We start from the raw sequence: 56,631 nt of genomic DNA, 5'->3' as shown, positions 1-56,631 counted from the left end.
GGCTGGTCCGAGCGGATGAAGTTTGCATCAGTGCCATCGGCGCGTACCAGGAAATAAGGCTTGCCGTGCTTGGGCGTGACCTTGATCGCGTACAAAAATCCGTTTTGCCGATACTCCTGAATGGTTTTATCTCCTTCGGTCCGGATGGTGACGTCCGGGTCCGCCGAGGGGGCGTCATCCGCCGCCATGACGGCCAACGGGGTGATTGCAAACAAGCCAGCCAGTAACAGGCGATTTAGTGTACGCATGATAACCTTGTCCCTTTGTCGTCAACGGTCCCGCTATTCTAGCCCCGGACCCGCCGAAAAGGTTGATCCTGCTCATGAGCCAAGCCCCCCTCGTCCTGGTGGACGGTTCTTCTTATCTGTACCGCGCCTTTCACGCGCTGCCACCGCTGACCACGTCCAAAGGCCTGCCGACCGGTGCGGTCAAGGGCGTACTGAACATGCTCAAGAGCCTGCGCAAGCAGTATCCAGACAGTCCGTTCGCCGTGGTCTTCGACGCCAAGGGTGGGACTTTTCGCGATGCGCTGTACGCCGAATACAAGGCCAACCGCCCGAGCATGCCCGACGACATGCGCGTGCAGATCGAGCCGTTGCATGCCAGCGTCAAGGCCCTGGGCTTCCCGCTGCTATGCGTGGACAACGTCGAAGCCGATGACGTGATCGGCACCCTGGCCCGCAGCAGCGCGGCGGCCGACCGTCCGGTGGTGATCTCCACTGGCGACAAGGACATGGCGCAGTTGGTCGACGGGCACATTACCTTGGTCAATACCATGACCGGTAGCGCCCTGGACGTGGCTGGCGTGAAGGAGAAGTTTGGCGTCGCTCCCGAGCAGATCATCGATTACCTGGCGTTGATGGGCGATTCTTCCGACAACATCCCGGGCGTTCCGGGTATCGGACCGAAGACCGCTTCCGGCCTGCTGGTGGGCGTCAATGGCGGCCTGACCGAGCTGTATGCGCAACTGGACATCGTCGCCACCTTGCCGATCCGTGGCGCCAAGACCCTGGCCGCCAAGCTCGAAGAGCACAAGGAAATGGCGTTGCTTTCCTACGAGCTGGCGACCATCAAGACCGACGTACCGCTGGATGTCGGCCTCGACGACCTGCAAATGGGCACGCCCGATCACGAGAAACTCGCCGAGCTGTACACGCTGCTGGAATTCAAGAGCTGGTTCGAAGAGAACCAGCGGGACGCCAAGCGTGCCGGCCAGGAGATCGTCGAAGTTGCCGAAGAACAGCCCGGCGCTGCCGAGGCCAAGTACGAGGTCATCCTCGATCAGGCGCGCTTCGACGCGTGGCTGGCCAAACTGGACAAAGCGCCGCTGTTTGCCTTCGTCACCGAAACCAACGGCGGCGATGCCCAGCATTCGCAACTCGTCGGTTTGTCGTTCGCCGTGGCCCCTTTCGAGGCGGCTTACATCCCGCTGACCCACTCCTACATGGGCGTGCCGGAGCAACTGGACCGCGACACGGTGCTCAAGGCGCTCAAGCCGCTGCTGGAAAACCCGAACAAGCTCAAGGTCGGCCAGCACGCCAAGTTCGAAACCAACATCCTGGCCAACTGCGCCATCGGTGGCGACCAGAACAACGGCATCCTGGTCCAGGGCATCGCCTTCGACACGATGCTTGAATCCTACGTGCTGGACTCCACCGCGACCCGCCACGACATGGACAGCCTGGCGCTCAAGTACCTGGGCCAAAGCAAGACCGATTTCCAGGACATTGCGGGCAAAGGGGTCAAGCAACTGACTTTCGACCAGATCTCCCTGGAACTGGCCGGCCCTTACGCCGCCGAAGACGCCGACGTGACCTTCCGCCTGCATCAGGCTTTGCAGGAAAAGCTGGCCGTCACGCCAAGCCTGGGCACGGTGCTCAACGACATCGAAATGCCGCTGATGCCGGTCCTGGCGCGCATCGAGCGCCAGGGGGCTTTGGTCGATGCCAACCTGCTGGGTGTGCAGAGTGTCGAGTTGGGCGAGAAACTGGTGGCGCTGGAGCGTGAGGCGTTTGCCATCGCCGGCGAGGAATTCAACCTGGGCTCGCCGAAGCAATTGGGTGTGATCCTGTATGAAAAGCTCGGCTTGCCGGTGCTCAGCAAAACCGCCAAGGGCCAGGCGTCCACCGCCGAAGCGGTGCTCGCCGAGCTGGCAGAGCAGGATTACCCGCTGCCCAAGGTGCTGATGCAGTACCGCTCGCTGAGCAAGCTCAAGAGCACCTACACCGATCGCCTGCCGGAGCAGATCAACAGCCGCACGGGCCGCGTCCATACCAATTATCAACAGGCCGTCGCCGCGACCGGGCGCCTGTCGTCCATCGACCCGAACCTGCAGAACATTCCGATCCGCACGTCCGAAGGCCGACGTATCCGCCAGGCGTTCGTTGCGCCGAAAGGCTACAAGCTGCTGGCGGCGGACTACTCGCAGATCGAACTGCGGATCATGGCGCACCTGGCCAAGGACGAAGGCCTGCTTTATGCGTTTCGCCATAACCTGGATGTGCACCGGGCCACCGCTGCCGAGGTGTTCGGCGTTGAGCTGGAAGCCGTCACCCTGGACCAGCGCCGCAGCGCCAAGGCGATCAACTTCGGCTTGATCTACGGCATGAGCGCGTTCGGCCTGGCCAAGCAGATCGGCGTCGATCGCAAGCAGTCCCAGGCTTACATCGACCGCTACTTCGCCCGCTACCCGGGTGTGCTGGCGTACATGGAACGCACCCGCGCCCAGGCGGCCGAGCAAGGTTTTGTCGAAACCATTTTCGGTCGCCGGTTGTACCTGCCGGACATCAACGCGAAAAATCCGGCCCTGCGCAAAGGCGCCGAGCGCACGGCCATCAATGCGCCGATGCAGGGCACGGCGGCTGACATCATCAAGAAAGCCATGGTGGCTGTGGACCGCTGGCTGACAACGTCCGGGCTGGATGCGAAGGTCATCCTGCAGGTACACGACGAACTGGTGCTGGAAGTGCGTGAAGACCTGGTCGACCAGGTACGCGACGAAATCCGCCAGCACATGAGCGCCGCCGCCACGCTGGACGTGCCGCTGCTGGTGGAAGTGGGCGTGGGCAATAACTGGGACGAGGCGCACTGATTCCCTAGCACAGGGAATTGGTGTCGGCTGATAGGGCTGCGGGGAATGGACGATTGTCATCGCGAGCGAGCTCGCTCCCACGCGGGTTTTGTGTCGAGCCGGATATCGAGCTCAACACCCTGTGGGGGCGAGCTTGCTCGCGATGGCGTCAGCCCAGCCAACCCATGCCACACCGAGTCACCGAAAATCCAGGCACGGCTTCATTAGCTCTGAAGATTCCTACAGTTATTTCCAAAAATAATCTGAACTAAACCCGTGAATTGCCACTCAGAGATTTTGAAAGGCTGGTGAAGCCCTTCAATGCTCCTATGTTGTGTTAAGTGTTGGCAGATATCTGGACCCCGCCCTAGCGGTCCGGAACTTGGACCCCGAACTTCCCCCTCCCCATAAGAAGTCCGGGGTTTTTTTTGCCTGCGATTTGGCTTATTCGGCCTCTTCGCTGCCCTTGTCCGCCAATTCCATCCAGTCGGCCAGCACCGTGTAGGCTTCTTCCAGGCCCATGCGCTTGGGCGCCGAGAACAGCTGGATGGTGATCGCGTCGCCCCAGCCCTTGCGAATTTCCGACTGCACCTTGAGCAAGGTATTTTTGGCCGCGCCGTAGGTGAGCTTGTCGGCCTTGGTCAACAGGATGTGCATCGGCATGCCGCTGGCGACCGCCCAATCGAGCATCAACAGGTCGAAGTCGGTCATCGGATGGCGAATGTCCATCATCAGGATCAGGCCTTTCAAACTTTCGCGGCTGCCCAGGTAGGCTTCCAGGTGACGCTGCCAGTGTTGCTTGAGCGGGATCGGTACTTTGGCGTAGCCGTAGCCGGGCAGGTCGACCAAACGCCGTTCATCGTCTAGCTTGAAGAAGTTCAAGAGCTGCGTGCGACCGGGGGTTTTCGAGGTGCGTGCCAGGCTTGCGTGGGTCAAGGTGTTCAGCGCGCTGGATTTGCCGGCATTGGAACGCCCGGCAAAAGCCACTTCGAAGCCTTCGTCGTCTGGGCATTGATCGACTTTGGCGGCGCTGAGCATGAAGGTGGACTGTTGGCACAGGCCGAGGATGGGGTTCTTCAGTTGCATGGGATTTCCGATGTGGGCGGCGTCGGGAATGGACGCGGCAAGCTGTGTCGTTTCCGTTTCAGTGACGCCAGTATATAATGCCGCAGATTTTGTGTGCGCTTTGTCCCAGCGTAGGATGAAGTTCACGGGAGCGACCGACCGAAATTGCGCGTTAGAACGCAGCTCGTTCCCAACCCTGAAAAGGTCGTTTTATGACGAAATGGCTGCTAGCTGCCGGTGTCTTGATGCCGCTTTACAGCGCTCAGGCTACACAGGATCCGGAAGCTGTGTACAACCGTGTTTGTGGTGCCTGTCATTCCGGCCAACTCCCCATGGCGCCCCGCAAGGGCGATCAGGAAGCTTGGACGCCGAGGTTGGCGAAAGGTATGGAGACGCTGGTGCAACACGTGACCCAGGGTTTCAAGGCGATGCCGCCGCGTGGTTTGTGCATGGACTGCAGTGCCGAGGATTACCGAGCCATCATCCAGTGGATGAGCGAGTGAACCCGGTCCATAACTCTTTAACCCTTAGCCGTAGTTGGATTAGCTGATGAACAAACTGATCGTGAGTCTGCTGTTGACCTTGGGGATATCCGGCGTAGCCCACGCCGCTGGCGATGCCGCTGCCGGTCAGGCGAAGGCGGCCGTATGCGGAGCCTGCCACGGCCCGGATGGCAATAGCATGGCGCCCAACTTTCCGAAACTGGCGGGCCAGGGCGAACGTTACCTGAACAAGCAACTGCACGACATCAAGTCCGGCAAGCGCACGGTGCTGGAAATGACCGGCCTGCTGACCAACCTGAGCGATGAGGACCTGGCTGATATCTCCGCCTACTTCGCCAGCCAGAAAGGCAGCGTTGGCGCCGCCGATCCCAAGCTCGTGGCCCGTGGTGAAGCGCTCTTTCGCGGTGGCAACCTGGACAAAGGGCTTCCAGCCTGCACCGGCTGCCACTCGCCTGACGGCAAAGGCAACGCTGCAGCCGGCTTCCCGCACTTGGGCGGCCAGCATGCCCAGTACGTAGGCAAGCAGCTGACCGACTTCCGCAAAGAAGACGGTGGCCGGACCAACGACGGCGATACCAAGCCGATGCAGAGCATTGCGAAAAAGCTGAGCGACGAAGATATCGCCGCGGTATCCAGCTACATCCAGGGCCTGCACTGAGGCCTTTGGCTGGCGTTGCGAGGGGCGTACATCCCTTGCAACGTTAACGCTCGATTAATCTGTCGATGCGAGCATCAAAAGGGTGGCTTTGGCCGCCCTTTTTTGTGGCCGCTGCCGTTACACTAGAGAACTTGAACCCGCCACGGTCTGTCTTAGAAACAGGTCCTGCGAGGCCCCCTCATTGTCCAGGAGTAAAGCATGCGTAATCTGATCATCAGCGCCGCGCTCGTCGCCGCCAGCCTGTTCGGCGTAACTGCCCAAGCCGCTGAAAAGCCCGCCGCACCCTATGTCGAATTGACCAACCCCGTTCCGGTGGCGGCACCTGGCAAGATCGAAGTCGTGGAGCTGTTCTGGTACGGCTGCCCGCATTGCTACGCTTTCGAGCCGGTCATCAACCCATGGGTCGAGAAGCTGCCGTCAGACGTTAACTTCGTACGCATTCCTGCCATGTTCGGCGGCCCATGGGACGCCCACGGCCAGATGTTCCTGACCCTCGAATCCATGGGCGTCGAGCACAAGGTTCACGCGGCGGTATTCAACGCGATCCAGAAAGAAGGCAAGAAGCTGGTCAAGAAAGAAGAGATGGCGGATTTCCTCGCCACCCAGGGTGTCGACAAGGACAAGTTCCTGGCGACCTTCGACTCCTTCGCCATCAAGGGCCAGATCAACAAGGCCAAGGAACTGGCGAAGAAATACGAAATCACTGGCGTACCGACCATGATCGTCAACGGCAAATACCGCTTTGACATCGGCTCCGCCGGTGGCGCAAATGAAGCGCTGCAGCTGGCCGACCAGCTGATCGCCAAAGAGCGAGCGGCCACCAAGGCTGCTGCCAACTAAGCGCGGCCCACGCCCATGGCCCGCTGGAGCACCGAACGCATCGTTGGCCTGCATGAGCCGCGGGTCAACGAGCATCATGTCATGTCCACGGGCTTGCCTGGCGACAGCCGCTTGCGGCTGCTCAGCTTCAATATCCAGGTAGGTATCAGCACCGAGCGCTACCGGCATTACCTGACTCGCGGCTGGCAACATTTGCTGCCGCACACCGGGCGTGCCGGTAACCTGCAGAAAATCGGCGACCTGCTCAAGGACTTCGACCTGGTGGCCCTGCAAGAGGCCGACGGCGGAAGCTTGCGCTCAGGCTACGTCAACCAGGTGGAACACCTGGCCCAACTGGGCGCCTTTCCCTACTGGTACCAGCAACTCAATCGCAACCTCGGACGTCTCGGCCAACACAGCAATGGTGTGTTGAGTCGCTTGCGCCCGTGGGCGATCGAAGACCATCCGCTGCCGGGACCCAAGGGGCGTGGGGCGATCCTCGCGCGTTTCGGCGAAGGTCCCGAGGCGCTGGTCGTGGTCATGATGCACCTGGCGCTCGGGGCGCGTACCCGGACGATGCAACTGGCGTACATTCGCGAGTTGATCGGTGGCTACAAGCACCAGGTGCTGATGGGCGACATGAACACCCATGCCACCGATTTGCTGCAGACTTCGCCCCTGCGCGATCTCGGCCTGCTCGCCCCACAACTGGAAGCGACATTCCCCAGCTGGCGCCCCCAGCGCTGCCTGGACCATATCCTGTTGAGCCCGACCCTGACCCTCGAACGCGTCGAGGTGCTGGCCCAACCCATTTCCGATCACCTGCCGGTCGCGGTAGAAATTCGTTTGCCAGGTTCGCTCACGGCCGATGCATTCCCCGCGCTGAGTCCTGCCCCTCGCGGATCCGATGAATGAGCGACGACGCTGAACGCTGGAGAGAGAAGTACCTCAAGAGTATCGAACAGCAGGAAAAGCTTGAGCGCCGTTGGGAGGCTCGGCTCGACTTGCTGCGTCGTGGCCTGGTGCGCAGCACCCTGGCCGCCGAGGGCACTGACCGGGCTGTCGATCAATGCATGAAAGAGATGCGCGAGGTGGTGCGCACCGATGACATGGATGCCGGCCTCGCTGCCCTGCTGCCGCGCCTGGAGAAAGCCGTACTCGATTCCGAGCAGCGCCGCGAAACCCGGGTCGAACAGACGAGCACCGCGTTGATCGCCCTGGTTGCCCAGTTGCAGAGCCTGCCGCTGCCCAAAGAAGTCAGCCGGTCGCTGAAGAAGTTTGCCAAGCAACTGGAGGATCGGGCCGGCCAGGTCCGGGAGATACCGCTGCTGCTCAGCGAATTGAGCGGTTTGCAAGGCAAGGCACTCAGTGCCCTGGATGCCCCTGTCGAACCGAGTCGCCCCGGCCTGCTGCAACGGCTGTTTGGTGGCCAAGGCCATGAGGACGCGACGCCCCGGCCCCACGAGCCTGCCCAGGCCAGCGTGGCACCTGCGTCGGAAACTGCCCTGCCCGTAGCCGTGGCGCCGGCCATGGCCGCAGAATCCGTCGCACCAGCACCAGCACCAGCACCAGCACCAGCACCAGCACCGCAGCCATCGGTGGCAGAGCAAGCGCCAGCGTTGGAGACGACGCCTGAACCGGTTGCCCTGACTGCGCCGCAGCTCGAGATCGCTCCAACACCCGCTCCAACACCTGCAGACGAAGTGGTTCAGCCGGCCACTGAACCGGACGACCAGGCGACCGAGCCCGCGCCGCTGTCGACGCCGGTCGCCGAAGAACGCCCGGTTGTGGCGCCCGCACTCGAGAATCCCGACGAGCTGATGCCCGAGGAGCCTACCCAGGCCCTGCCCGCCCCCTCGTTGCCGCCTGCGGAGCTCGACGAGCCCCTGGAAGGCGTCGATGTGGCTGACGCCCAATACGCCCTGCCCGACTCGCCGGAGCCGTCCTACAGCTCGGTCGCCAAGCATATCGAAGACACGCTGTTGGGCCTCTTGGGCGACCTGACCTTGCCCGAGCGTCATCGACCACAAGCCGAAGCCATGTGTGAGCGTCTGCGCAATGGCTTGAACTGGTACGAATTGCTGCCGATCCTCGATGATCTGGCCGTGCTGATGCTGGCCATCACGGACACCGGCCAGCATGAATTCGAAGCGTACCTGCAGCGCCTCAACGATCGGCTCGAGTCATTCCAGAGCAGCCTGCAGGCCGCCAGTGAAGACCACGCCGAAAACCTGTCGGCCTCCAGGGAAATGGACACCCAGATTCGTGAACAGGTGGACGGCCTGCAAAGCAGCGTGAAGGAAGCCGATGACCTGGAAAGCCTCAAGCAGGTGCTCGAGAATCACCTTGAAGGCTTGCTCGGTACGATGGACCACCACCGCCAGCAACGTGATCAACGCGAGCAGGAGGTTTCGACTCGCCTGAAAAGCCTGGCCGATCGCGTTGCGCTGATGGAGCAGGATGCCCAGGTCGTGCGGGAGAATCTCGAGGAGCAGCGGCAAAAAGCCCTGATCGACCCGCTCACCGGGCTGCCCAACCGCGCCGCCTGGTCCGAGCGCCTGGAGCATGAAGTCGCCCAGTGGCAGCAACACGGCAACAGCTTGCTGCTGGCCATGCTCGATCTCGATCATTTCAAGCGCATCAATGACAACTATGGCCATCTGGCCGGTGACCGGGTGTTGAAACTCATCGCCTCGGTCCTGCGTAAACGCCTGCGTGGCGGCGATTTCATTGCGCGTTTTGGTGGCGAGGAGTTTGTTCTGCTGGTGCCCAACACTCCCCTGGTGGCCGGCGCCAAGCTGGCCGAGGCGCTGCGCCTGGCCATCGAAGCCTGTCCGTTTCATTTCAAGGGCGAGCCGGTGACGGTGACGGTATCCATTGGCCTGACCGCCTTCAAACCTGGCGAACATAGCGATTTGGTGCTTAAAAGAGCCGATCAGGCGCTTTATCGGGCAAAAAATTCCGGGCGCAACCATGTGGAATTGGGCTAAGGGCTAATTGTTCCAATTTGTTTAATATCGCCGCGCGCACCGGATCATCGCGAGGCAATACGTTACACTGTTGCATTACTCCCAGTGCGTATTGCCTTCCGCCATGAAATTTTTCTCGCTCATTGTGTCTTTATTTATCCTGGCCGGCTGCACCAGCGGCCCGCGGCTCGACACCAGTCACCCCTCCGTCAACCATGACAACCGCATCCAATTCGTGGTGGTGCATTACACCTCGGCTTCCCTGGAGCGCTCACTGGCCCTGCTGACCCATGGCGAAGTCAGTGCCCATTACCTGATCGGCGACGATAAAGGCGCGACCATCTACAAACTGGTGGATGAAGGCAGACGCGCCTGGCACGCCGGGGAAAGTGAGTGGGAAGGCCGGACCTGGCTCAATTCCAGCTCCATCGGCATCGAAATCGTCAATCCGGGTTTTGTCGACACACCCACCGGGCGCCTCTGGTATCCCTACAGCGAAGCCCAGGTCCAGGCCTTGATCGTATTACTCAAGGACATCATCCAGCGCAACGGCATCAACCCGCGCAGCATCATCGGCCACAGCGACATCGCGCCTCTACGCAAGCTCGATCCGGGCCCGCTGTTCCCTTGGAAGCGCCTGGCGCAAGCTGGTTTAGGAGTCTGGCCAGACGAACAGGCCGTCGCCCGCCAGCAGGCCGTCTTCGCGCCACAGCTGCCGCCTGCCAGTTGGTTCCAGGCCGAGCTGGCCCGCCTGGGTTACCCAACGCCCCAGACCGGCGAGTGGGACGTGGCCACCCACCATGTGCTGGCCGCCTTCCAGATGCACTACCGACCGACCCGCTTCGATGGCATGCCGGATGCGCAAAGCGCGGCGATCCTGCAGGTGCTCAACCAGACAAAATAATGACGCCCGTCTGACGAATCGGGCCAAATCCAAATCAGAAGCTATAACTCATTGGTAACTTTCGGATTACCCATGATGACGGCTGCCCGCGAAACCCTCCACAGCTGGCTCCATCGCCCCGTTTTCCTGGCGATGGTGGCTACTGCCCTAAGTACCGTCCTGCTGCTGGCGGGGAGTCTGCTCGTGGTCGTGCAGCAGATCCAGCAGCGCGAAAGCGACCAGATGAATGCTCAGGGCGAGCGCTTTCTGCAGCGTATGGAACAGCTTTTCGGGCAACTGCGTGAAAGCCTCGACGACCTGCAAAACCAGCCGTTGCGCGGATGCAACGACGACATGATCGCCACATTGCAACAGGTCAGCTTCAACTACCGTTTTGTCTACGAGGCGGTGTATATCGATGGCAGCGGCGTCTGCTCCAATCGTCCACGCCAGAGCGGCTTGTCAGTGACCCGCCCGCCCGACGTCCGCGGGCCGACCTACAATTACTGGCTCAACACCACCACAGAGCCCGACGAAGACCGCGCCGCCTTGATGCTGGGCCGCGGCAACTTTCGGGTGGCCACGTCCCGCGGGCATTTGACCGATGTGGTCGATTTACCACCGGGCAGCAGCCTGCTGGTGGTCCTGGATAACGGTAAACGGGCCATTCCCGTGCTCGGGACGGACCAACACTGGCCGCCGGTCGAGCCTTGGCCACCGAAAAGCCACAATGCCTTGCAAGTGACGCAGAACCGGCTGATCTATCGGATGCCGACCGACAGCCCGGTCTATCAACTGGTGCTGATCGCCCCGCGCAAGGGTTTTCAGGTTCCGGCCAATGCCTGGTGGATGCTGCCCATCAGCCTGATGCTGGGCTTGGGGATTGGTTTCCAGGTGTTTCTGCTGGCGCGCCAGCGCCAGTCCATGGACGCTGAACTGCACGGGGCCATCCGGCGTGGTGAATTGCAGGTGCTTTACCAGCCGATTTTCGACCTGAGCAGCCGCAACTGTGTCGGGGCGGAGGCCTTGCTGCGCTGGCGACGACCGGACGGCACCCTGACCAGCCCGGACTTGTTTATCCCGATGGCCGAGAACACCGGGCAGATTCGCCAGATCACCGATTTCGTGCTGCAGCGGCTGTTCGATCAATTGGGCCAGGTGTTGCGGGCCAATCCGCAGCTGTATATCTCGGTGAATCTGGCGGCCTGCGATGTGATGGTGCCGCGTATTGGCGAAGTGATCGCCCGCCTGCTGGCGCTGCATCGCGTGTCGGCGCACCAGATTGCCTTCGAAGTGACCGAGCGTGGGCTGGTCGATGTGTTGGTCGCCCGGGATAACCTGCAATCGCTGCGCGACGTCGGGCACCAAGTGTTGATCGACGATTTCGGCACCGGTTATTGCAGCCTGGCCTACCTGCAAACCCTGCCGGTGGACTGCCTGAAAATCGACAAGGCCTTCATCGATGCCTTGGGCCACGATGCCGCCAGCAGCGGTGTGGCCCCGCACATCATTCGCATGGCCCATGCGCTGCAACTCAAGGTGATAGCCGAAGGCATCGAGCATGAAGCCCAGGCTTCCTATTTGAGCAGCGAAGGGGTGAGGTTCGGCCAGGGCTGGCTGTTCGCCCATGCCCTCAGCGCGGTTCAGCTCATTGAACTGATTACCCGTGGCCGGCGCCTGCGTGGCCGCCGTCTTGATGATGAAGCCTGAGTCTGCTCAGGCCATGAGCTCAGACTGCCAGCGCCATGTAGAACTGTGTGCCCTGCCCCGGCCTTGAATAAACGCCCATGCGCCCGCCGTGGAGCTGGACGATCTCCTTGCACAGCGCCAGGCCGAGGCCTGCACCACCCTTCTTGCGTCCGACCTGGACGAAAGGCTCGAAGATCCGTCCCTGCTGGCCGTAGGCAATGCCTTCACCGTTGTCTTCGACGCTGATGATCACCCGCTCGCCATGGCGCCGGGCCTGCAAGCGGATCTGGCCGTTTTCGGCGGTGTGGCGCATGGCGTTATCGATCAGGTTATCGAGCACGCGATCCAGTTGCGCTGCGTCGGCATGCAGGCGCGGGAGCGGGCCCTGGATCGCCACGAGCAGCTCGATACCCTTGGTTTGGGCCTGCTCGGCAAACCGCAGCCGGGCCGCTTCCAGTAGCTCGTCGATGGAACAAGGCGCCAGGGTCAGCTTCTGCAGGCCGTTCTGGTAGCGAGAGAAGTTCAGCAGGTCATTGATGAGCTGCATCAGCCGCTGCATTTCTTCGGTGACGGTGTTGAGCAGGTCGGCCTCGCGCGACTCCTCTGAAAAATGCAGGCGCTCCTGTAACAGGCCGAAGGCCATGTGCATGCCCGTCACGGGCGTGCGCAGCTCATGGGAAGCACGCAAGACGAACTCGCTGCGCACCCGTTCGAAGGCGCGTTGTTCGGTGACGTCATGCAGCACCATGACCGCGCCGAGAATGTGGCCCTGGGTATGGCTGACGGGGGTGAGGCTGTAGGTGAGCACCCGCGACTCGCCATCCACTTCGATGCTCAGATCTTCCGGCGCGCGCTCCAGGCTTCCACCGCGCAGGACCAGGTGCAATTCTTCATCCAGTTCAAGGCGTCCCAGCGCCTCGCCCAGCCCTTGGCCCAGGCGTTCCTCATCCCAGCCCAATTGACGCTGGGCTACCGGGTTGAGGTGCTCCAGCTGGCCTTGGCGGTCGATCATCAGCAAGCCGTCGTCGATGCTGTCGAGCACCGCTTGCAAACGTTGCTGGCCGGCGAGCAGCTCATCGACGTTGGTGGCCTGATGCTCACGCAAGGCCTCGGCCATGACCCCGAAGCGACGGGTCAGGAGATTCAACTCAGCGGCCGAGGAAACGGGTAGCGTGACCTCGAAATTACCTTGGCCGATGTCGTCCGCCGCTGCGGCCAGTGCCTCGATCGGCGCGCCGAAACGCCGGGCAATGCCATGGGCCGTGATAAACCCGATGATCAGCACCGCAAACCCCACCAACCCCAGCAGTCCGGAAATCCACATCGCGCGTTCACGGGCGCGATTCTGGGTTTCACTGATGTTGGTCAGGGCCTGGCGATAGCCCTCGATCAGTCCATTACGCAGCACGTTGAATTTTTCGGTGAGCTCCTTGATGTTCGTGAGCTGGTTCGGCTGCTGGCGAGACGCGGTGAAGGCGTCAAAAAAATCAATGTAGTCGGCCTTGGCCTTGCTGAAGCTGACTGCCGCATCGTCCAGCCCCTGTTCGTGGGCGATGCCCTCGTCGATCAGCGCCAGGTATTGCTGCTTGGAGGCCTCCAGCGCCGCCAGGTCGGGCTTGTCGTCGAGCATGATCATCAACTGATCGCCGAGGGTCTGGCGCAGCTTGAGGCCCAGGTCCAGCAGGATGAAGTTGTCGCGTACCGATTGTTCCTGGGTGTTGGCCATCTGCATCACGCTGACCAGGCCAAGCACCAATCCCAGCAAGGCCACGGTGATCAGGGCCGAGATGCTGAGAAACAGTCGTGTGCGCAGCTTCATCGCCAGTTTCATAAAGTCTCGCTCACAGGTTGTACTGCTTGCGTTTGCGGTACAGCGTGGAGGCATCGATACCCAGGGTCTTGGCCGCCTGGTCGAGGGTGTCGGCCGTGGCCAGCACCGCGCCGATGTGGGCTTTTTCCAATTCGTCGAGGCTCAGTGCGGCGCCGATGCGCGGCGCATTGTTGACCGGTTGCTCGGCCATGCCCAAATGACTGATTTCGACTTTTTCCTGCGGGCAGATGATGCTGGCGCGCTCGACCACGTTGCGCAGTTCCCGGATGTTGCCCGGCCAGCGATAGCCTAGCAGCGCTTCGCGCGCTTCGTCGCTGAAGCCCCGGGCCGGGCGCGCGTATTCCTTGACGAAGCGGGCCAGGAAGCGGTCGGCCAGGGTCAGGATGTCTTCGGCGCGCTCTCGCAATGGCGGCAGGTGTAGGGTGATGACGTTCAGGCGATATAGCAGGTCTTCGCGAAAACGTCCGTCGCGCACCATGTCTTCGAGGTTGAGGTTGGTCGCTGCGAGAATCCGCACGTCGGCACGACGGGTGACTGGGTCCCCTACCCGCTCATATTCCTTGTCCTGGATAAAACGCAATAACTTGGGTTGTAACGTCAGGGGAAAATCGCCGATCTCGTCGAGAAACAGCGTACCGCCGTCGGCCTGGTTGACCCGACCCAACGTACTCTCGCTGGCGCCTGTGAAAGCCCCACGGCTATGGCCGAACAATTCGCTTTCCATCAGTTCAGCGGTCAGTGACGGGCAATTGATGGTGACGCAGGACTTTTTCGCCCGCTTGCTCCAGCCATGGATCGCCCGGGCCAGCTCGCCTTTACCGGTGCCGGACTCGCCGAGGATCAGGATGTTGGCGTCGGTACTGGCGACCTGACGCGCGGTTTCCAGGACGACTTTCATCGCCGGGCTGTGAGAGTCGAGGCCGTCCTTGGGTTTGCGCACTTCCCCTTCAAGGGCTTCGAGCCTTGCCGACAGCTGGCGTACTTCCAATTGCTTGGCGGTCGCCAGGCGCAATTGATCGGGGCTGCAAGGCTTGACCAGATAGTCGGCCGCCCCGGCCTGGATCGCATCGACCGCGGTATCGACTGCCGAGTGGGCGGTGACGATGACCACGCGCATCCAGGGTGCCTGGATACGCATTTGTGCCAGGACATCCAGGCCGTTGTCCTCCCCCAGGCGCAGATCGAGGAAACACAGATCGAACACCTGGCGTTGCAGCAGTGCATCGGCCTGGGCGGCGCTGTTGGCGGTGGCGACGCTATAGCCTTCGTCTTCCAGGCAGTATCGGAACGTACGCAGGATGGCGGACTCGTCGTCTACCAGCAGAATGCGGCCTTGGTGCTCAGTGGCGGATTCCATTTTTCCTACGCTCCTTTAATGAATGATGTTGGTTAGTGTCAGAAAAATCGGGCAAGTTGCATGGTCGATTCTGAGGGGATATTACTCACCGAGAATGGCCCTGTGGACGTCTGACTCCTAAAAGACTGATTTGAGTTCCTTTTTTTATGATTCGTCCGGTTCGGACGGTTCGCATCGCTGATTCCGACGGCTGTGTCTGACAGGAAATTCCAAAACCACCTTACGCCTTTTCTCCGGTATTCGTGCAATACGCACGACTGCCGCTTGCGTCATCGTGCAGGATGCGCTCCCGGTACGTTGCATGCATTAATTAACTTATTGATTTTAAAGGTGTTTATCTAATAAAAAATCCTGGCACGGCGACTGCAATGCTCTGGTCAACGTGGCGTTAGTGCGCCTCAACCAGATCACCGCACTCGGGTGGGGAGGAATTCCAGGATGAATCGTCAAAGTGTCGCTCAATTTGGCCCCGCCCACTTTAAAAGTGCCGTCCAATTGCGCCTCTCTTCCCTGCATTTCCAGCAGGGCGTATGGGCTGCCCTGGCGCTGCTGGTTACCCTCGTAACGGGCCAGCAATGGTTGCTCTGGCATGAAAGCCAACAGCCCGAAGCACCGCAGGTGTCGATTCACCGTGCCCCTCAAACCCATTTCAGCGCCGTCAGCAGCCTTGAAGAAGCGTCCGCTTCAATGCGCATGATGGATGTCGACCAGGCTCAGCCATTGAACGCCATGCCGCGTGAAGAGCGCTGGGTGTTTTAACCCCGATGAACCGGTCGTCCATTGCGCCGGAACCATCACCGCAAGACCTTCACTAAATAGAAAAGCGTAAGGAGAATCACCATGTTGAGCTGGGCAATTACCTTCCTGATCATTGCCATCATCGCCGCCGTACTGGGCTTCGGTGGTATCGCAGGCACCGCCACGGGCATCGCCAAGATTCTCTTTGTTGTGTTCCTGGTGATGTTCATCGCTTCCTTCTTCTTTGGCCGTCGTGGCCGAGGCTGACCATGAGCGTTTCATTCAAAGGACTGGCCGCCGCCCTGTTGCTGGGCGGCAGTGCCATGGCAATGGCTGCCAATGACGGGCAGATGCGCGTCAACCAGTTGCTGGAGGCCGACCCGCAATACCGCGAGACCTGGCAGCACGTCGTGAAAAAAGAAGAACGCCTGCCCGAATGGGTGATGAACCTGTCGGGCGATTCGGACCAGATGAATGCTGTCGAGGAAGATGGCGACAAGTATTTGGTGGGACCGCTGTGTGAAACCCAGGCAACGTGTCGCAGCAAGCGCCTGATCGTTGCCTTCAGTTTCGACAAGGACGAGGCCTATGCCATGTTGGTGGAAGTCCCAGCCGGGCTGCCAGCCGACAAGTCTCCGACGCGGCATGCCGACTACCGTTTCCTCGGCAAGCCCGATGAAGGTATGCAGAAACTGTTAATGGAACAACTCAAGAAAGATCCGAACTGGTACTGATTCTGAAAATGGGAAAAGCAGCCCTGCTTTTCTCTGCTGCACAGCCCGAGGAGGGCCAGTGCATGACCAGGGGGCTGGGACGTTCTGACTGATGAAAGTCGGAGTGACCTACGGGCACAAGGGGTGCCTGCGAAAGGGCCGGGTCAGGTAAGAGCTGCGACGCAAGTTCGCAAAGTCATCACGGCTTGGCGAACTTGCGTAGAGCTTCGCGACGCAAAGACGCGGGTCAGAGCGGTTGGTCGATTGGCCGCTGCAATGCGCTCCGCGATGCGGCATTTTGTCTCCTCCCGCCGATTTATCCCCCATTTGTTGACCGTATATCGGAGAATGCCGAGGCAATTTCTCCCATGGGCCGCGTCTCGATTCGCTGCCGTTTCATCGGTTCCCCACACTTGCGAGAGAAAGCCCAGCTACGCTGAAATGGCCGGTTCACGGCACTTATGCCTGCATAAATGTCGTATTCGAACCGCGTGAAAGGCGGGTTTCGTTTGAAAAATCTCATGCCGATTCGGCATAGGGTAGGCGTTTACGGCATTAGACGAGCCCCCCTTGCATCGCAATAGTTGCGCCTTTTTTCGCCTGCCAGTAAGCCGCTAACGCGCTCGGGGTGACCTTATACGGGGGCAGGGGCATGAATGTTTTTCGTCATCGACGATCCGTTCGCGCCACTGTCCGAGTCCAACTGAAGTAAGGGTAACAATATGAAGAAGGCACGACTAAGCCTCGCCTGGCAGATCCTCATCGGTCTGGTGCTCGGGATTGCATTGGGCGCGCTGCTCAACCATTTCAGTGCCGAGAAGGCCTGGTGGATCAGCAATGTGCTGCAACCGGCGGGCGATATCTTTATCCGTCTGATCAAGATGATCGTGATCCCGATCGTGATTTCCTCGCTGATCGTCGGCATTGCCGGGGTCGGTGATGCCAAGAAGCTCGGGCGCATCGGTCTCAAGACCATCCTTTACTTCGAAGTCGTCACCACCATCGCCATCGTCGTCGGCCTGCTGCTGGCCAACTTCTTCCAGCCGGGCAGCGGTATCGACATGAGCACCCTGGGCACTGTGGATATTTCCAAGTACCAGGCCACGGCCGCGGAAGTCCAGCATGAGCATGCGTTCATCCAGACCATCCTCAACCTGATCCCGTCGAACATCTTCGCCGCCGTTGCGCGTGGCGAGATGCTGCCGATCATTTTCTTCTCCGTATTGTTCGGCCTGGGCCTGTCCAGCCTGCAATCGGACCTGCGCGATCCGCTGGTGAAAATGTTCCAGGGCGTGTCGGAAAGCATGTTCAAGGTCACCCACATGATCATGCAATACGCCCCGATCGGCGTGTTCGCCCTGATCGCGGTGACAGTCGCCAACTTCGGCTTCGCGTCGCTGCTGCCTCTGGCGAAACTGGTGATCCTGGTTTACGTCGCCATCGCCTTCTTCGCCTTCGTGGTGCTGGGCCTGATCGCCCGCCTGTTCGGCTTCTCGGTGCTCAAGCTGATGCGCATCTTCAAGGATGAGCTGGTGCTGGCCTATTCCACCGCCAGTTCCGAAACCGTGCTGCCGCGCGTGATCGAGAAGATGGAAGCCTACGGCGCGCCGAAAGCCATCTGCAGCTTCGTGGTGCCCACCGGTTATTCGTTCAACCTCGACGGTTCGACCCTGTACCAGAGCATCGCGGCGATTTTCATCGCCCAGTTGTACGGCATCGATCTGTCCATCAGCCAGCAATTGCTGTTGGTGTTGACCTTGATGGTCACCTCCAAAGGCATCGCCGGCGTGCCGGGCGTGTCGTTCGTGGTGCTGCTGGCGACCTTGGGCAGCGTGGGCATTCCGCTGGAAGGGCTGGCCTTCATCGCCGGTGTCGACCGCATCATGGACATGGCCCGTACCGCCCTGAACGTCATCGGCAACGCCCTGGCCGTGCTGGTCATCTCCCGCTGGGAAGGCATGTACGACGATGCCAAGGGCCAGCGCTACTGGAACTCCCTGCCGCACTGGCGCAGCAAAGAGCCGCTGCCGGCGGGGGAAACTTCCAGCCGTTGAGATCCATTGTGGGAGTTCGGGCCAGCAGCAAAGAGCCTGAACAACCCCGGCCATTGTGGGAGCCGAGCTTGCTCGCGATTGCGGTGTGTCTGCCAACATCAATGCTGACTGATCCGACGTCATCGCGAGCAAGCTCGGCTCCCACAGGAATTTTTGTCAGGCGCAAAGATTCTGAACAACCCCGGCTCCCACAGGGTCTTCCACAGGGTGTTCGTTGATCATCTGCGCAGTGCCAAGCAAACCCCGGAGAAATCCGGGGTTTGTCGTTTCTGCCAGCCCCGCTATCATTCGCGGCATCTTCCGGGGGATTTGACCGATGCTCAATGGCCTGTGGCTTGGCTTCTTTATCGTGGCTGCCGTGTCGGCGCTGGCGCAGTGGTTGATCGGCGGCAATGCCGGGATCTTCGCGGCCATGGTGGAAAGCATTTTCGCCATGGCCAAGCTGTCGGTGGAGGTGATGGTCCTGCTGTTCGGCACCCTGACCCTGTGGCTGGGCTTCCTGCGCATCGCTGAAAAAGCCGGTATCGTCGACTGGCTGGCCAAGGCTCTAGGGCCGCTGTTCCTGCGCTTGATGCCGGAGGTGCCTGCCGGCCACCCGGCGATCGGCCTGATCACCCTCAACTTCGCCGCCAACGGCCTGGGACTGGACAACGCGGCCACCCCCATCGGCCTCAAGGCCATGCGCGCCCTGCAAGACCTCAACCCCAACCCGACCATCGCCAGCAATGCGCAGATTCTGTTCCTGGTGCTCAACGCCTCGTCGCTGACGCTGCTGCCGGTGACCATCTTCATGTACCGCGCGCAGCAAGGCGCGCCCGACCCGACCCTGGTGTTCCTGCCGATCCTGCTCGCCACCAGCGCCTCGACCCTGATGGGGCTGCTGTCGGTGGCGTTCATGCAGCGCCTGCGGTTGTGGGATCCGGTGGTGCTGGCTTATCTGATCCCGGGCGCGCTGGCGCTGGGCGGTTTCATGGCGCTGCTGGCGACGCTCTCGGCCACGGCGCTGGCGGGGTTGTCATCGATCCTGGGCAACCTGACGTTGTTCGGCTTGATCATTGTGTTCCTGGTGGTGGGTGCCCTGCGCAAGGTCAAGGTGTATGAAGCCTTCATCGAGGGCGCCAAGGAGGGCTTCGACGTCGCCAAGACGTTGCTGCCATACCTGGTAGCCATGCTTTGCGCCGTGGGCGTGCTGCGGGCTTCGGGAGCGCTTGATTTCGGCCTGGACGGCATCCGGCACCTGGTGCAGTGGGCCGGCTGGGACACGCGCTTCGTCGATGCCTTGCCGACCGCCATGGTCAAGCCGTTCTCCGGCAGCGCCGCCCGGGCGATGCTGATCGAGACCATGAAGACCTCTGGCGTGGACAGCTTCCCGGCCCTGGTGGCGGCGACCATCCAGGGCAGCACCGAAACCACGTTCTACGTGCTGGCGGTGTATTTCGGCGCCGTCGGCATCCAGCGGGCGCGCCATGCCGTGGGGTGCGCGCTGCTGGCGGAGTTGGCCGGGGTCGTGGCGGCGATTGGCGTTTGCTACTGGTTCTTCGGTTGACCTGAGTCGCCCGGCGGCCCCTAGGGTTGGGTCGGCGTTGCGAAACGCTGGCCTTGCTCCAATGTCCAGGCCACCACGTCGGCTGTCAGCCGGTCGCCGGCCCGACCAAAGCCGTCCACCACCGCTGGCACTTTCACATCGCTCAATGGCTGGCGCACTTCAAAACGGCGACTGGCCAGGATGCGCTGGTCGAAGCCGCGCACCAGCAGCGCGTCCAGGCGAATCACCACGCTGGCCGCAGTGCCCTGGTATTCGGTCTGGAACGCCTGCAATTGCCCGCCCAGCTCCAGGTCCGCTTGCAGGTTGCTGTCGGCGACGCTCAACAGCCTGACGCGTCCATCCTGGGCGAAGCCATCGAGCAGGCGGTTGCGCAACAACACCGGGGCCGGGTCGCTCCAACGCGAGGCGGCGTAACTGCTGAACAGATTGCCCTGGGGGATCACCGCGATTTTCGGGCTGTTGAGCACCTCGCTGGCCTGGGGGTTGGCCAGGCGCAGCGACCAGCTCACCGCCGCGCCCGCAGATGCCGGGGCCTGGGTGACGGGCAAGCGATACACATCCGAAGGTTCGGCCTTGGGCAAAATCGAACAACCGCCCACCAGGACGAATCCTGCCAGCAAGAGAAGAGGGCGGATAAACCGGTTGGACGGCTTCATGGCGTGAACTCCTTGTCCTTGTCATTGCCCAGCAAATAGCCGCTGGGGTTGGCATCCAGGCGCCGGGAGATCCCCCGCAGGGCGCTCAGGGTTTCGCGCAGTTCACGCACGGCTGGCGCCAGGGCATTGAGGCCCTGCATGCCGTTATTCAACGAGTCGCGGTTGTCGTTCAGCAGTTTGTCGAGGGTCGCGGTGCTGCGCGCCAGGGATTGCATGGCCTGGCCGGCGTTGCCGAACGCCTGTTTGCCCTGGTCGTTGAGCAAACCATTGGCGTTGCGCATCAACGCCGTGGTCTGTTCCAGCGTGGCGCTGGCCTGTTTGCCGATGGACGCCAGTTGCTGCATGGCCTGGCGAATATCGCCGCGCTGCTCGGCAATGACCCCCGTGGTTTGTTCCAAGTGTTCCAGCGTCTTGCCCAGGCTTTGGACGTTGTCCGAGGAAAACACCTCATTGGCGTTGTGCAGCAGCAGGTTGATGCTGGTCATCAAGTCATCGCTGTTGTTGAGCAGGCGGGCGATAGGCGAGGGCGCGGCGATGATCACCGGCGGTTCCCCATCGTGCCCCGTCAGCACCGGGCTCTGGGGCGTGCCGCCGCTGAGCTGGATAATCGAGGTGCCGGTGATGCCGGTCAGTGCCAGCTTGGCCTGGGTGTCTTGCTTGACCGGTGTTTCCCCACTCAAGCGCACCCGCGCCAACACTCGACGCGGGTCGTTCGGGTCCAGGCGCAGGTTGACGACGTCGCCGACCTTGATCCCGCTGTACTCCACCGAGCTGCCCCGGGACAACCCGCTGACCGCCTCGTTGAACACCACTTCGTAATACTTGAATTCGCTGTCCACGTTGGACTTGGCCAGCCACAGACCAAACAACAGGGCGCCAGCCACCACAATGACGGTGAACAGGCCGATCAGCACATGATGGGCTCGGGTTTCCATGTCAAACCTCGTTGGATTGTGTAGCGGCCGATAACGCCGCGCGGCCGCGAGGGCCATGGAAGTATTCGTGAATCCAGGCGTCGTCGGTTTCCGACACCTTGTCGATGACATCGGCCACCAGTACTTTTTTCTGCGCCAGCACCGCCACCCGGTCGGTGATGGTGTAGAGGGTGTCCAGGTCGTGAGTGACCAGGAACACGCTCAGGCCCAGGGCATCGCGCAGTGTCAGGATCAACTGGTCGAACGCCGCCGCACCGATGGGATCGAGGCCGGCGGTGGGTTCGTCGAGAAACAGGATGTCCGGGTCCAGGGCCAGCGCGCGGGCCAGGGCGGCGCGCTTGATCATGCCGCCGGACAGCGAGGCGGGGTATTTGTCGGCGGCCGTTAACGGCAGGCCGGCCAAGGCCAGCTTCACCGCCGCCAAGTGCTCGGCGTCGGCCCGGCTGAGCCCGGCGTGTTCGATCAGCGGCAGGGCGACGTTTTCTGTCACGGTCAATGACGAGAACAGCGCGCCTTTCTGGAACAACACGCCAAAGCGCCGTTCCACCCGCGAACGTTGTTCCGGGGGCAGGCTCGGCAAGTCTTCGCCGAACACCCGCACAGAACCCTCGCTGGGCCGGTTCAGGCCGATGATGCTGCGCAGCAGCACCGATTTGCCGCTGCCGGAGCCGCCGACCACGGCAAGGATCTCGCCCTTGTACACGTCCAGGTCGAGGTTTTCATGCACGCTCTGGCGGCCAAAGCGATTGCACAGGCCGCGCACTTGAATCACTGCCTCGGAGGGCGGTCGCAAGGGTTGGCTCACCAGTTCATCTCCATGAAAAACAGCGCGGCCACGGCATCGAGAACAATCACTACGAAAATCGACTGCACCACGCTGGACGTGGTGTGAGCCCCGACCGATTCGGCACTGCCACTGACCTTGAAACCTTCCAGGCAGCCCACGGCAGCGATCAGGAAGGCAAAGATCGGCGCCTTGACCATCCCCACCAGGAAATGCTGCACGCCAATGTCCGACTGCAACAGCGTCAGGAACATGGCCGGGGAAATGCCCAGCGACAAAGCGCAGACCACGCCGCCCCCGATAATGCCCGAGAGCATGGCCAGGAAGGTCAGCATCGGCAGCGCCACCAACAGCGCCAGCACCCGTGGAATCACCAGCAACTCGACCGGATCGAGGCCCAGGGTGCGGATCGCGTCGATTTCTTCGTTGGCCTTCATCGAGCCGATCTGCGCGGTGAACGCGCTGGCGGTGCGGCCCGCCATGAGAATCGCCGTCAGCAATACGCCGAATTCGCGCAGGAACGAGAACGCCACCAGGTCCACGGTAAAGATGCTGGCGCCGAAATCGGCCAATACCGTCGCGCCGAGAAACGCCACCACTGCGCCCACCAAAAACGTCAGCAGGGCGACGATGGGGGCGGCGTCCAGGCCGGTCTGTTCGATGTGAACGACCATCGGTGTCATGCGCCAGCGCCTGGGGCGAAGCAGGTTGCGGGCCAGGGTTTCCAGGATCAGGCCGACAAAACCCAGCAGTTGCAGAGTGTCTTGCCAGACTTTTTCCACCGCGCGGCCGATACGCGTCAGCAGCTGTGTCAGCACGCCGACCTGCGGCTCCTTCACTGGCACACAGAAGTCCGTCAGCGAGCAATAGACCGTCTGCAACAGCGCCCGCTCGGCGGCCGGCAAGCTGCAATCGGGGTGCTCGGTGGTCTTGCCCAGCCGTTCGGAGCCCAGCAGCTCCACCAGCAACGAAGCCCCGGCGGTGTCGAGGGCGCCGAGGCCGTTGAGGTCGATCAGGGTGTTCTCGTCGTATTGGCCGCGCAAGGATTCGCTCAAGCGCTTGAGCTGTGCGTAATGGGCCAGCGTCCAGTCGCCGCCAACCCAGAGCTGCGCCGGAGAGCGAGACGTGTCCAGCCGGGCAGTGCCAGTGTGGGATCCGGGGGTCATAAGCTCCATGCTCGTTCGACTTGAACAGCGCTACCTAATAGCACGACCGCCGTTATTTTGCCTCGGGTGCGTCAGCGCTCACGTTGAAACGCAGCACGCCGATCATCTGGCCATTTTCCGTCAGCACCCGCACTTGCCATTTACCCGTCGGGTCTTGCGGGAAGTTCTGCTTGTGGGTCCAGGCGCGATAGCCTTCCTTGCGCCCGCCGTGGATGTCCAGGGCGATGCGATCGACTTCTTTACCGTTGAACTGCCAGACGTGATAAATCCGCTCATCAAGCCCTCGCGGCGCGTTGATGGCCGTGTAGGCGTACAGGCCGTTGCCACGGATCTGGGCCGCACTGACTTCCTTGAGGCTGGCGCCCGGCGTGCGGTCTTCCAGTTGGGTGCTGATCGCCACTTCGGTCATCCACAGCGTGGCCGGTGGCACCCAGGAGCGCAGCACCCAGCCGGCGGCACCAATCCCCAGGGTGATGCACAGGATCGCCAGGGCGTTGCGCACGGTGCGGATCGGGAAGATCGAGGCCAGGCTGGGAAACGACAGCAGCATGGCAATGCCCAGCGCCAGCTTGAAGCTCTGGTCGGTGGTCAGGTGCAGGATCACCGGCAGCGCGGTGAGCAGGGCGGCGAACAGCGTCAGCGTGTGCAACGCCAGGAACGCCCAGCGCCGGGGCGCCAGCCATTTGTAGTACAGCGGGTCGGTGATCGAAATCAGCGCCGCGATCGTCAGCAGGCCGGTGAAAATCAGCTGGCTGCTGTTCCAGGTGGTGGTGATGAAGAAAAACGGCAGGACGAAAAACAGGCTTTCCTGGTGAATCATCTGCGTGGCGTAGCGCAACAGCGGCTGGGGGATTTCCCGTTTGAAAATCCGCGCGAACAGCCGGGTCATGCTGTTCTCGACCATCAGCCAGAGCCAGCTCACCAGCATCATGATGGCGATCCAGGTCGCCAGGCCCTGCTGGCGGTCGACCAGCATGAAACTGCCGACTCCGGAGATGAAACCACCGAGCGCGATGACACCTGGATAGCGCTTCATCAGTTCAAGGATGCGCTGGATGTAGAGAGTCAGGTTTTGCATTCGGTGGTTTCACAGTAAGTCGTAGGAAATATCCCTGACAGAGTATCGTCAGGACATCGATGTGACGAGTGCTCTTGTGGCAAGTGGGATTTGCTGTGGGAGCAAAGCTTGCTCGCGAAACAGGCGCCTCGGTTTCTGAAAGACCGCGTCGCGTCCATCGCGGGCAAGCCTTGCTCCCACACATCAGACAGATGCCTTCGCCACAAATGTGTGCCGCCACGAAATCACTCTTCGTTCGGTCGGGCCCGCCGGCGCACCTGCCACACCACCAACCCAAGCAACAGCAACCCCAGCAGACCGCCCAGCCCCCAGACGAGCTCATCGTCACTGAGCAACGGCTTCTCGATGCGCAGGTAACCCGGGTCCTTGAGCAGTTCGCGCAGGGCCACGTTGGCCTGTTCCAGGCTCACTTCCTGCAGGCGCAGGGCCGGGTTGGCGAAGCGGCCGTCTTCATAATCGCCCAGGGCACCCCAGTAGTAATCGGCCAGTGCGCTGTTGCCTTGAACCGCCCAGGACTGATGGGCAATGGCCGCGCGCTTGATGCGCACGAAATCGGCGGGGTCCAGGCCATCCTTGAGCAATCTCTTGCGCAGTTCTTCCAGCGCCTGTTCGGCTTCGGGCAAGTCTTCGCGGGACAGGTCTGCGTTCAGGCTGAAGAAGCCAACGCCGCCGAACACCTCGCGCTCGGTCCACGGTCCGTAGGACAAGCCACTGGCCAGGCGCAATTGGCGATAGAGCGCCCAGTCCAGGTAATCCTTGAGCAGGTCGAAGGTTTCGTCATGCTGCTCATCCAGCACCGGCTCCGGGAACAGCCAATGAAGCTTGGCGCTGTTGCCGACCAGGCCATGGATCAGGTTGCGCTTGGTGACTGCCTTGTAGCGGATCTGTGGCAGCGCCTCGTGTGGGCTGGGCTCCACCGGCTCGAGTTCGCCAAAGGCGCGTTCCAGGTAGGCCGGCAACAGTCGGTCGAGGTCGCCAACCACGATCAGGGTCATGTTGTTCGGTGCATACCAGTCCTTGCGCACTTGTTCGAGGCGGGCGAGGGTATGGCGTTCTACCTCGGCCCGTTCCGCGCAGCGCAGGCCCAACTCAACCGCCAGCTGGTTGCTGGCCTTGTGGCCCAGGTCCTGATGATCGAGCCAGCGTTGCAGGTGGGTGTAGTGGCCACCGTCCTCGCGTTCCACCACCCGCTTGGCCGCCTCCAGGGCTTTTTCATCGATACGGGTGCGGGTCAACAGCGCCAGCAACAGGTCCAGGACCTTGCGTTGATTGCGCGCCGGCGCCTCGATGACGAACGTGGTGTCGGCGTTGCTCGTGAAGGCATTCCACTCGCCACCCAAGGCCTGCATGCGCTCTTCCAGGCCACCTTCACCGCCCTCATCGACGCCACTGAACAGCAGGTGTTCGAGCAGATGCGGCAGTTCCTTGTCGGCGCAACTGAAGTCGTCCAGGCCCACGCCGACCACCAAGCGGATCGCCACATGCCCGCGCTCGCTGCCCGGCTTGAGTATCAACTGCATGCCGTTGGGCAACATATAGCCTTCGACCTGGAACCGGTCCAGGGCGACCGCGGGCAGTGAACCGAGCAAAAGAAAGGCGAGCAACAGACAACGCATAAGGGCTTCCTGGCGGCTGAGTGGAGGTCCATGGTGCCGGGCAGGCCGTCATCGGCGGATCGTCGCCCGGAGTCGGCTCGCTCCCCCTATCGAATCTATGCGGTGTTCATGACAACGGGAGCAGGCGGGCCAGCGAACGGTTTCAGGCCCGAGCCTTTGTACTGGCAGACATTGTTACTGACTGACCAACGCGCCAGTCGTTCACGGCGAATGGGTAATGTCGGAAATTTCATCTGCCGCCAGCGCACCGATCTCGGCGGTCTCCAGGACCACATAGGCACTGCCGCAAAACAGCGAATTGAGGCGCCTCATGTCGGCGATCAGCTCCAAGTGCAGGGAACTGGTCTCCAGGCTTTGCACGACCTTGCGCTGCAGGCGGCTGACATGGGCATGGGCCATGCGCCGTTCCTGCGCCCGAAAGCGACGTTTCTCACGCAGCAACTGCCGGGCGCTTTCCCGGTCGGCACTGAGGAATACCGACAGCCCCAGTCGCAGGTTGGCGATCAAGTGGCTGTGCAGGCCCGCCAACTCCTCCAGGCCTACCTCGGAAAACGACCGACGTTGCGAGGTCTTCTGCTGCTGGACCTTGCGCAACATGCGTTCGATGAGGTCGCTGGCCAGCTTGAGGTTGATCGCCAGCTCGATGATTTCCGCCCAGCGGCGGCTGTCCTGCTCACTGAGGTCCTCGCGGGGCATTTGTGCCATGTACAACTTGATTGCGCTGCACAACGCTTCGACGTCGTCATTCATGCGACGCACTTCCTGGGTCACCGCCGTCTGCGTACCCCGCAGCACGTCCAGCATGGCTTCGAGCATGCTTTCGATCAGATCGCCGATGCGCAAGGTTTCCCGGGCCGCGTTCGCCAGCGCCAGGCTCGGGGTGACGAGGGCGGTAGGGTCCAGATGTCGCGGCTTGGCCGTGCCGTTGGTGTCCGGACGTTCCGGTAGCAACCAGGCACAGAGCCGAGCCATGGGGCCGACGCTGGGCAGCAGCACCAGGCAACGCACGGTGTTGTAGAGCAGATGGAACCCAATCACCGTTTCCTGCGGGCTGAAATCCAGGCTGTCCAGCCAGCCCACCAGCGGGTCGAGCACTGGAATGATCAACAACAGCCCGATCAGCTTGTACAGCAGGCTGCCCAGCGCCACCTGGCGCCCGGCGGTGTTCTGCATGCTGGTGCTGAGGAACGCCAGTACGCCGCTGCCAATGTTGGCGCCGATCACCAGGCCGATGGCCACCGGCAGGCTGATCACCGCCGCGCCGGCCAGTGTCGCGGTCAACAGCACGGCGGCCAGGCTGGAATAGGAGATCATCGCGAACAGCGCGCCGACCAAGGCATCGAGCAGGATGTCGCCAGTCAGCGAGGCGAAGATCACTTTCACGCCCTGGGCATGGGTGATGGGCGCCGCGGCTTCGACGATCAATTGCAAGGCCAGGATGATCAGCCCCAGGCCGATGCCGACCCGACCCATTTGCCCGGCGCGGGTCTGTTTGCGCGACAGGAAAAAAATCACCCCGAGGAAAATCAGCAGCGGCGACAGCCACGACAGATCGAGGGTCAGCACCCGTGCCATCAGCGCGGTGCCGACATCGGCGCCGAGCATGGTCGCCAGGGCCGGGGTCAGCGCCATCAGGCCCTGGCCGACGAACGAGGTGACGAGCATGGCCGTGGCGTTGCTGCTCTGGACCATGGCCGTGACCATGATGCCGGCGACAAACGCCAGCCAGCGTCGGGACATGTTCTGGCCGATGACATGGCGCAGGTTCGAGCCATAGACCCGCAAGATGCCGGTACGCACGATGTGCGTGCCCCAGATCAGCAGGGCGACGGCGGAGAGCAAATTCAGCAGGGTCAGCATGAGGAGCCCCCTGTTAGCGTCCCAAAAGGACAAATTGACGATGCCACATTCTTCTTTCTTGTACTTAAGCTGTAGTTGGCGAACGGTTCGGGCGCCAGCATTGCACAGCTAAAGAATCGTTTGAAACAAATCCGTCATAAAAATACATCCCTCGAAAACACCCAAAACCCTTGTGGGAGCGAGCTTGCTCGCGATAGCGGCCTGACAGCCAAAGAAGATGTTGGATGTCATGGCCTCATCGCGAGCTCGCTCCCACAGGTTTTGCATCCGGCCACTTTTTTGCAGGCATGAAAAAGGGGCTCCAAGAGCCCCTTCATTCATTGCCCTGTACCGTTACTGACCCGGCATATCCTTGCGCAGTTTCACCGGCTCCTGCTGCTTGCGCTTGCGTGCAATCGCAGTGCGCATCTTGATGTTGATGGCTTCCACCGCCAGGGAGAACGCCATGGCGAAGTAGACGTAGCCTTTTGGCACGTGCACGTCGAACGACTCGGCGATCAGTACGGTACCGACCACCAGCAGGAACGACAGCGCCAGCATCTTCAGCGACGGGTGCTTGTCGATGAACTCGCTGATGGTGGCCGAAGCCAGCATCATCACCAGCACGGCGACGATGATTGCCGCGACCATGACCGGTACATGGGAGACCATGCCGACGGCGGTAATGACCGAGTCCAGGGAGAACACGATGTCGATGATCGCGATCTGGATGATGGTGTAGATGAAGTTGCCGCCCTTGCCCGAAGGTTCGTCGCTGCTTTCATCTTCGCCTTCCAGTGCGTGGTACATCTCCTGGGAGCTTTTCCACAGCAGGAACAGGCCACCGAAGAACAGGATCAGGTCACGACCGGAGATGCCCTGGCCGAACACTTCGAACAAATCGGCGGTCAGGCGCATCACCCAGGTGATGGACAGCAGCAACAGGATCCGCGTGACCATGGCCAGCGCCAGGCCGAAGATCCGGGTGCGCGCCTGCATGTGCTTGGGCATGCGGCTGACCAGGATCGAAATCATGATGATGTTATCGATGCCCAGGACAATTTCCAGGGCGGTCAGGGTAAAGAAGGCAACCCAGATTTCCGGGTTGGTCAGCCATTCCATGTGAGTTCCTTTGAGCGAGTGTTAGGCCGCGCCGCTGATGGCGGCGCAGCGGGCATTGCTTTTATAGAGTGCTGAACAGCGGAAAAATCCCCATCAGCAAGGCGGCGAACATTATGCACAGGCAAACCAGTACTGCCCACTTCAGGGTGAAGCGCTGGTGGTCGCCGAACTCGATTCCGGCCAAGGCTACCAGCAGGTAGGTCGACGGAACCAGCGGGCTTAACAGGTGGACGGGCTGGCCGACGATGGAGGCACGGGCCATTTCAACGGCGGTGATGCCGTAATGGCTGGCTGCCTCGGCGAGAACCGGTAACACCCCGTAATAAAATGCATCGTTCGACATGAAGAACGTGAACGGCATGCTCACCAGCGCGGTAATCACTGCCAGGTACGGGCCGAGGAAGTCCGGGATCACTGCCAGCAAGCTCTTGGACATGGCGTCGACCATGCCGGTGCCGGACAGGATACCGGTAAAGATACCGGCCGCGAAAATCAGCCCGACCACCGCCAACACGCTGCCTGCGTGGGCCGCAACGCGGTCTTTCTGCTGTTGCAGGCAAGGGTAGTTGACGATCATCGCGATACTGAAGGCCACCATGAACAGCACCGGCAGTGGCAACAGGCCGGCGATCAGGGTGCCCATCAGGCCCAGGGTCAACGCGCCGTTGAACCAGATCAGCTTCGGACGACGGGCGTCCGGGAACTGGGAAACGCTGATTTCGCTGTGGTCGATTTCATCGCCCACCAGATGCAATTCACCCAGGCGTGCGCGCTCACGCTTGCCGTACATGTAGGCAATCAGCAGGATCGCCACCACACCGGCGGCCATTGCAGGAATCATCGGCACGAAGATGTCGGACGGGTCCACGTGCAGGGCACTGGCGGCACGGGCCGTCGGGCCGCCCCACGGGGTCATGTTCATCACGCCGCCAGCGAGGATGATCAGGCCAGCCATGATGCGTGGGCTCATGCCGATGCGGCTGTAGAGCGGCAGCATCGCGGCCACGCAGATCATGTAAGTGGTCGCGCCGTCACCATCAAGGGAAACGACGAGCGCCAGAACGGCGGTACCGACCGAAACTTTCAACGGGTCGCCCTTGACCAGCTTGAGGATCTTGCGCACGGCCGGGTCGAACAGGCCGGAGTCGATCATCAGGGCAAAATACAGAATCGCGAACATCAGCATCACCCCGGTCGGGGCGAGCTTGGTGATGCCTTCGAGCATCATCGGGCCGATTTTCGGCGCAAAGCCACCGAACAGGGCGAACAGGATCGGGATGATGATCAAGGCGATCAGCGCGGACAGGCGCTTGGTCATGATCAGGAACATGAACGTGATGACCATGGCAAAGCCAAGGAAAGTCAGCATAGGAAATACTCCAGGCGTGGCGCGGCGGGCAAAGGCGAACCGGACAGGTCAGCGCAGGATGCAAGGCTCGGGACGGACGGATGGAGTGGGTGCAGCGGGACGGGTAGCAGCGGACATCAGAATCACCATTGTTGTTGTTAAAAGGGCCGAACGAGCCATGAAAACTCGCTTTGGCCGACCGGTCTTTTGCCGGTAGTGAGGGTGATCCTAATCGCGCTAGCTTTCAGCAAGCTTTCGTTGCAGACAATGGAGTTTTTTCTGTGGGGCAAAGCTTATCTGTGGGAGCAAAATTTATCTGTGGGGCAAAGCTCCCACAGAAAATCGGTGCGCCACCGGTCAATCAAAACGCCGAAAGATCCAACGGCCGCACCGCCCCCATCCAGATCGCATGCTCGGTATGGTCGATCAGGTCATCGCCGGTCTCGGGGTGCAGGAAAATCACCAGGCCTTTGCGATTGAGCGCCAGCCATGGCAAGACCACGCCGATGTACTGCGGGTCGAACGCCAGCTGACAGCTCCAGTCTGGATGCGGGCCGACCGGGCGTTGATGGACGCGGCCCATTTTCAGTGGAAACAATTGCGCCGCTTCCTCGCACAGGGCCCGCGCCTGGTCGAGGGTGTGGGCGTCGAAATACACGTGGGCGTGGTAGCCCTTGATCCGCTGCATCTGTCACTCCTTGAAAAGAGGCCGAACCCTCGCCGTTTGCCGCGGGTCAGAGCCTTTACACGCGGGATAAAGAGGAACGCAGCCATGAAAAACGCCGAAACCCCGGTCATCAAAGTGGTGCTCTATGGTGCCATGAGCAGCCTCGGCAGTGCGTTGATGGCTGAAATGCTGCGGCGCCAGCACGAAGTCATCGCCATTCTCGACGATCTTACTGCCCTGGCTCCCCGCCCGGGCCTGCGGACCAAGACCGGTGATCTGTTCGATCCCGAGCGGGTCAAGCAAAGTGTTGCCGGTGCCAGCGCCGTGGTGTGTCTGCTGAACGCGCCGGGGCTGCCGATGAACAGCGAACAAGTGGAGCGCACATTGATTCCCGGCCCGGTGGAGCAAGTATTGGCCGTGGATGCACTGATCGCCGGCATGCAGGCGGTGAATATTCCCCGGCTGTTCCTGGTGGGCGACTTTGCGATGCTCGACGAGGAGCCGACGGACGACGATTTGCAGCGCCATGCCGCCGAAGAAGTGCTCGATGCCCTGAAGAACAGCACCTTGCAGTGGACCTTGATCAACGCACCCTATGCCGCACCTGGCTTGGGCATCGAACATTTCAGCCAGGTCAGCACCAGCCTCGAACCCGGCATGGCCGAATCCCTGGAGCGACTCAACCGGGTCGCGGTCGGCATCGCCGATGAGCTGCGCCTGAACCTGCACGTGGGCGAGCACGTCAGCTTCGTGGCCGCCATGTAGGAGCTGCCGAAGGCTCGGGCCGCGTTCGGACGATCTTTTCAAACAGCAATGGAAGGCAACGGTAGCCCCGTGAGCGATTCGGCACTGTTGGCCTGTTCTTCCATCAGCCAATCGACGAATTGCCTGATCAACACACCGCGGCGTTTACGCTGGGGCAAGACCACGTAATACCCCAGCCGCGAGAGCACCGTTTCAGCGATCGGACGACACAGCAGCCCCTGAGCCAATAAGTTATCCACAAGGTGCCGCCAGCCGATGGCGACGCCCTGGCCGCCAATCGCGGCCTGGATGAGTAGCGTGTAGTTGTCGAAGCGCAACTGCCCTGGGGCCGGTGGTGACGTGATGCCCAGCTCGCGGAATACGCCGCTCCATTCGAACCAGCTGTTGCTGTTGCCCGCACGCAGGTGCAGCAAGGGAAACTCTGCCAAGGCCTGGGCGGACAAGGGCAGGGGACGATCCTTGAGCAGCAGCGGGCTGCACACCGGAAAAACTTCTTCGCTGAACAGCCAGCGACTTTCGCCTTGTTTGAAGCGACCGTCGCCGAACAATACGGCAACGTCGATATCGGTGCGCAGCATGTTGTGGTTGCGTTCGCTGGTCACCAGGCTGACGTCCACCTGCGGGTTGGCGGCGTGAAAGCGATGCAGGCGCGGCATCAGCCAGTAGGCGGCAAAGGCGAAGTCCGTGGCCACCTGCAACACCTCGTGCTGGTGTTGGGCGGTGATCGCGCTCAGCCCTGCATCGATGCTTTGCAAGCCGGCCTGTACTTGTTCGAACAGGATCGTCCCGGCCTCGGTCAGTTCGATGCCGCGGTAGATGCGGTCGAACAACCGCGTACCCAGTTGCTCTTCCAGGCGCTTGATCTGCTGGCTGATGGCCGGTTGCGTGGTGCCCAGCTCAATCGCCGCCGCGGTAAAGCTTTGTTGGCGCGCCGCGGCTTCAAAGGCGCGGAACAGTTCCAGGGACAGGTTACCCAGGGCGTCATACATAAGCTGTGCTTATCCTAGTCATTATCCTGCATGGGCTTTACCCCAAAACCCGGGGGCTACATGCTCAATCGCAGCAATGTCGCATAACTGCCTACTATGGAATGCCGCGAATACATGAAGCGCAAGAACATTCTTTTCATCATGGCCGATCAAATGGCCGCGCCAATGTTGCCGATCTACGGTCCTTCGCCGATCAAGTTGCCGAACCTGTCGCGCCTGGCCGCCGAGGGCGTGGTGTTCGATGCCGCCTATTGCAACAGCCCGCTGTGCGCACCGTCGCGCTTTACCCTGGTGAGCGGCCAGTTGCCGAGCAAGATCGGCGCCTACGACAACGCGGCGGATTTCCCTGCGGACGTGCCGACTTACGCCCACTACTTGCGCCGCCTCGGCTACCGCACGGCGCTGTCCGGCAAGATGCATTTTTGTGGGCCGGACCAACTGCACGGCTACGAAGAACGCCTGACCAGCGACATTTACCCGGCCGACTACGGCTGGTCGGTGAACTGGGACGAGCCGGACGTGCGGCCGAGCTGGTACCACAACATGTCGTCGGTGTTGCAGGCCGGGCCGTGCGTGCGCACCAACCAGCTGGATTTCGATGAAGAAGTGGTGTTCAAGGCACAGCAGTACCTGTTCGACCATATCCGCGAGGACGGCGACCAGCCGTTTTGCCTCACCGTATCGATGACGCACCCACACGATCCGTACACGATTCCCAAGGCGTTCTGGGATTTGTATGACGACAACGACATTCCTTTGCCGCAGACCCCGGCGCAAAAGGCGCTCGACCCACATTCCCAGCGGCTGCTGAAGGTCTATGACCTGTGGGACAAGCCACTGCCTGTGGATAAGATTCGGGATGCCCGCCGCGCCTATTTCGGCGCGTGCAGCTACATTGACTGCAATGTCGGCAAGCTGCTGCAGACCCTGGAAGACACTGGTCTACTGGACGACACGATCATCGTGTTCTCCGGCGATCACGGGGACATGCTCGGCGAAAAGGGCCTCTGGTACAAAATGCACTGGTTCGAAATGGCTGCCCGCGTACCGTTGCTGATCAGTGCGCCGGGGCAGTTCGCCAGCGGCCGGGTGAGCGCGGCCGTGTCCACCGCCGATTTGCTGCCAACCCTGGTGGAGCTGGCCGGCGGCACGCTGGAACCGGGCTTGCCGCTGGATGGCCGTTCGCTGGTGCCGCATCTGCAAGGGCAGGGCGGGCATGACGAAGTCTTCGGTGAATACATGGCCGAAGGCACCATCAGCCCGTTGATGATGATCCGTCGTGGCCCGTGGAAATTCATCTACAGCGAAGATGACCCGTGCCTGCTGTTCGACCTACGCAACGATCCCAAGGAACTGGAAAATCTCAGCCAATCCCCTGAGCATCAAGTCCTGTTCGCCGATTTTCTCGCCGAGGCGCGTGTCAAGTGGGACATCCCGGCTATTCATCAACAGGTGCTCGCCAGCCAGCGTCGCCGCCGTTTCGTCGCCCAGGCGCTGACCCTGGGCAAACTCAAGAGCTGGGATCACCAGCCGCTGGTGGACGCCAGCCAGCAGTACATGCGTAACCACATCGACCTCGACGATCTGGAGCGCAAGGCCCGTTATCCACAACCCTGCCAAAACCAATAACGTAAGGGGCAAGCCATGCAAAAGTTATCCACAGTACTGACCGCTGGGCTGTTGGCGTTGAGCAGTGTTTCGGCCTGGGCCGAGCAAAGCTGCGAAACGGTGAAGATGGCCGACCCGGGCTGGAGCGATATTGCCGCCACCAATGCCATCACCGGCTTCCTGCTGGACGGGATGGGCTACAAGGCCAAGGTCGATACCCTCGCGGTGCCGATTACCTTCGGTGGCCTCAAGGATGGCCAGGTGGATGTGTTTTTGGGTAACTGGATGCCGGCACAGCAGGGCTTTTATGACAAGTTCGTGGCCAATGGCGACGTCACGCAACTGGCCAAGAACCTGGACGGCACCGAATTCACTCTGGCGGTCCCGGACTACGTCTGGGATGCCGGTGTGCATAACTTTGCCGACCTGAACAAATTCGCCGACAAGTTCGACAAGAAGATCTACGGCATCGGCTCCGGCGCCCCGGCCAACCTCTCCCTGAAAGAAATCATCAAGACCAATGACTTCGGCATGGGCGAGTGGAAACTGGTGGAGTCCAGCGAGCAGGCGATGCTGGCGGAAGTCTCCCGGGCGGTGAAGAAACAGAAATTCGTGACCTTCCTCGGCTGGACCCCGCACCCGATGAACGTGCAACTGAAAATGCACTACCTCAAGGGCGGCGAGAAATACTTCGGCGACACGGGCAGTGTCTACACCCTGACCCGCAAAGGTTATGCACAGGCCTGCCCGAACGTGGGCAAGCTGCTGACCAACCTGAGCTTCACCCAGGACATGGAAAACAGCATCATGGCCGAGGTGGTGAACAACAAGGTCAGCAACGCCGATGCGGCCAAGGCCTGGATCAAGGCCAACCCGGCGGTCCTGGATAAATGGCTGGACGGTGTGAAGACGATGGATGGCAAGGATGCGCTGGCGGCGGTGAAGGCCAAGCTCTGACGGCGGAGCACTGTCGCAAGGGGATTATTGTGGGAGCAAGGCTTGCCCGCGATGAAGACAACTCGGTCTTTCAGAGACCGAGGTGCCTGTTTCGCGAGCAAGCTTTGCTCCCACATAAATTCCCTCGCCACAGGGAGAACAGTGCCTTGTCCTGATACCCTTGCTTGCAAACCCCATCCTTGAGGCCCCATGGCAATCCCCACGCGCCGTTCACTCTTTCCTTTCCTGAGCTGGCTGCCCCGGCAGACCCGCGCCAGTGTCGGCCGTGACCTGATCGTCGGCCTGAGCGGCGCGATTCTCGCGTTGCCGCAGTCCATTGCCTACGCCCTGATTGCCGGTTTGCCACCGGAGTACGGCTTGTATGCGGCGATCGTGCCGGTGCTCATCGCCTGCCTGTGGGGTTCGTCGTGGCACCTGATCTGCGGCCCCACGGCGGCGATTTCCATCGTCTTGTACGCCACCGTCAGTCCGCTGGCCGTCCCCGCCAGCCAGGACTACATCACCTTGATCCTGCTACTGACGGTGTTGGCGGGCATTTTTCAATGGTTGCTGGGACTGCTGCGTTTCGGTGCGCTGGTGAATTTCGTCTCGCATTCGGTGGTGCTGGGTTTCACCCTGGGCGCGGCGGTGGTGATTGCCCTGGGGCAGTTGCCGAACCTGCTGGGCCTCGACCTGCCGAACGAAGCCACGGCGTTGAGGGGGCTGCTGATGCTGGTCGACCACATCGGGGCTGTGGATAAGCCATCGCTGCTGCTGGGCTTGGGGACCCTGGTCCTGGGCGTGGTGCTCAAGCGCCTGTTGCCGCGTTGGCCGAGCCTGTTGATAACTTTAGTCATCAGCAGCCTGGTGGTCTGGTTGTGGCCGGCGATGTTCGCGCATGTGGCGCTGGTCAGTGCCTTTGCCGGGCGCCTGCCCCCGCTCACGCTGTTGCCGTTGGACCTGGAGCTGATCCTGCGCCTGCTGCCCGGGGCGGTTGCGGTGGGCATGCTCGGGCTGGTCACCAGCCTGTCCATCGCCCGCTCGCTGGCGGTACGTTCCGGGCAATTGCTCGATGCGAACCAGGAGGTGAGGGCACAGGGGCTTTCCAACATCGTTGGCGGATTTTTCTCCGGATCATTGTCGGCCGGTTCCTTTACCCGTTCCGGCCTCAGCTATGACGCCGGGGCCTGCTCGCCCCTGGCCGGGGTGTTCTCGGCCTTGTGGGTGGCGTTGTTTGCGGTCGCCGGGGCGAACCTGATTGCGCACATTCCGATTCCGGCCATGGCCGGCAGCATTTTGTTGATAGCCTGGGGACTGGTGGACCACCGCGGTATCCGGGCGTTGTACCGCGTGAGCCGCGCCGAATTCGTGGTGATGAGCCTGACCTGCCTGGCCACGTTGCTGCTGGAGCTGCAAACCGCCATCTACGCCGGCGTACTGGCCTCGCTGTTCTTTTACCTCAAGCGCACTTCACAGCCGCGGGTGCAGCATTTTCGCGAAGGGGAGGCGGAGATCCTGCGGGTCGGCGGCTCGATCTTTTTCGGCGCCAGCCATTACCTGCAAGCGCGCCTGCAACGGTTGCAGGCGCAGCGGGTGGTAATCGATGCCCAGCAGATCAACTTCATCGATTATTCCGGGGTGGAAATGCTCCACCAGGAAGCCCGGCGCCTGCGCAGCCAGGGCCGTAGCCTGACCTTGCGCATGGCCCGGCCCCAGGTGGTGGAGGAGTTGTTGAAGCTGGAGGGGGCGCAGAAGTGCCCGATTCACTTCGAAGACTGAAAAGGCTCAGGCACACAAAACATGGCGCAAGAGGACTTGTGGGAGCAAAGCTTGCTCGCGATGAATACCACGCGGTCTTTTTGGAAACCGAGGCGCCTGCTTCGCGAGCAAGCTTTGCTCCCACAGGAGCTTAAAGCGCCAGTTGGCGGCGCAGTTCGGCAAGTACTGGCGCGGTGTCCGGGCGTACCCCGCGCCACAGGTAGAACGCTTCGCCCGCCTGTTCGGCGAGCATGCCCAGGCCATCCATTGCCACCGCCGCGCCGTGTTCCTTGGCCCAACGGCAGAACGAGGTCGGTTCCTTGCCATACATCATGTCGTAGCAAACCGTCTTGCCGGGCTCGATCAGGCTGGCGGCAATCGGCGGTACATCCCCCGACAGGCTCGCGGAGGTGGCGTTGATGATCAGGTCCACCGGCTCTTGCAGCCAGTCGAACCCGCTGGCGGAAACCGGGCCCAGGTCGGCGAACAACTCGGCCAGCAATTCGGCCTTTTCCACCGTGCGATTGGCGATGATCACCGAGGCCGGCGCTTCGGCCAGCAGCGGCTCCAAGGCACCGCGCACTGCGCCGCCGGCCCCGAGCAACAGGATGCGCTTGCCCTTGAGGCTGAAGCCGGCGTTGACGGTCAGGTCCCGGACCAGCCCGGCGCCGTCGGTGTTGTCACCCAGCAGGCGACCGTCGGCCAGTTTGCTCAACGTATTGACCGCCCCGGCCCGCTGGGCCCGCTCGGTCAGGCTGTCGGCCAGGCGGAAGGCGTCTTCCTTGAACGGCACCGTGACGTTTGCCCCACGTCCCTCGCGGAAAAATTCTCGGGCGCAACCGGCGAAATCCTCCAAGGGCGCCAGCAGCGTGCTGTAGTCCAGGGTTTGCCCGGTCTGCTCGGCAAACAGGCGATGGATCAACGGCGACTTGCTGTGGCCGATCGGGTTACCCATTACAACGTAGCGGTCCATGGATAATCCTCGTTCAGGCCGTCGCCAGCCAATCGCGATCCTGCAGGAAGTACTCGGTCAGCCGCGCTTCTTCGCTGCCGGGTTCGGCTTTCCAGTCGTAGCCCCAGCGCACTTGCGGTGGCAGGGACATCAGGATCGATTCGGTACGTCCACCCGATTGCAGCCCGAACAGGGTGCCGCGGTCGTAGACCAGGTTGAATTCCACGTAGCGCCCACGACGGTATTCCTGGAATTCCCGCTGTTTGGCGGTGAACGCGTCGTGCTTGCGGCGGCGCACGATCGGCAGGTAGGCATCGATGTAGGCGTCGCCGATGGCGCGGATGAAGGCGAAGCAGGTGTCGAAATCCCACGCGTTCAGGTCGTCGAAAAACAGGCCACCGATGCCTCGGGGCTCGTTGCGATGCTTGAGGTGGAAATAGCTGTCGCACCAGGCTTTGTAGCGCGGGTACACCTCGGGGCCGAATGGCGCGCAGGCCTGCTCGGCGACACGGTGCCAATGGACGCAGTCTTCCTCGACGCCGTAGTAAGGCGTCAGGTCGAAGCCGCCACCAAACCACCAGACGGGTTCTTCGCCTTCCTTTTCGGCGATGAAGAAGCGCACGTTGGCGTGGGAGGTTGGCACGTGCGGGTTGTGCGGGTGGATCACCAGCGACACACCCAAGGCTTCGAAGCCGCGCCCGGCCAGTTCTGGCCGATGGGCGCTGGCTGAGGGTGGCAGGCCGCTGCCGAAGACGTGGGAAAAGTTGACGCCGCCCTTTTCGATCACCGTGCCGTTCTCGATCACCCGCGTGCGACCGCCACCACCGGCCGGCCGGGTCCAGGCATCTTCGACGAAGCGAGTGCCGCCGTCTTCGGTTTCCAGGGCGGTGCAGATACGGTCTTGCAGGTCGAGCAGGTAGGCTTTCACGGCCTCGGTGCGAGTGGACATGACATCACCTTGATCAGGGCTACGCTACGCGGCGTATGGCGGGCCGGTGGCAAATGGGCGCACAGGATACCACCGCACTTGCCCACACCACAGTTGACGACGGTCAAGCTTAGGAGTCCGATAGCAGGCTTGGTAAAAGTCCTGCGACAAGGAGAAAGTGAAGATGGCCAAACGTATCCAGTTCAGTTCCCACGGCGGTCCCGAAGTGCTCGAGTACGTCGATTACTCGCCTGCCGAGCCCGGCCCGCAGCAGGTGCGCGTCAGCAATAAGGCGATCGGCCTGAATTTCATCGACACCTACTACCGCAGCGGTCTTTATCCGCCACCGGCATTGCCATCGGGCCTGGGTGCCGAGGGCGCGGGCGTGGTCGAGGCGATCGGCTCGGACGTCAAGCGGTTCAAGGTCGGCGACCGAGTGGCGTACGGCAGCGGTCCGCTGGGGGCCTACAGCGATGTGCATGTGTTGCCCGAGGCCAACCTGGTTCATCTGCCCGAATCCATCAGTTTCGAACAGGCGGCCGGCGTGATGCTCAAGGGCCTGACCGTGCAATATCTGCTGCGCCAGACCTATGAACTCAAGGGCGGCGAAACCATCCTGTTCCACGCCGCTGCTGGTGGTGTGGGCTCCCTGGCCTGCCAGTGGGCCAAGGCCTTGGGCGTGAAGCTGATCGGCACCGTCAGCTCGCCGGAAAAGGCCGCCATCGCCAAAGCCCACGGCGCGTGGGCAACCATCGACTACAGCAAGGAAAACGTCGCACAGCGGGTGCTGGAATTGACTGACGGCAAGAAGGTGCCCGTGGTGTACGACGGAGTTGGCAAGGACACTTGGTTGACCTCCCTGGACAGCGTCGCCCCCCGTGGCCTGGTGGTGAGCTTCGGCAATGCTTCAGGTGCGGTGGACGGTGTGAACCTGGGGATCCTCGCGGCCAAGGGCTCGCTCTACGTCACCCGCCCGACCCTGGCGACTTACGCCAACAACGCCGAAAACCTGCAGCGCATGGCCGACGAGCTGTTCGGGATGATCAGCAGCGGCAAGATCAAAGTGGATATCAACCAGCGTTATCCACTGGCGGAAGCGGCCAAGGCTCATACCGAGTTATCGGCGCGGCGCACGACGGGGTCGACCGTTCTCCTGCCTTGAATTACAGGGTGTTTGTGATGGCCTCATCGCGGGCAAGCCATGCTCCCACAGGGTATGTTCTGTGGAAGTAGGCCATGTTCCCACAGAGTATGTTCTGTGGAAGTAGGCCATGCTCCCACAGGCCATGCTCTGTGGAGGTAGATCTCCCACAGGTTTTACTCTGTGGGAGCAAGGCTTGCCCGCGATGAACGATGACGCGGTATCAGTCCGGGCGCACGACCTTGCCAGTAGCCAGGTCGCGAATCACGCTGGGGTTCTTGCGCCCGCCCAGGTTGCCGCCCAGCACCAGGTCGATCTGCCCGCGGAAATACTGCTCGACGCGAATCCGCGTGCGCGCCGCCGGGCGTCCTTGGGGGTTGGCCGAGGTGGACACCAGCGGCCCGACCAGCGAGCACAAGTCGCGCACGGTGGGATGATCGCTGACCCGCAGGGCGACGGTGTCGTGCACCCCGGTGATCCATTCCGGCAGCAGGTTCTGGTGCGGCACCAGCCAGGTATTGGGCCCCGGCCAGGTGCTGGCCATGCGGTCCATCCAGGTATCGGGGAAGTCTTCGAACAGGAAGTCGAACTGGTGGATGTTGTCAGCCACCAGGATCAGGCCTTTGTCGGGCAGCCGCGACTTGATCGCCAGCAGGCGTTCCACCGCCTCCTCGTTCCATGGGTCACAACCCAGGCCCCAGACCGCTTCGGTTGGATAGGCAATCACCGCCCCGGCACGAATTTCTCGCGCGGCTTGTTGCACACGCCAACTGTTGACCATGAAAGATTCTCCCGCAACGCAAATAAGGCTGTGGGCAGTTTACCGATCTTCCCCATAAAACCTAGCGTGCAAACCAGCGTCCGTTGTCGCAGGTGGCGCGTCCTTCCATCTCCAGTTCGGTCAATGCCGCCAGCACTTTGGGCAAGCCCCAGCCACTGGCGTCGGCCAGCGCCTCACTGCTCAGCGGCGCGGCATGCAGCAGGCGCAGCAGCGGATGGGTCACGGGCACGGGCTCCGAGGCCGGCGGCAACCGCTGCCAACCGCGCAGCGCTTCGAGGATATGCTCGACGGTTTCCACCAGCGCCGCACCGTCGCGGATCAGTTGATGGCAGCCTCGGGCCCCGGGGTGATGGATCGATCCAGGAATGGCGTACACCTCGCGACCCTGTTCCGCCGCCAGTCGCGCGGTGATCAGTGAGCCGCTGGCGACACTGGCCTCTACCACCAGCACGCCCAGGGACAAGCCGCTGATGATCCGGTTGCGCCGCGGAAAGTTGCTGGCGTGGGGCGGTGCGTCCAACGGGAACTCCGACAACACCGCGCTGCCCTGGGCAATCATCGCGTCCGCCAGCCGACGATTGCGCTGTGGATAAAAATTTTCCAGACCGGTGCCCAACACGCCGACGGTGCGCCCGCCAACATCCAGCGCCGCCTGATGGGCCGCCGCATCGATGCCCAGGGCCAGGCCGCTGGTGATGACAAAACCGGCCCCGGCCAGGCTTCGGGAAAACGCCGCCGCAGTGTCCATGCCGGGGCGTGATGCCCGCCGACTGCCGACCATCGCCAGCTGGGGTTTTTCCAGGATCGAGGGGTCGCCAGCGACGAACAGCAGCGGCGGCGCATCGCTGATCTGCGCCAGCAGCGCCGGGTAGTCGGGTTGGTCCCACATCAGTAAATGCTGGCCCGCACGCTCCAGCCAGGCCAATGCATGGGCGGCGCCGTCACGCACATCCGGGTTGCGCCGCGCCTCGGCACAGGCCAGCGGCAAGCCCAGCGCGCGCCAGGCGCTGGCCGGTGCACTGATGGCCTTGGAGGCCGAGCCGAAGGCCTCCATCAGCGTCATGAAACGTTTGGGTCCCAGCTCCGGCAAGCGGTGAAGGCGTAGCCGGGCCTCCAGTTCCGCAGGGGAAACCGGCGTAGATTCAGGTAATGACATGCGATCATCCTTGACCGTTATAAGCCCCGTTCAAACGGGAACAAGCTGTGGATAACTCTGTTGGTAACTTGTGAGACCCGTTACGGATTACGGACCTTGTCGAGCACCGCCAACGAGCGCGATGCGTACAGCACCAGGCCATAGCTGAGCTTGTCGTAGGTGCGGAAAACCATCAGCAGGCCGGCGCGCTCATCGGGGATCTTCACCCGCTCGCCCGTAATGCGGTCGCGTACGGTTTCACCGGTCTTCATCACCGCCAGCACATTGCCTTCGGCCAGCCCGTCGCGCCGGCCCTTGTTCAGGGTGACCACGTCCAGCGCGCCGATCTGGGTCACGCCTCGCGGCACGTCCAGGATCAACCCGTGGATGTCCGATTTCGGCGCGCTGGGCATGAACGTCGAGTTGATCGAGCGCTCTTCGCCGCTGAACAAACGATCACCCAGGCGTACTTCCTGGGTGGTGCGTTGCAGGGCCAGGGTAGTGACATCGCCTTCGGTGGCGACCACCTCGCCGCCGCCGATGTCGTCGGCGTTGATGCCCAGGAATTCCTTGGTCTCGGGGTCGGTGTAGACCTTGCCCTGGCGAAAGATGCCGTACGCCGTCTGGTTCGCATCGAACGAGCCACGGGCAAAGACCCGATCCCCCATGCCGCTGAGCACCCGTTCGGCATTGCCGGCGACGACGTAGGGGGCCTTGTTGAAATCCTCAGGCGTGTCGACGATGCGGTTGCTCAGCAGGAAGCTGTTGATGGCTTGCAGTGGAATGCTCGGGATGGCGTCGGCCACTGGCGAACTGCGAATGCGCGGCGACAGTTTGATGGTGCCGCGCGAGGCGCCGCGATTGAGGGTCAGGCGCGGCTGGCCGTTGACGTAGACCAGCGACAGGGTGTCGCCCGGATAAATCAGGTTGGGGTTTTCGATCTGCGGGTTGGCCTGCCACAGCTCGGGCCATTTCCACGGCTCGCGCAGGTACTTGCCGGAAATGTCCCACAGCGTGTCCCCCGTCACCACCGTGTATTGCTGGGGAAAACCTTCCCGAAGTTGCACTTGCCCGTGCGCGATCCCGGCCGAGGCCAGGAGCAGCAGGGCGAGTAGTGATTTCCTCATGCGGTGAATCCCTTTATTATGTGCGTTCGCGTAAAACGCCAGAGCCCCCGTGGCTCGCTGCTTAAGGAGCTATTCTCCACAAGAGCAACGTTTTACAACGGTAGCCTGCATCCCAAGACACGCCAGGCCAGCCACCCGACTTTACCTCACACGTGCATTTATCAAGCTTATGGCCATTTTGAACATTCTCGAATTTCCGGACCCGCGCCTGCGCACTATCGCCAAACCAGTGGCCGTAGTGGACGACGAAGTGCGTCAGTTGGTCGATGACATGTTTGAAACAATGTATGAAGCGCCAGGCATCGGCCTCGCCGCGACCCAGGTCAACGTGCACAAGCGTATCGTCGTCATGGACCTCTCCGAAGACCGCAGCGAGCCGCGGGTGTTCATCAACCCCGAGTTCGAAACCCTGACCGACGAGATGGACCAGTACCAGGAAGGCTGCCTCTCGGTGCCGGGCTTCTACGAAAACGTCGACCGCCCACAGAAGGTCAAGATCAAGGCCCTGGACCGTGACGGCCAGCCATATGAACTGATCGCCGAAGGCTTGCTGGCCGTGTGCATCCAGCACGAGTGTGACCACCTCAACGGCAAGTTGTTCGTGGATTACCTGTCTACCCTCAAGCGTGACCGCATCAAGAAAAAACTGGAAAAACTTCATCGCCAGAATGCTTGATGCCCCCCTTCAAAGGCTTGCCGCGGCAAGCCTTTTTCTTTTTGCGACTGCTTTGTAATTGAGAGCTACCCATGACTGAGCCACTGCGCATCGTCTTTGCCGGCACTCCCGAATTTGCCGCCGAACACCTCAAGGCCCTGCTGGCCAGCCCCCACGAAATCGTCGCGGTCTACACCCAACCGGACCGGCCGGCCGGTCGCGGGCAAAAACTGATGCCCAGCCCGGTCAAGCAACTGGCCCTGGAGCACGGTATCGAGGTGTTGCAGCCGCCGACCTTGCGCGATGCACAGGCCCAGGCCGAACTGGCGGCGCTCAAGCCAGACTTGATGGTGGTGGTCGCCTACGGCCTGATCCTGCCCCAAGTGGTGCTGGATATCCCGCGCCTGGGTTGCATCAACAGCCACGCCTCGCTGCTGCCGCGCTGGCGCGGTGCCGCGCCGATCCAGCGCGCCGTGGAAGCGGGCGATGCCGAGAGCGGCGTGACCGTGATGCGCATGGAGGCCGGCCTGGACACCGGGCCAATGCTGCTCAAGGTCAGCACGCCCATCAGCGCCGAAGACACCGGTGGCAGCCTGCACGACCGTCTCGCGCTCATTGGCCCGCCGGCCGTGGTCGAGGCGATTGCCGGCCTGGCCGCTGGCACCTTGGAGGGCGACGTGCAGGATGACCGCCTCGCCACTTACGCGCACAAACTGAACAAGGACGAAGCCCGCATCGACTGGAGCCGCCCAGCCGTTGAGCTGGAGCGCCTTGTACGCGCCTTCAACCCTTGGCCGATCTGCCACAGCACCTTGAACGGCGAAGCCCTGAAAGTGCTGGCGGCCAGCTGCGCCGAAGGGAAAGGCGCGCCGGGTGAAATCCTCAGCGCCAGCAAGGACGGCCTCGTCGTTGCCTGCGGTGCACAGGCGTTGTGCCTGACACGTCTGCAACTGCCCGGTGGTAAGGCGCTGGGCTTCAGCGACCTGTTCAACAGCCGCCGTGAGAAATTTGCCGTTGGCATCGTTCTCGGCCAAGCGGCGGACGCCTCATGAACCCGCGTCTGGCCGCCGCCAAGGCACTTGCCGCCGTCCTCAGCGGCAAAGCCTCCCTCAACAGCTCCCTGCCGACCCAACTGGACAAGGTCGAAGACCGTGATCGCGGTTTCACCCAGGACCTGGCGTTCGGCACCGCCCGTTGGCAGCCGCGGCTGTCGGCCCTCGCGGCCAAGCTGTTGCAGAAGCCGTTCAAGGCCGCCGATGCCGACGTCGAGGCGCTGCTGCTGGTGGGGCTCTATCAACTGCTCTACACCCGCGTCCCGGCCCACGCCGCCATCGGCGAAACCGTGGGCTGCGCCGACAAGCTGAAAAAGCCCTGGGCCAAGGCCCTGATCAATGCCGTGTTGCGCCGCGCCCAGCGGGAAAGCGAAACCCTGTTGGCCGAGCTGGAGCACGACCCGGTGGTCCGCACCGCTCACCCGCGCTGGCTGCAAAAATCCCTGAAGGCGTTCTGGCCCGAGCAATGGGAAGCCATCTGTGCGGCCAACAATGCCCATCCACCGATGATCCTGCGGGTCAACCGTCGCCACCATACCCGCGACGCCTACCTGGCGTTGCTGGGCGAGGCGGGCATCCCGGCCGTTCCGTGCCAGTACAGCCGCGACGGCATCGTCCTGGAAACCCCGGGCGATGTGCGCGCACTGCCGGGCTTTGCCGAGGGCTGGATCAGCGTCCAGGACGAAGCCGCGCAACTGGCCGCTGACCTGCTGGAGCTGGCGCCCGGCCAAAGGGTGCTGGACGCTTGCTGCGCGCCGGGTGGCAAGACCTGTCACATCCTCGAGGCCGAGCCGAAGCTGGCCGGCGTGGTGGCGGTGGACCTGGAAGCCAAGCGCCTGGTGCGCGTGAAGGAAAACCTCGAACGCCTCGGCCTGGAGGCCGAGCTGATCGCCGCCGATGGCCGCGACACCGCGACCTGGTGGGACGGCAAGCCGTTCCAGCGCATCCTCCTCGACGCGCCATGCTCGGCCACCGGCGTGATCCGCCGCCATCCGGACATCAAGCTTACCCGCCAGCCGGACGACATTGCGGCGCTGGCCGTGTTGCAGGGCGAACTGCTCGATGCCCTGTGGCCGACCCTGGAAGTGGGTGGCATGCTGCTCTACGCCACCTGCTCGACCTTGCCGACCGAGAACACCGAAGTGATCGAAGCCTTCCTCGCCCGCACCCCAGGCGCCCGGGAGCTGGACATTGCCAGCCAGGCCGGCCTGAAGCAGCCTCACGGCCGGCAGTTGCTGGCCCAGGAAGGCGGTCACGACGGGTTCTACTACGCCAAGCTGATCAAGATCGCCGCCGCACGCGGTTAAGACCGATTCGATAGGAGTGACTGGATGAAAATCATCATCCTCGGCGCAGGACAAGTCGGCGGTTCGCTGGCGGAACATCTGGCCAGCGAGGCCAACGACATCACCGTGGTCGACACCGACGGCGAACGCCTGCGCAACCTCGGCGACCGTCTCGACATCCGCACCGTGCAAGGTCGCGGGTCGTTGCCGACAGTGCTGCGCCAGGCCGGCGCCGACGATGCCGACATGCTCGTGGCCGTGACCAACAGCGATGAAACCAACATGGTCGCCTGCCAGGTCGCCCACACGTTGTTCCACACCCCGACCAAGATCGCCCGGGTGCGCGAAGCGTCCTACCTGACCCGCGCCGACCTGTTCGACAACGAAGCGATCCCGGTGGATGTGCTGATCAGCCCCGAGCAGGTGGTGACCAACTACATCAAGCGCCTGATCGAGCACCCCGGCGCCTTGCAGGTGATCGACTTTGCCGAAGGCAAGGCGCAACTGGTGGCGGTCAAGGCCTACTACGGCGGGCCGCTGGTGGGCCAGCAACTGCGCCAGTTGCGCGAGCACATGCCGAATGTGGATACCCGGGTCGCCGCGATTTTCCGCCGTGACCGGCCGATCCTGCCCCAGGGCGACACGGTGATCGAAGCCGACGACGAAGTGTTTTTCATCGCCGCCAAAGCGAACATTCGCGCGGTCATGAGCGAAATGCGCCGCCTGGACGAGAACTATAAACGCATCGTCATCGCCGGCGGTGGGCAGATCGGCGAGCGCCTGGCCGAAGCCATCGAAAGCCGCTACCAGGTCAAGATCATCGAGATGAACCCGGCGCGCTGCCGCTACCTCTCCGACACCCTCGACAGCACCGTGGTATTGCAGGGCAGTGCTTCGGACCGCGACCTGCTGCTGGAAGAAAACATCGCCGACGCCGACATCTTCCTGGCCCTGACCAACGACGACGAAGCCAACATCATGTCGTCGCTATTGGCCAAGCGCCTGGGGGCGAAGAAGGTCATGACCATCATCAACAACCCGGCCTACGTCGACCTGATCCAGGGCGGCGACATCGACATCGCCATCAGCCCGCAACTGGCAACCATCGGCACCTTGCTGGCCCACGTGCGCCGCGGTGACATCGTCAGCGTCCACTCCCTGCGCCGCGGCGCGGCCGAAGCCATCGAGGCAATTGCCCACGGCGATGCCAAATCCAGCAAAGTGATCGGCAAGGCCATCCGCGACATCGGCCTGCCACCGGGCACCACCATCGGCGCGATCATCCGCGACGAAGAAGTGCTGATCGCCCACGACGACACCGTGATCCAGACCGGCGACCATGTGATCCTGTTCCTGGTGGACAAAAAGCACATTCGCGATGTCGAGAAGCTGTTCCATGTGGGGTTGAGCTTCTTCTGACCACCACGGATCGTTCCCACGCTCTGCGTGGGAATGCCTCTACGGACGCTCTGCGTTCGGCTCTTGAGGGGACGCAGAGCGTCCCGGGCTGCATTCCCACGCAGAGCGTGGGAACGATCTTAGTCATGAGGAGTTTTTAAAATGCTCGACTCCCTGGAAAAAATGCTCGCCAAGGGTGTGGACAACGCCCTGCTGCGCTTCGGCCTGGGCAAGGGCTACCTCGACCTAGGCGAATTCCCCCGAGCCGCCGAACACCTCCAACGTTGCGTCGAATTCGACCCCAAATACTCGGCCGCCTGGAAACTCCTAGGCAAGGCCCACCAAGGCCAAGGCAACCTACCGGCAGCCCGCCAAGCCTGGGAACAAGGCCTGGAAGCCGCCCGAGCCCACGGCGACAAACAAGCCGAAAAAGAAATGACCGTGTTCCTCAAGAAGCTGGATCGTCACCCCTGAACGCCAAGCACCTGTGGCGAGGGAGCTTGCTTCCGCTTGAGTGCGTCACTGCACCGATAGAGTTCGAGTCATAGAGCTGGTTGTGTCGATATGCAACAGCCGGCCCTGATGGTCGAAAATTACCCATTCATTGCCCACGCAACGCAGTTGCGCATCATGCAGCGGCCAATGCAGGACGGCGCATAGCCGGTCACTGTAGCGGTGGATGAAGTGCCAGCGTGCGTCATCGTCGCCGGTTGCGTAGCACGCCACCAGCCACTGCTCGAACGAGTAGATGTGCAACGGATCGGTAAACTCTTGAATCAGGCCGGGCAAGGGATAGCGCTTGCTCGTGCCGCTCTCGTACGCCATCAGCACGGGATCGCTGTCGGCTGCGTGCTCGATCCAGAACTCAGTGGTCCGGCCTGCCGCGTTATACACCTGCCAACTGTGTTCCTGACGCCTCGCGGGCATGGAGTCGCGGCTGAGCAATCGGCGGTCGGGCAGGCGGTAATGCCAGAGCTGGAAATTGTGTGGAGTGTCCAGCAATACGGATTCGTTGCGCTCGTCGTCCCGAAGGAAGCCTATTTGCCCGGGCAGATCGCCGACGTGCCAGAGTGTTTCGAACCGGCGATCCACATCCACGACGCGCAATTGCGAGCCTCGGCCGACGGTCCAGGCCGTGCCGTCGAAATGCTTGGCGAAGGCATCCAACATCAGCACGCCCAGATCGCTGGCGCTGCGATTGACCAGATCCAGTTTGCAGATGCGCCAGACGTCGCCGCGACGCGCCAGCGCCAGCGCGACCTGTCGGCTGTGGCCCAGCACGATGGTCTGAGCGGGCACCGGAAAGTGAAAGGCCGTCTTGCCGCTAGCGTCGACCACCGATGCGCCAGCTTCACCCAGTGCCAAGAGGTAGCGTCCATCAGTCAGGGGCACGGCATCGCACAGCGTCCGGTTGCCCCTTTCTGGCGCCGTGAACGACAAGGGGGTGTTTGCCCGCTCAAGGCCCTGGTTGAGAAGTCTGTTCTTGGGCAGGGCGCTGCCAGGCAGGTCCGCTTGTAGCAGTTTGTCCTTGCTCATTTTTACCAGCGCTTGAAGCTGGTTCCGGGTGAGATGAGCGTGTGGCCCGGCCTGATCACAGATCATCGCCCGTACGGTCGCGGCAGCCAGCCAGGCCAGCGCGGGACTATGGGCCTTGTGCGTCAGCAGCGCCTGGGCCAGTGTGGCGCGCTCCATGACCCGCTCGGGGTCGTCGCGCAGTTTTTCGACCCAGGTTTCGTATGTCGAGAGGGTGTCGGGAAGCAGGATCGCCCGTTTCACCAGCGCGCCGATCGCCAGGCTACCTCCTGCGGCCTCGGCGGCCAGCAGCCATTGCGTGGCGCGTTCGTGCTCTGCGGGCAGACTCCAGATCACATCCACCGCCTGCAACCACAACCCTTTTTCGGTCAGGGCCAGCGCCCATTCCAGACGCAGGCGCGCGGCAGCTTCCGGCCATTTCTTTTCGAGCAGGATGACGGCATCGGCGAACGCGTTGTCGCGCCGCGCGACTTGCAACGCTCGCTGCCAATCCCCGGCCAGGCACAGCATACGGACGATGGTCGAGGTGGGCATGTCCCAGGCCAGCGCAAGGTCAGCCGCCTGTTGATAGCGCTGGTGCTTTTCCAGATAGTCGAGCGCTTCCTGTCGTGCCCTCAACAGTTCGGCCAGGACAAACACGGCTTCCTCGATACGCCCCTCGCGATCCAGTCGCTCAAAGGACTGCCGGTAGACCTGCCTGAGGTGGGTTTCAAGATCTACCTCAAACAGCATGCTGGTGCGCGGCCCTGAATGCTGGGTGAGCGCCAGATCCTGGCGCCTGCTAGGTGTGCCGAAGGCTTGACCTGCATTGCCCTGGCCGCCGCCCAGCGGAATGGCGTGGCGCAGTGCTTCTTCCAGATCGCCGTTTTCGAACATTTCCAGCATGCGTTGCATATAAGCGGCCTGCCGCTTTCCGTACAGCGCTGACAAGCGTGAATTCTGGGTCAGGCGCGTCAGCCAGCGCCGCCACCTGGCCGGGCCACGTGGCTGGCCCGACGCCCGTGGCGGCACGGGCGGCTTTGAGGGGCGGGCAGCATTGGCGGTAGCGGAAGGAGGCGTGTTGCTTGCTGCCGAGTGTGTGCCATTGCGCCGCATCCAGGCACGCACGGCCATCAGTATCAGGGTGAAGAGCGCCGCGCCGACGACCGTCCAAACCAAGACACTGCCCAGATCGAATGTGGAGGGATCCACAGGGCGTGGCGGCTTGGCTCTCTCAGCAGTTGGGGTAGCGGTCGGCAAGTGCAGACCGTTGACCGAAAGAAACCAGTAAAGGCCAGTACCCACGGCCAGCCCAATGAAACCTGGCAGGGCGTTTTTCAACGCGTCGGTACGCTGCCGGTTGTTCGCGGGGCTGGGCGTGTGACGCGCCGCAGGTCCGCCAGGGGTGGCGGCCTGACGCTGGCGCTCCAGCAGGGCTTGCATCACCGCCTCCCGCTCGGGGCTGACCGGCGCAAGCGAGTCACCCAGGATTTCCCGTATGTCGGTCTGTACTGCCAGAGGGTCGGCTTGTGGTTCCGGCAATACGTCTTGGCAGTCGTAAGTGTCGAGTAGCGCGTACTGGCTGACGTCGATCCATTGACCGGGGGCCAGCGTAGTGGCGTCGTGCAGGTGCAGGGCATTGACCTGCGTGCCGCGTACCAGCCAGACATCGGCGTGGGCCAGGCGCTGCATTTCTTCAGGACTCAACCGGGCTGAGCAAAGCGTTCGGCCTTGGCGGATCAGTGGCCAACCCGCGAGCCCTTCACAAAGCATGGCGCGTGCCTTGGGAAAGCGCAGCAGGTCGCCGTCGGCAAAGCGTTCGGCCCTGGCGTCGGTTTGCCAGTGGGTGAATATCAACCGCGCCCGTTCCTGCTCGCTGAAGCGCTCGACGGGGAACCACAGCGCTTCGATCGGTTGATAACCGCTGAGTGCCGGACGGCGAATAGTGACTGCATCAGGTCCGGACATGGGTGTCGTCCTCCGACTGCGTTTGTGCCTGGTTGCACATGACCTGCAACACCCTGCGCTCGTCCCGGACCGCATACACCACCAGTTCCCGAGCCTTGGTCAGGGCGGCGACCAGCCCGCTCATCGGGCAAAAGCTGATCCTGGCAATGGTCTCGTTGGTGGTGAACAGCACACGTTGCTCACCCCCGCAGTACAGGGCGACGGTCTGCTGGTTGGGGCCGAGCAGGACCATGGACAGCGCCTCGTCCTCCCCAATCAACAACCCCAGGCCTTTCCAGCCGGGTGCCAGATCGATCTGTCCGGTCTGAAGGTCCGGAGCCACCATCTGCCACTGCTGCTGCTCGTCGACCAGGCGCATCCACGCGCAACCGTGGAAGGCGCGCTCCCAGCATGGACTTGCCGGGAACAGAACCTGATCGATGTCCTTCGTCGTGCCGACCACATGGCCTGTGGACTGGCTGATCCAGGAATTGAGCCGGTGGACATACAATCGACCGGCATCATGGCGCAGATAGGCCAGCGTGTTGCGATCGACCTGCGCCATGCCCACCACCTTATCGGCTATCGAGTGGGTGACACCGGGCTGGTGCGGGGTGGGCAGCTTGCCGCTGTCGACCACCCAGAAGGCCAGATGACCGTTATTGTCGAGCAGGAAAACCCTGCCGTAGGTGCCGTTGTGCAACCACACCATGGGCAGCAGCGTGGCAGTGCCCGGGGGCATCTGCAGTTGCTCACGCCCGGGTCGGGCGACGGGCTTGAGGCCAGGCATGTTCCAAAAGACCAGTTGCTCGTCGAGGCTCAGGATCGCGCCGGGCATGCGGCCCGGGAACGTGATCGCCAGTGGCGTGCTGCGGTTATTCCAGAGCGTGCGGCGAACATCGAGTGGTTTTTTCTGCCGGGGAGCGGGAAGCTTGATCACCACAAGCCCGGGCTCGTCGAGCAGTTTCAGGGCGACATGGAAGCCGCTGCTGGCAATGATCGGGGCCAGCGTCAGTGCAGCCCGTGGAATGAGGGACTTGACCGCGGTGCGCGCCATCTGTCGCGCGATGTCGAACTCGCCCTTGATCAATTGCAAGGCGAGGCGCTGGTCGGGGTTGGGCAGGGCAACTTGTCGGGTGGCCCGGTCTTGCAGCGCGACTATCAGGCTGCGGCCATCGAGGCTGCGCTGTATCTGGACCCGATGAGTGCAGGAGCGGGCGTCCGTGGCGGGCAGCCGTTGGCCGACGATCCAGCGTTCGCCGCTGTCATAATCCTGCTCCGACAGCCAGGCGCGCCAGCTGTGCCAGTGCTCATCGCCGACGGTCTGGTACGTGCGGGCGTCGAGCAGTTGCTTCAAATGCGCTGCGCTCTTGAACTCCTGCAACTGTGGCGCGTTTTGCAGGATACCCCAGCGCAGCTCGGCCCCGGCTTCGCTGGCACGGCGGGCGAGCAGGATCAGCAGCGCCAGGTGCACCAGTCGCGGCCCGCCCAGTTGCAGTGGGCCGGCGTCGAACAGCACAACGATCATGCGGTTGGCCTGATGAGTGCGATATTGCGGTGCCAGGAACAGATGTTCGCCCACTGCCGCCCTGCGCAGAAATTCGTCGGGTAGCTCATCGGCCAGCAACCACTCGCTGGCCAACAGTCGTTCATACGGACCACGGCGTTGCAGATCGCCAAGGCCGTCGGGTTCGGGTACGCCGCCCTGCTGCATGCCGCGCAAGGGGCCTAGCAGCGGATTGAGGCGTGCGAACAGATCCGCCAGCAATGGCAGCTGTTCGGGGGGAAACCATTGCAGCCAATCTCGCCAGGGTTGCAGGGATTGCGGTAATTGCATCAGCGACCTGCCCACTCATCCTGAATGCGTTGTAGATGCCGGGTCGTGACGGGCAGGCATCGGTCGAGCGGCACCACTACCCTGGGGGCATGCCACAGCAGCAGTGGCGCGCGCGTGAATCTGCCGAGCAGCGCTTGCCCCATCAGGTCCAGCGGTGCGTCGGGTTCCCAACTGGTGGGCAGCCAGAGGCCGGGTGCGGCGGGCTCGGTGCAGGCGTAATCGACGCCCTCGACCCACGGCAGGTTATCGGCATTGCCCGTGACGATCAGCACTTCACGGTTGGCAGTGGCTTGCAGGTGCGCAGTCTGGTCTTCGGGCATGCGCAGCAGCCGTGCGTGCAGGCGCGCCGCGACTTCGCCCCAGGCCACGGCAGCCTGTGGTTGTCCGGGTTCGCGCCGCACTCGCCAGTTCCAGTCGATGACAGTGGCGGCGACCATGTTCGTCATGCCTGGGTTGTCAGCAGATGAGCCACTTGTCCGCGGGCCTCATGCAGGCGCTGGGGAATGGTCTGGCTGTTGAAGTTGGCATCGATTTCGCGCAACAGCGCCTCCAGCAACGGGCTGGCAGGCGGCTCGCTGCGCCCCAGGTAATCCTCTGCCGTTTCAAGCAGACGATGCAGGCGAGCCATCGGTTGCAGCGTCGCTTCCTCGACGGCACTGAACAGATGGCTGTTGCTGCACTGGGCAAAAAGATCCTGCAACACCTCACGGCCGTGCTGCTGGATTTCCCGGGTCGGCAGCACGTAAAGCAGCGGCCAGAGGTCGGCTTCGCTGGCTTCCAGATGCCCGCGCAGCAAAGCCGCCGCTGCGATCAGGCGCTGGGATTTGACGATACGTCGGTCGGAGAGCTGTATACCGGCCTCCCGCAACCGGCGGATGGCCTGGGCCAGCGCTGGTCGCACCTGTGACAAATCGACGTCCTTGAGCGCGTGGCCAAGCGTGTCGAGCTGAGTCAGCCCCAGCAGCTGCGGAACCGGGCGCTGCTCCGACTGCCAGCCGCCGGCCAGCATCGCTTCGAGCTGGTTGTCGGGTACTGCGTCCACGAACAGGTGCAGCAAAAAGCGATCGCCAAAGGCCGCCAGCGATTCGTCGTCGGGCAGGCCGTTCGCCGCTGCGACACAGACGCGCAAGGGACACTGGACCTGTGTGTGACCACGGCGAAAACGTCGTTCGTTGAGCACGCCAAGCAGAGTGTTGAGGATGGCCGTCGAGCCCAGGAACACTTCATCCAGAAACACAATGTCGGCTTCAGGCAGCATGCCGCTGATATCGGTTTCAACCGTGCCTTCACGCAGCTTCTTCAGATCGACCGTGCCAAACAATTCCGAAGGTTCGGTGAAGCGGCCCAGCAGGTACTCGAAGTAGCGACCGCCCATGGATTGCGCGACCCGACGCACCACGGCGCTTTTCGCCGTGCCGGGCGGGCCCACCACCAGAATGTGCTCCTGGGCGACAGCCGCCAGTACGATCAGCTCGGCCAACTGCTCGCGACCGACCAAGCCCTCGGTGGCTGCGCGAACGGCGTGACGGATCTGACTGGCGGCGAGATCGAGCGAAGCGGACATGGGGCATCTTCCTTGAGTCTGGAGGGGCACATCTTGCCTGAAGGATAGGGCGAACTGGCAAGTTCATCGGCATGCGATGCGCAAGCTTGAGGCTGTATGCGTCAGCCCTTACTGGGTATTTGGTGGAGTGTTTATGAGGAGGCGGCGGATTGAGGAGGTTGGCGGAAGGGAAAACGGGCAGATTCGCCCCGTGGCGAGGGAGCTTGCTCCCGCTTGAGTGCGAAGCACTCATAAAAAAGCCCACCTCGTTTTCAATACCAGTCCGCCAAGCAGCCAGCACACACAAAACTCTGGGGCGAGGGGGCTCATCCCGAGGTGCCTGAGTCAGAAAAATAGGCAACCCTTACCGCTAGTGATCTGAATCGCCGAGCTGGCGTCGCTTTTTGTGAAGCGCCTTCAGTACCGCATTAATGTGCCAGGTTTCCGGCCCGATAGTAATGGCACCTTGCGGGTCTGCTTGTAGCTTGATGTCTGTCGCGATGCCTTCGATGTTGAGCAGTCGCTGGGCATCCTCCAGGTGCCTGCGCTTGCCTGTAAACCACCGTCGGCCGGCCACCGACAGAAGCGAAAAGCTGTCCGGGTAGGAACACTCCAGCTTCTGCCGAAGGCTGATCAGTGCCGCTTTGCTCTCTCTAGAAAATGCCGGCATCAGTACATAACTTTCACCTGCTGCTGCACGAAGGTCGTCTTTGTCTTGCAGATACTCCTCAACGCTGAAGCAACTAGCTACCGTCTCAAGCGCACCGGATCTGACCTCTACCAAGTGGGCATTGACGCCTACATAGCAATACTCGGTCTTACCATGCACCACACAGTCCTCGGTGTTGCAGCGAATTATCCAATAGTCGCCATTCGGAGAAAGCTCGCAAGACTGGATAACAAATCGCTCCGGACCGCCGTCTCTGACCGACTCGTTATGGAGGTCGAGTACGATTGCACTGGCCTGTTGTGCGGATAACATCTGTCGGTTCTCAAATCAAAATTTCATGAGTCAAGATACAAGGTCTGAGCGAAAGGCATTGATCAGAATGATCCGTCCCCGTATTCCCGTTAATGAGGGCTATAAACGAATGGGAAATCTGCCTCGTAGATACCTCGTGCCGCTCGCACCGCGAACGGCTGTGTGATGGGCCGCACATCGCTTAACTCCCATGCGAGCCAGCCCTCCGAAAAACGGCTTGCGCATGCGGCTTGCACATCTGCGACTTCGAATGGGCGAACTGTTTTTACACGCACGATTGCAACAGCAATACCTTCGTCTTCATCACCATCGGTGTGAAGAAATCGCCCATTTTCAACAACCAAAAGATCTTCGTAAGGATTCAGGTGGGGATGCCAGCGGCGGACTTCTAGCGTTTTCTCTCCGGAAGCGATCTTGCTTCCATTAGGCCGAACAATTGATAAGGCTTTCATGGTCTTTTGCTGGTGTTCCGGCTGCCTGCGGTGCAAATAAGGCCCCATATCCCGGCGAGCCTGGCCTCCGAGCAAGCCCACGGCGACCTCTATCCCCGCTTGTCGAAGAATGGCGATACCTGCTCCGGCATTGCGTGGATCTGGATCCAGTATCGAGACATGCACGCGTGTAACCCCCGCGCTGATCAACGCCAGGGCGCATGAAGGCGTCCGACCGGCAAATGAGCAAGGTTCCAGGGTGACGTAGGCCGTCATGTCGTCGAGGCCTTGCGCCAGTTGCGAAAGCGCCATTGCTTCCGCGTGATGTTGTCCCGGCGATTGCGTGTAGCCGTTGGCGACAATGGAACCGTGACGCACGATGACACACCCTACAGGTGGATTCGGCAGGCAATCAGGCATTGCGCGTCTGCCTTGATCAATAGCTTGGCTCATGAAAAAGCGATCTGTATCGGAGAAAGCATTGTTCTTGCCGGGAAGCGACATACCTGGATCCTTGGTAGCGACAAAACCCGGTCAGGATACAGCGCTGAGCCCCATGATGCAGGAGCCTGAGGCACCATAGGTTTCTAGGAATCCAGCAGCTCGACGCAGCTCGCAAACCAAATCAGGAAGAATGAATGCCTTTTCATCGCCGCCTCAGTAGTGTCTGTCAAAGTATTGCGCACCATGCCGCGAGCAGTTTGTCGTACGTACACCCACATTTGTTGCAAGCACTTAAAGCAACCGGGGAGCCGATCGCGA

General features: G+C 61.9%; 50 protein-coding genes (2 of these 50 only partly in view). 24 read left to right on the top strand and 26 right to left on the bottom strand.

The genetic code is table 11. The annotated features are described in order from the left end of the window. Positions 1–248: the 5' portion of a DUF2782 domain-containing protein gene (locus tag KGA89_RS21025; RefSeq protein WP_013691951.1), read on the bottom strand. Its footprint begins 40 nt before the window's first position; only the first 248 of its 288 coding nucleotides appear in the window; it begins with the start codon at positions 246–248; its stop codon lies beyond the left edge, outside the window. A gap of 74 nt (positions 249–322) precedes the next feature. Between KGA89_RS21025 and polA the strand changes: the two genes are divergently transcribed. Beyond that, positions 323–3,091: a DNA polymerase I gene (gene polA / locus KGA89_RS21020; protein ID WP_003196225.1), complete on the top strand. Its 2,769-nt coding sequence runs from the start codon at positions 323–325 to the stop codon at positions 3,089–3,091. Positions 3,092–3,514: 423 nt separating this feature from the next. On the opposite strand, the gene yihA is transcribed toward polA, so the two are convergent. Continuing rightward, the gene (gene yihA / locus KGA89_RS21015; protein ID WP_003196227.1) at positions 3,515–4,156 is read right to left on the bottom strand and encodes a ribosome biogenesis GTP-binding protein YihA/YsxC; all 642 of its coding nucleotides are present in this window, start codon (positions 4,154–4,156) and stop codon (positions 3,515–3,517) included. Positions 4,157–4,347: 191 nt separating this feature from the next. On the opposite strand from yihA, the gene KGA89_RS21010 reads away from it, so the two are divergent. The 7 genes from KGA89_RS21010 to KGA89_RS20980 all read left to right on the top strand — a co-directional run bounded on the left by KGA89_RS21010 (position 4,348) and on the right by KGA89_RS20980 (position 11,677). After that, the gene (locus tag KGA89_RS21010; RefSeq protein ID WP_003196231.1) at positions 4,348–4,638 is read left to right on the top strand and encodes a c-type cytochrome; all 291 of its coding nucleotides are present in this window, start codon (positions 4,348–4,350) and stop codon (positions 4,636–4,638) included. Positions 4,639–4,684: 46 nt separating this feature from the next. Continuing rightward, positions 4,685–5,296: a c-type cytochrome gene (locus KGA89_RS21005; RefSeq protein WP_003196233.1), complete on the top strand. Its 612-nt coding sequence runs from the start codon at positions 4,685–4,687 to the stop codon at positions 5,294–5,296. 198 nt (positions 5,297–5,494) lie between these two features. After that, positions 5,495–6,136, top strand: a complete 642-nt coding sequence (locus KGA89_RS21000; RefSeq protein WP_003196235.1) for a thiol:disulfide interchange protein DsbA/DsbL — start codon at positions 5,495–5,497, stop codon at positions 6,134–6,136. 15 nt (positions 6,137–6,151) lie between these two features. Next, positions 6,152–7,030 (top strand): endonuclease/exonuclease/phosphatase family protein, encoded by an 879-nt coding sequence (locus KGA89_RS20995; protein ID WP_003196237.1) that lies wholly within the window; start codon positions 6,152–6,154, stop codon positions 7,028–7,030. After that, positions 7,027–9,105, top strand: a complete 2,079-nt coding sequence (locus KGA89_RS20990; protein WP_223472443.1) for a GGDEF domain-containing protein — start codon at positions 7,027–7,029, stop codon at positions 9,103–9,105. Before KGA89_RS20995 ends, KGA89_RS20990 begins: the two co-directional genes overlap by 4 nt. Before the next feature lie 103 nt (positions 9,106–9,208). Beyond that, positions 9,209–9,988 (top strand): N-acetylmuramoyl-L-alanine amidase, encoded by a 780-nt coding sequence (locus tag KGA89_RS20985; RefSeq protein WP_003196241.1) that lies wholly within the window; start codon positions 9,209–9,211, stop codon positions 9,986–9,988. Between the two features lie 75 nt (positions 9,989–10,063). After that, positions 10,064–11,677, top strand: a complete 1,614-nt coding sequence (locus tag KGA89_RS20980) for an EAL domain-containing protein (protein ID WP_223472498.1) — start codon at positions 10,064–10,066, stop codon at positions 11,675–11,677. Positions 11,678–11,696: 19 nt separating this feature from the next. On the opposite strand, the gene KGA89_RS20975 is transcribed toward KGA89_RS20980, so the two are convergent. Together KGA89_RS20975 and algB are read right to left on the bottom strand one after the other, a co-directional pair. Beyond that, a complete protein-coding gene (locus tag KGA89_RS20975; RefSeq protein ID WP_003196245.1) occupies positions 11,697–13,487 on the bottom strand; it encodes an ATP-binding protein in 1,791 nt (596 codons plus the stop codon). A gap of 10 nt (positions 13,488–13,497) precedes the next feature. Further along, complete coding sequence (gene algB / locus KGA89_RS20970; RefSeq protein WP_003196247.1) at positions 13,498–14,844, bottom strand: sigma-54-dependent response regulator transcription factor AlgB; 1,347 nt, start codon at positions 14,842–14,844, stop codon at positions 13,498–13,500. 438 nt (positions 14,845–15,282) lie between these two features. Here algB and KGA89_RS20965 point away from each other — a divergent pair, with 438 nt between their 5' ends. From KGA89_RS20965 to KGA89_RS20945, 5 genes are all read left to right on the top strand, one after another. Beyond that, entirely contained in the window at positions 15,283–15,603 is a 321-nt protein-coding gene (locus KGA89_RS20965) for a hypothetical protein (protein WP_003196249.1), read from the top strand. 81 nt (positions 15,604–15,684) lie between these two features. After that, the gene (locus tag KGA89_RS20960; protein ID WP_003177151.1) at positions 15,685–15,849 is read left to right on the top strand and encodes a DUF1328 domain-containing protein; all 165 of its coding nucleotides are present in this window, start codon (positions 15,685–15,687) and stop codon (positions 15,847–15,849) included. Between the two features lie 2 nt (positions 15,850–15,851). Beyond that, entirely contained in the window at positions 15,852–16,316 is a 465-nt protein-coding gene (locus KGA89_RS20955) for an inhibitor of vertebrate lysozyme family protein (protein WP_003196251.1), read from the top strand. Positions 16,317–17,017: 701 nt separating this feature from the next. After that, positions 17,018–18,349 (top strand): glutamate/aspartate:proton symporter GltP, encoded by a 1,332-nt coding sequence (gene gltP / locus KGA89_RS20950; protein WP_003196253.1) that lies wholly within the window; start codon positions 17,018–17,020, stop codon positions 18,347–18,349. 316 nt (positions 18,350–18,665) lie between these two features. Then, the gene (locus tag KGA89_RS20945) at positions 18,666–19,895 is read left to right on the top strand and encodes a nucleoside recognition domain-containing protein (RefSeq protein WP_223472442.1); all 1,230 of its coding nucleotides are present in this window, start codon (positions 18,666–18,668) and stop codon (positions 19,893–19,895) included. Between the two features lie 20 nt (positions 19,896–19,915). On the opposite strand, the gene KGA89_RS20940 is transcribed toward KGA89_RS20945, so the two are convergent. The 10 genes from KGA89_RS20940 to KGA89_RS20895 form a co-directional block, all read right to left on the bottom strand. Further along, a complete protein-coding gene (locus KGA89_RS20940; RefSeq protein WP_043042349.1) occupies positions 19,916–20,551 on the bottom strand; it encodes an ABC-type transport auxiliary lipoprotein family protein in 636 nt (211 codons plus the stop codon). Then, positions 20,548–21,486 carry an MlaD family protein gene (locus tag KGA89_RS20935; RefSeq protein ID WP_003196260.1) on the bottom strand — a complete coding sequence of 313 codons (939 nt, stop codon included), beginning with the start codon at positions 21,484–21,486 and terminating at the stop codon, positions 20,548–20,550. The genes KGA89_RS20940 and KGA89_RS20935 overlap by 4 nt, the downstream gene beginning before the upstream one ends. Position 21,487: 1 nt before the next feature. Next, positions 21,488–22,291 (bottom strand): ABC transporter ATP-binding protein, encoded by an 804-nt coding sequence (locus KGA89_RS20930; RefSeq protein WP_003196263.1) that lies wholly within the window; start codon positions 22,289–22,291, stop codon positions 21,488–21,490. Further along, positions 22,288–23,436 carry an ABC transporter permease gene (locus KGA89_RS20925; protein ID WP_003196266.1) on the bottom strand — a complete coding sequence of 383 codons (1,149 nt, stop codon included), beginning with the start codon at positions 23,434–23,436 and terminating at the stop codon, positions 22,288–22,290. The genes KGA89_RS20930 and KGA89_RS20925 overlap by 4 nt, the downstream gene beginning before the upstream one ends. A gap of 52 nt (positions 23,437–23,488) precedes the next feature. Beyond that, positions 23,489–24,514 carry a DUF5924 family protein gene (locus tag KGA89_RS20920; protein WP_003196268.1) on the bottom strand — a complete coding sequence of 342 codons (1,026 nt, stop codon included), beginning with the start codon at positions 24,512–24,514 and terminating at the stop codon, positions 23,489–23,491. 224 nt (positions 24,515–24,738) lie between these two features. Then, positions 24,739–26,130, bottom strand: a complete 1,392-nt coding sequence (locus KGA89_RS20915) for a M16 family metallopeptidase (protein WP_013691957.1) — start codon at positions 26,128–26,130, stop codon at positions 24,739–24,741. 201 nt (positions 26,131–26,331) lie between these two features. Further along, positions 26,332–27,990 (bottom strand): Na/Pi cotransporter family protein, encoded by a 1,659-nt coding sequence (locus KGA89_RS20910; RefSeq protein WP_003196273.1) that lies wholly within the window; start codon positions 27,988–27,990, stop codon positions 26,332–26,334. Between the two features lie 333 nt (positions 27,991–28,323). Then, positions 28,324–29,091: a TerC family protein gene (locus tag KGA89_RS20905; RefSeq protein ID WP_043042348.1), complete on the bottom strand. Its 768-nt coding sequence runs from the start codon at positions 29,089–29,091 to the stop codon at positions 28,324–28,326. Between the two features lie 61 nt (positions 29,092–29,152). Continuing rightward, entirely contained in the window at positions 29,153–30,460 is a 1,308-nt protein-coding gene (locus KGA89_RS20900) for a CitMHS family transporter (RefSeq protein WP_003196275.1), read from the bottom strand. Between the two features lie 340 nt (positions 30,461–30,800). Next, positions 30,801–31,127 carry a DOPA 4,5-dioxygenase family protein gene (locus KGA89_RS20895; protein ID WP_013691959.1) on the bottom strand — a complete coding sequence of 109 codons (327 nt, stop codon included), beginning with the start codon at positions 31,125–31,127 and terminating at the stop codon, positions 30,801–30,803. An 84-nt stretch (positions 31,128–31,211) separates the two neighbouring features. On the opposite strand from KGA89_RS20895, the gene KGA89_RS20890 reads away from it, so the two are divergent. Then, positions 31,212–31,871, top strand: coding sequence for an NAD(P)-dependent oxidoreductase (locus tag KGA89_RS20890; protein WP_003196278.1), 660 nt, complete (start codon positions 31,212–31,214; stop codon positions 31,869–31,871). A 38-nt stretch (positions 31,872–31,909) separates the two neighbouring features. Here KGA89_RS20890 and KGA89_RS20885 read toward each other — a convergent pair whose 3' ends face one another. Beyond that, positions 31,910–32,860 (bottom strand): choline sulfate utilization transcriptional regulator, encoded by a 951-nt coding sequence (locus KGA89_RS20885; RefSeq protein WP_223472441.1) that lies wholly within the window; start codon positions 32,858–32,860, stop codon positions 31,910–31,912. A 114-nt stretch (positions 32,861–32,974) separates the two neighbouring features. Here KGA89_RS20885 and betC point away from each other — a divergent pair, with 114 nt between their 5' ends. The 3 genes from betC (at position 32,975) to KGA89_RS20870 (ending at position 37,183) form a co-directional block, all read left to right on the top strand. Next, positions 32,975–34,489, top strand: a complete 1,515-nt coding sequence (gene betC / locus KGA89_RS20880; RefSeq protein WP_003196282.1) for a choline-sulfatase — start codon at positions 32,975–32,977, stop codon at positions 34,487–34,489. A 15-nt stretch (positions 34,490–34,504) separates the two neighbouring features. Then, entirely contained in the window at positions 34,505–35,425 is a 921-nt protein-coding gene (gene choX, locus KGA89_RS20875; protein WP_003196284.1) for a choline ABC transporter substrate-binding protein, read from the top strand. 189 nt (positions 35,426–35,614) lie between these two features. Then, a complete protein-coding gene (locus KGA89_RS20870; protein WP_003196286.1) occupies positions 35,615–37,183 on the top strand; it encodes a SulP family inorganic anion transporter in 1,569 nt (522 codons plus the stop codon). A 130-nt stretch (positions 37,184–37,313) separates the two neighbouring features. Here the strand turns inward: KGA89_RS20870 and aroE are convergent, their stop codons facing one another. Beyond that, on the bottom strand, positions 37,314–38,135 hold the full coding sequence (aroE, locus tag KGA89_RS20865) for a shikimate dehydrogenase (RefSeq protein ID WP_003196288.1): 822 nt from the start codon (positions 38,133–38,135) through the stop codon (positions 37,314–37,316). Positions 38,136–38,148: 13 nt separating this feature from the next. Further along, a complete protein-coding gene (gene hemF, locus KGA89_RS20860; RefSeq protein ID WP_003196290.1) occupies positions 38,149–39,063 on the bottom strand; it encodes an oxygen-dependent coproporphyrinogen oxidase in 915 nt (304 codons plus the stop codon). A gap of 163 nt (positions 39,064–39,226) precedes the next feature. Between hemF and KGA89_RS20855 the strand changes: the two genes are divergently transcribed. Next, positions 39,227–40,204: an NADPH:quinone reductase gene (locus KGA89_RS20855; RefSeq protein WP_013691962.1), complete on the top strand. Its 978-nt coding sequence runs from the start codon at positions 39,227–39,229 to the stop codon at positions 40,202–40,204. Positions 40,205–40,406: 202 nt separating this feature from the next. Here KGA89_RS20855 and KGA89_RS20850 read toward each other — a convergent pair whose 3' ends face one another. The 3 genes from KGA89_RS20850 to KGA89_RS20840 all read right to left on the bottom strand — a co-directional run bounded on the left by KGA89_RS20850 (position 40,407) and on the right by KGA89_RS20840 (position 43,226). Further along, positions 40,407–40,964, bottom strand: coding sequence for an L-threonylcarbamoyladenylate synthase (locus tag KGA89_RS20850; RefSeq protein WP_003196294.1), 558 nt, complete (start codon positions 40,962–40,964; stop codon positions 40,407–40,409). Between the two features lie 61 nt (positions 40,965–41,025). Next, complete coding sequence (gene dprA, locus KGA89_RS20845) at positions 41,026–42,120, bottom strand: DNA-processing protein DprA (RefSeq protein WP_223472440.1); 1,095 nt, start codon at positions 42,118–42,120, stop codon at positions 41,026–41,028. A gap of 80 nt (positions 42,121–42,200) precedes the next feature. Beyond that, positions 42,201–43,226, bottom strand: coding sequence for a LysM peptidoglycan-binding domain-containing protein (locus KGA89_RS20840; RefSeq protein ID WP_003196298.1), 1,026 nt, complete (start codon positions 43,224–43,226; stop codon positions 42,201–42,203). Positions 43,227–43,395: 169 nt separating this feature from the next. Here KGA89_RS20840 and def point away from each other — a divergent pair, with 169 nt between their 5' ends. The 5 genes from def to KGA89_RS20815 all read left to right on the top strand — a co-directional run bounded on the left by def (position 43,396) and on the right by KGA89_RS20815 (position 48,091). Further along, complete coding sequence (gene def / locus KGA89_RS20835; RefSeq protein WP_003196300.1) at positions 43,396–43,902, top strand: peptide deformylase; 507 nt, start codon at positions 43,396–43,398, stop codon at positions 43,900–43,902. Positions 43,903–43,973: 71 nt separating this feature from the next. After that, complete coding sequence (gene fmt, locus KGA89_RS20830) at positions 43,974–44,933, top strand: methionyl-tRNA formyltransferase (protein WP_223472439.1); 960 nt, start codon at positions 43,974–43,976, stop codon at positions 44,931–44,933. Then, positions 44,930–46,240 carry a 16S rRNA (cytosine(967)-C(5))-methyltransferase RsmB gene (gene rsmB, locus KGA89_RS20825; protein ID WP_013691964.1) on the top strand — a complete coding sequence of 437 codons (1,311 nt, stop codon included), beginning with the start codon at positions 44,930–44,932 and terminating at the stop codon, positions 46,238–46,240. The genes fmt and rsmB overlap by 4 nt, the downstream gene beginning before the upstream one ends. A 24-nt stretch (positions 46,241–46,264) precedes the next feature. After that, positions 46,265–47,638 carry a Trk system potassium transporter TrkA gene (gene trkA / locus KGA89_RS20820; RefSeq protein ID WP_053161633.1) on the top strand — a complete coding sequence of 458 codons (1,374 nt, stop codon included), beginning with the start codon at positions 46,265–46,267 and terminating at the stop codon, positions 47,636–47,638. Between the two features lie 141 nt (positions 47,639–47,779). Beyond that, positions 47,780–48,091, top strand: coding sequence for a tetratricopeptide repeat protein (locus tag KGA89_RS20815; RefSeq protein WP_003196306.1), 312 nt, complete (start codon positions 47,780–47,782; stop codon positions 48,089–48,091). A 45-nt stretch (positions 48,092–48,136) separates the two neighbouring features. Here KGA89_RS20815 and KGA89_RS20810 read toward each other — a convergent pair whose 3' ends face one another. The 6 genes from KGA89_RS20810 to KGA89_RS20785 form a co-directional block, all read right to left on the bottom strand. Continuing rightward, entirely contained in the window at positions 48,137–51,097 is a 2,961-nt protein-coding gene (locus tag KGA89_RS20810; RefSeq protein WP_223472438.1) for a bpX6 domain-containing protein, read from the bottom strand. Next, entirely contained in the window at positions 51,084–52,913 is a 1,830-nt protein-coding gene (locus KGA89_RS20805) for a hypothetical protein (protein ID WP_223472437.1), read from the bottom strand. Before KGA89_RS20805 ends, KGA89_RS20810 begins: the two co-directional genes overlap by 14 nt. Then, a complete protein-coding gene (locus KGA89_RS20800) occupies positions 52,913–53,350 on the bottom strand; it encodes a hypothetical protein (RefSeq protein WP_223472436.1) in 438 nt (145 codons plus the stop codon). The genes KGA89_RS20805 and KGA89_RS20800 overlap by 1 nt, the downstream gene beginning before the upstream one ends. Before the next feature lie 5 nt (positions 53,351–53,355). Then, positions 53,356–54,477 carry an AAA family ATPase gene (locus tag KGA89_RS20795; protein ID WP_043042332.1) on the bottom strand — a complete coding sequence of 374 codons (1,122 nt, stop codon included), beginning with the start codon at positions 54,475–54,477 and terminating at the stop codon, positions 53,356–53,358. Positions 54,478–54,826: 349 nt separating this feature from the next. Continuing rightward, the gene (locus tag KGA89_RS20790; protein ID WP_223472435.1) at positions 54,827–55,438 is read right to left on the bottom strand and encodes a hypothetical protein; all 612 of its coding nucleotides are present in this window, start codon (positions 55,436–55,438) and stop codon (positions 54,827–54,829) included. Positions 55,439–55,527: 89 nt separating this feature from the next. After that, positions 55,528–56,373 carry a deaminase gene (locus tag KGA89_RS20785; RefSeq protein WP_223472434.1) on the bottom strand — a complete coding sequence of 282 codons (846 nt, stop codon included), beginning with the start codon at positions 56,371–56,373 and terminating at the stop codon, positions 55,528–55,530. 134 nt (positions 56,374–56,507) lie between these two features. Between KGA89_RS20785 and KGA89_RS20780 the strand changes: the two genes are divergently transcribed. Continuing rightward, positions 56,508–56,631, top strand: partial view of a hypothetical protein gene (locus KGA89_RS20780; protein WP_223472433.1) — the 5' end (the start) only. 290 nt of this gene lie beyond the right edge of the window; the window shows 124 of its 414 coding nt (coding positions 1–124); it begins with the start codon at positions 56,508–56,510; the stop codon falls past the right edge of the window.

The sequence above is a fragment of the Pseudomonas sp. A-RE-22 genome, from assembly GCF_019956035.1.
GTDB classification, from domain to species: domain Bacteria; phylum Pseudomonadota; class Gammaproteobacteria; order Pseudomonadales; family Pseudomonadaceae; genus Aquipseudomonas; species Aquipseudomonas brassicacearum.
Note: the sequence above shows the minus strand (reverse complement) of the source record. Positions and strands in the feature narration are given on the sequence as shown.

Bases quoted from the DNA above. Each gene is read 5' to 3' on its own strand.
- polA (WP_003196225.1), top strand. From the start codon at position 323: ATGAGCCAAGCCCCCCTCGTCCTGGTGGACGGTTCTTCTTATCTGTAC.
- yihA (WP_003196227.1), bottom strand. From the start codon at position 4,156: ATGCAACTGAAGAACCCCATCCTCGGCCTGTGCCAACAGTCCACCTTC.
- KGA89_RS21010 (WP_003196231.1), top strand. From the start codon at position 4,348: ATGACGAAATGGCTGCTAGCTGCCGGTGTCTTGATGCCGCTTTACAGC.
- KGA89_RS21005 (WP_003196233.1), top strand. From the start codon at position 4,685: ATGAACAAACTGATCGTGAGTCTGCTGTTGACCTTGGGGATATCCGGC.
- KGA89_RS21000 (WP_003196235.1), top strand. From the start codon at position 5,495: ATGCGTAATCTGATCATCAGCGCCGCGCTCGTCGCCGCCAGCCTGTTC.
- KGA89_RS20995 (WP_003196237.1), top strand. From the start codon at position 6,152: ATGGCCCGCTGGAGCACCGAACGCATCGTTGGCCTGCATGAGCCGCGG.
- KGA89_RS20990 (WP_223472443.1), top strand. From the start codon at position 7,027: ATGAGCGACGACGCTGAACGCTGGAGAGAGAAGTACCTCAAGAGTATC.
- KGA89_RS20985 (WP_003196241.1), top strand. From the start codon at position 9,209: ATGAAATTTTTCTCGCTCATTGTGTCTTTATTTATCCTGGCCGGCTGC.
- KGA89_RS20980 (WP_223472498.1), top strand. From the start codon at position 10,064: ATGACGGCTGCCCGCGAAACCCTCCACAGCTGGCTCCATCGCCCCGTT.
- KGA89_RS20975 (WP_003196245.1), bottom strand. From the start codon at position 13,487: ATGAAACTGGCGATGAAGCTGCGCACACGACTGTTTCTCAGCATCTCG.
- algB (WP_003196247.1), bottom strand. From the start codon at position 14,844: ATGGAATCCGCCACTGAGCACCAAGGCCGCATTCTGCTGGTAGACGAC.
- KGA89_RS20965 (WP_003196249.1), top strand. From the start codon at position 15,283: ATGAATCGTCAAAGTGTCGCTCAATTTGGCCCCGCCCACTTTAAAAGT.
- KGA89_RS20960 (WP_003177151.1), top strand. From the start codon at position 15,685: ATGTTGAGCTGGGCAATTACCTTCCTGATCATTGCCATCATCGCCGCC.
- KGA89_RS20955 (WP_003196251.1), top strand. From the start codon at position 15,852: ATGAGCGTTTCATTCAAAGGACTGGCCGCCGCCCTGTTGCTGGGCGGC.
- gltP (WP_003196253.1), top strand. From the start codon at position 17,018: ATGAAGAAGGCACGACTAAGCCTCGCCTGGCAGATCCTCATCGGTCTG.
- KGA89_RS20945 (WP_223472442.1), top strand. From the start codon at position 18,666: ATGCTCAATGGCCTGTGGCTTGGCTTCTTTATCGTGGCTGCCGTGTCG.
- KGA89_RS20940 (WP_043042349.1), bottom strand. From the start codon at position 20,551: ATGAAGCCGTCCAACCGGTTTATCCGCCCTCTTCTCTTGCTGGCAGGA.
- KGA89_RS20935 (WP_003196260.1), bottom strand. From the start codon at position 21,486: ATGGAAACCCGAGCCCATCATGTGCTGATCGGCCTGTTCACCGTCATT.
- KGA89_RS20925 (WP_003196266.1), bottom strand. From the start codon at position 23,436: ATGACCCCCGGATCCCACACTGGCACTGCCCGGCTGGACACGTCTCGC.
- KGA89_RS20920 (WP_003196268.1), bottom strand. From the start codon at position 24,514: ATGCAAAACCTGACTCTCTACATCCAGCGCATCCTTGAACTGATGAAG.
- KGA89_RS20915 (WP_013691957.1), bottom strand. From the start codon at position 26,130: ATGCGTTGTCTGTTGCTCGCCTTTCTTTTGCTCGGTTCACTGCCCGCG.
- KGA89_RS20910 (WP_003196273.1), bottom strand. From the start codon at position 27,990: ATGCTGACCCTGCTGAATTTGCTCTCCGCCGTCGCCCTGCTGATCTGG.
- KGA89_RS20905 (WP_043042348.1), bottom strand. From the start codon at position 29,091: ATGGAATGGCTGACCAACCCGGAAATCTGGGTTGCCTTCTTTACCCTG.
- KGA89_RS20900 (WP_003196275.1), bottom strand. From the start codon at position 30,460: ATGCTGACTTTCCTTGGCTTTGCCATGGTCATCACGTTCATGTTCCTG.
- KGA89_RS20895 (WP_013691959.1), bottom strand. From the start codon at position 31,127: ATGCAGCGGATCAAGGGCTACCACGCCCACGTGTATTTCGACGCCCAC.
- KGA89_RS20890 (WP_003196278.1), top strand. From the start codon at position 31,212: ATGAAAAACGCCGAAACCCCGGTCATCAAAGTGGTGCTCTATGGTGCC.
- KGA89_RS20885 (WP_223472441.1), bottom strand. From the start codon at position 32,860: ATGTATGACGCCCTGGGTAACCTGTCCCTGGAACTGTTCCGCGCCTTT.
- betC (WP_003196282.1), top strand. From the start codon at position 32,975: ATGAAGCGCAAGAACATTCTTTTCATCATGGCCGATCAAATGGCCGCG.
- choX (WP_003196284.1), top strand. From the start codon at position 34,505: ATGCAAAAGTTATCCACAGTACTGACCGCTGGGCTGTTGGCGTTGAGC.
- KGA89_RS20870 (WP_003196286.1), top strand. From the start codon at position 35,615: ATGGCAATCCCCACGCGCCGTTCACTCTTTCCTTTCCTGAGCTGGCTG.
- aroE (WP_003196288.1), bottom strand. From the start codon at position 38,135: ATGGACCGCTACGTTGTAATGGGTAACCCGATCGGCCACAGCAAGTCG.
- hemF (WP_003196290.1), bottom strand. From the start codon at position 39,063: ATGTCCACTCGCACCGAGGCCGTGAAAGCCTACCTGCTCGACCTGCAA.
- KGA89_RS20855 (WP_013691962.1), top strand. From the start codon at position 39,227: ATGGCCAAACGTATCCAGTTCAGTTCCCACGGCGGTCCCGAAGTGCTC.
- KGA89_RS20850 (WP_003196294.1), bottom strand. From the start codon at position 40,964: ATGGTCAACAGTTGGCGTGTGCAACAAGCCGCGCGAGAAATTCGTGCC.
- dprA (WP_223472440.1), bottom strand. From the start codon at position 42,120: ATGTCATTACCTGAATCTACGCCGGTTTCCCCTGCGGAACTGGAGGCC.
- KGA89_RS20840 (WP_003196298.1), bottom strand. From the start codon at position 43,226: ATGAGGAAATCACTACTCGCCCTGCTGCTCCTGGCCTCGGCCGGGATC.
- def (WP_003196300.1), top strand. From the start codon at position 43,396: ATGGCCATTTTGAACATTCTCGAATTTCCGGACCCGCGCCTGCGCACT.
- fmt (WP_223472439.1), top strand. From the start codon at position 43,974: ATGACTGAGCCACTGCGCATCGTCTTTGCCGGCACTCCCGAATTTGCC.
- rsmB (WP_013691964.1), top strand. From the start codon at position 44,930: ATGAACCCGCGTCTGGCCGCCGCCAAGGCACTTGCCGCCGTCCTCAGC.
- trkA (WP_053161633.1), top strand. From the start codon at position 46,265: ATGAAAATCATCATCCTCGGCGCAGGACAAGTCGGCGGTTCGCTGGCG.
- KGA89_RS20815 (WP_003196306.1), top strand. From the start codon at position 47,780: ATGCTCGACTCCCTGGAAAAAATGCTCGCCAAGGGTGTGGACAACGCC.
- KGA89_RS20810 (WP_223472438.1), bottom strand. From the start codon at position 51,097: ATGTCCGGACCTGATGCAGTCACTATTCGCCGTCCGGCACTCAGCGGT.
- KGA89_RS20805 (WP_223472437.1), bottom strand. From the start codon at position 52,913: ATGCAATTACCGCAATCCCTGCAACCCTGGCGAGATTGGCTGCAATGG.
- KGA89_RS20800 (WP_223472436.1), bottom strand. From the start codon at position 53,350: ATGGTCGCCGCCACTGTCATCGACTGGAACTGGCGAGTGCGGCGCGAA.
- KGA89_RS20795 (WP_043042332.1), bottom strand. From the start codon at position 54,477: ATGTCCGCTTCGCTCGATCTCGCCGCCAGTCAGATCCGTCACGCCGTT.
- KGA89_RS20790 (WP_223472435.1), bottom strand. From the start codon at position 55,438: ATGTTATCCGCACAACAGGCCAGTGCAATCGTACTCGACCTCCATAAC.
- KGA89_RS20785 (WP_223472434.1), bottom strand. From the start codon at position 56,373: ATGTCGCTTCCCGGCAAGAACAATGCTTTCTCCGATACAGATCGCTTT.